Source organism: Bacillus yapensis (genome assembly GCF_005280205.1).
GTDB lineage: Bacteria > Bacillota > Bacilli > Bacillales > Cytobacillaceae > Robertmurraya > Robertmurraya yapensis.
Genome location: NZ_SUND01000009.1, coordinates 115344 through 173014, shown reverse-complemented (window position 1 = coordinate 173014; position 57671 = coordinate 115344). Strand labels below are relative to the sequence as shown.

Sequence of the window (57671 nt, the reverse complement as noted above, 5' to 3'; positions counted from 1 at the left end):
AGTCGAATCCATCAAGGATATCGGCTTTTTTAGATTGAAATTTGCTTAGCGTACAAAATTTCCGAAATGTTGGCTGTACCCCTATAATCTATTACAACACATTTGTCCCAAGCATTTTCGAATGGTTGGTCGTTTTGGTTTGTACAGCAGAAGGTCATATAAAAAGGCAAATCAAGTGTTGAGTCTTTATGCTTTTATGAGAACCAAACAACTGTCGTTGTTATTAGAAAGAAAAAAGAAGAAAAAAACTTATAGACAAAGAATGATTGAAGCTTTTGATAAAGATCCTTTTATCTGTCCTCATTGCCATCGTGAGATGGACCTAGTGGAGATCTGGCATGCAGATTATGGATTCTTGTATCATTATATGGAGGATTTAGAATCTGTTAAAACGGTAAGGAGGATTAATCTTGGTCAAAAACAAAGAGCAGGATGATATGAGTAAGGATTTTCTTAAATGGCTAGAAGAAGATCCATTTGGATTAAATGAGGATATGAAAATAATTATTTTTAAATGCATGGATTGTGGAAAAGAAGATGAGGTTCCAGAATATGTGGTTGAAGAGTTCCATTTTGATTTAAAGGAAAATGAAGAAGTAGAAGTAGTCTGTCCTTTTTGTAACGGAACAATGAGACGAGCGAGAAATATCCCAAGTGAATAATCTTCACTTGGGACGTGATTTAAGTCGCGTTAGCGATTTTGTTCTTCCGACCGACTTTAGTTGTTGAATCGATAGAGGTTAATGTTTTATAGAAAAAAACTTATTAAGAAACATGCACTAGAAAAAATATAAATCATATATAGGTGATATCCCGTTTGATGCTTAAGGAGGATATGATGATACCTATGTTACCTAGTGAAAAATATTTCGGTAATTTTGAACTGGTTTATCCATTTTATGGGGCTATGCCTACAGGTGTTACTGTTTCAGAAACCGGTCGTATTTTCATTTGCTTCCCGAAATGGGGAGACGATGTTAAATTTACGGTGGCGGAAATTGTTGAGGATAAATTGCAGCCTTATCCTAATTTACAAACCAATTTGGTTAACCCCGAGAATTTTACAAGGACTTTTATCAGTGTCCAAAGTGTAGTTGCTGATGGAAGGGGAACACTTTGGGTATTAGATACAGCTGCACCCAATTTTTCTGAACCTATTAAAGGGGGGGCAAAATTAGTCGCTGTTGATCTAGAAACGAATACAATAAGAAAAGTATATACCTTTACAGAAGATGTTGTCCTGCCTACAACTTATTTGAATGATGTCCGTTTTGATTTTCGTGTTGGAAAAGCAGGGTATGCTTATATAACGGATTCTTCTTCAACAGGACCAGGAGCTATAATCGTCGTAGATTTAGCAGATGGAAACGCCTTCAGACGGTTAAATGGGGCAAATTCAACTTCACCCGATCCCTATTTTATACCGAAAGTAGAAGGAAAAGTATTAATGAATCGAAATAAAGATGGCAGTACTTCTCCATTTAGACTGGCTTCTGACGGTATTGCGATTTCGCCTGATGGAAGGGTATTATTTTTTTGTCCACTAACCAGTCGTCATCTGTTCTCGATCACAACAGAAGCCCTGAGAGACAGAAGCATACCGGACATGGAATTACCTTATCATGTGGAGTATTGGGGAGAAAAAGGTGCATCTGATGGAATGATCACTGATGCAAAGGGAACTGTTTATGCTGGAGATTATGAACACAACTGTATCCGCAAGATATTGCCAAATGGCACAATGGAAACGATCATACATGACCCGAGAATGTTGTGGCCGGATACTTTTTCAATTGGTCCGGATCAATATTTGTATGTCATTGTGAACCAATTACATCGACAGCCTAGATTTCATTATGGAAAAGACTTACGACAGAAACCTTATAGTTTACTTCGTATCAAAATTGATGAATTTCCTGCTCCGACCTTTTGATAATAAATAAACTTAAAATTAGGAACAGTTTATTTGGTAAATGTTAAACTGTTCCTGGAAATTTTTATAATGTTGGTAAGTTCAATTCTGTATTTATATTTCGGACTTACGATATATCTGGTTGAACATTTTTTTTGTACATGAAAAAAGGACCGCAGCAGCCATCATCCCCAGCTACACAAATTAATGAATTCCTCCCATTTATGAATTTTACCGATTATAAAAAACCTTAAAGAATGTTTCCTCCTATTTTTGGAACAATACAATTGATTGTATTAACGAATAAGGAGGTTAAGTAGAAATGGATAATCAAAAATTAGCCGATCATGAATCATTGGATTTGCATGAAGTTATTAATTTCAAAACCCTTTGCTTAGCGAAATCAAAACTAATGCAAGGATTGGTATTTGATCAAGATTTGAGAGCGTTAATGCAAAAAGATGTTGAACAATCCATCGAAGCGCTTGGGGAATTACAGGCAATTTATCAACGTGCACCTTTTGAAGCTCCTGTTCCTCAAAACCGTCCAACGCCAATAGTCAATTGAAAAGGAGGCAAATTCATTGAACCATGACTATTTAGACCCTATAAACTCACTGCACGTACCAGAGCTGGCAGATACCACATTTGCGATGGATTTACTTCTTCGTGCCAAAGAAGGCGTGCGCAATATTGCTGTCGCATTAACGGAGTCCGCATCACCTGATGTTAGAACGGTCTTACGAAACCAGTTAATGCAAGGGATTGCCATGTACCAAGAAATTACAGAACTAATGATTAATAAAAAATGGTTCCATCCATACGAACTAAGTGAACAGTATAAACTAGATCAACTTTCAGCCAACAATACCTTGATGATTGGCAAAATGAATCTATTTCCTGTTGAGACCAATAGAAAAGGTATGTTTGACCGGACACCTGATGAACACTAACACTGGAGGCTGTGACCAATGAAGGCAGTAACATATCAAGGTATTAAAAATGTTGTAGTGAAAGAAGTTCCAGATCCAAAGATTGAAAAACCAGATGACATGATTATCAAAGTAACGAGTACAGCTATATGCGGGTCTGATTTACATTTAATTCACGGCATGATTCCTAACCTGCAAGAAAACTATGTTATTGGTCATGAACCAATGGGAATCGTCGAATAAGTTGGTCCAGGCGTGACCAAACTAAAAAAGGGAGATCGTGTCATTATTCCTTTTAATATAGCATGCGGTGAATGCCATTACTGTAAAAATCATTTGGAAAGCCAATGTGATAATTCAAATGATAATGGTGATATGGGTGCCTATTTTGGATATTCTGGTACGACGGGGGGCTATCCAGGTGGGCAAGCTGAATATTTAAGAGTGCCATTTGCCAACTTTACTCATTTCAAAATTCCAGAGACTTGTGAAGAACCAGATGAAAAGTTAGCAGTTATTGCCGATGCGATGACTACTGGTTTTTGGAGTGTTGACAATGCAGGCGTAAAGGATGGAGATACCGTTATTGTTCCTTTAGCAAAAGGTTTTATAGCTAATTAGGGGTACAGTCAGGAAAATGCGGTTACAACTTTAAGATTTTTGATACAAGTCTTGTGAGACGCTGTGAAAGTTATTTTTATTGGAATGAATCTGTGTATCAATAGCCTTTACTCTATTGAGATTGTGAAGGTTTCTACTTAAACTAAACCAGCTAATAGTTTGTCAATATTTTTCAATAAAAATTTAAAATATCCCATGCTATACTAAAAATGCGCATACCAAATAACCTTCCGTTAGACTAATTTTGGAAGGTTTTGTGTTATTTAGTTAGATATAGGTTTTAAGCTATATCTTGGAAAGTCGTTTTATTCTTTAAAAGGGCAAATATCCAATGTAAGAGCTTATTTACACAAGCAATGACAGCTACTTTAAAGGGTTTTCCTTCTTCACGTTTCTTATCATAGAACTCTCGTAATTTCTTATTACGAGGAATGATCTCATCGCTTGTTTTGCTCTTGCGACAGTCACGAATCGCACAACGAACAGCCATATATAAGGCGTGACGAAGCCTACTGGATCCTCTTTTGGTGATTCGGTTTTTGGTGGCTGTAAACTTACCAGATTCGAATACACTAGGATCAACTCCAGCGAAAGCTACGAGCTTTTTAGGATCAGTAAATCGATCTATCTCCCCAATTTCTGAAATGATCGTTGCAGCGATCTTTTCACCGATACCTGGGATAGATTTGATGATGTTATATTCTTCAACTTCTTTTGCGAGGGCATCTATCTCTGACTCTAACTTGGATAGGTGCTCTTTGTATTGAAGAATGATGTTTATATACATACCTAGACTCAAAATATGACTCTGATACAAAGTCTTTTCAAACGGATTTCGGTCTGCGGCAGCTTTGAGTTGAATAGCTTTTTCATTAGCCCATCTGTATGAACGGCTTTTACATAATTGAGCGATTTTGTCAGCTATGGTTTCAATACTTGCCTCTAATATATCTTCAGATGAGGAAAACTCTGAAAGAGTTAACAGTGATACTACTGAATATAAGTCGCCAAAAACCCCTCTATATTCAGGAAAGACCTGATCCAGAATAGCTTGAAATTGTAGCTTTGTTTGAATTAATACCCCAGTTATATTCTCGTGCTGTCTGGTAAGATTTCGAAGGTTTAAAAGTTGAACTCCACGCTTTTTATATGGCTCAAGATCCTCTTTATAAAATAGCTCGCAGAGATGGTAAGCATCGACCGCATCTGTCTTTACTTTCCGAAGACTTGAACTTTTAACTTTATAAGAAATCAGTGGATTAATGATGATCAATAAATATCCACGTTCCTCCAAGTATTGAACAACAGAGGAATGATAATGTCCTGTTGCTTCTAGAACGATAGGTGGTTTCTTACCTGTTTCTCTCTTTACGACCTCCAGAAACTCTACAAGTAAATTAAGACCTTCAATAGTATGAGAAACTTTAAAACTCTTACGATATGGTTTGCCTTTATCTAAAAATGCCTGAACTTGACTTTCCCCTTTTGAAACATCCAGACCTATGACTGGATTCATTTCTAATTCCTCCTCCTAAACTAGTCATTTGCCAGTATCCCTAATTCCTCCATGCAGTGTCACAGCTTCGCTTGTTATACGAGATCTAAGTCCCAACCAGCCTCAATCATGTTTCTACAAGTAGGGGGCGAACCGTTTAGCTGACGGGGTCGAAGCCCCACGGGCAGTTACGTTCTACCCTGGCTACTGATATAATAAGACCATAAAAAAATAGGTCAACCAGAAATATCTGGTGACCTTATAATACGAACGAAGCAGTTTAGTTACTATTGCTGTATAATCAATATTTAGATACGCTATTTAAATTGGAAAAGGAGGAAACTTATGAAAAAGTATATTTGTAATGAGTGTGGAGGAGAATTCTCCAAAAATCAACTCGATTCAGAATTACTGATAGATGGTGAGTCTTTTTGTAAAGACTGTGCTAGCAGCTTAATGGAAGCTGGAAGAGACTCTGTAGATCCAGATCATAATTTTGATTCGTACGAAGACTGGGATGAAAATGGACGTTAACTAACATAACAGAAGTATTAAGAGTAGACCCCAATATAGTTGGTTAAAACTTTTTATTATTTCTTTGCTTACTATATGGGTGCTTTAGTTCAACAGTCGATTCCTTGAAATCGGCTTTTTTTATGGGTAAAAGTTTCCTTATCGTTGTAAATCCGCATTTTCCTGACGCTACCCCTTTATGCAAAAAATAAAATTTTCTGAACGGCTTGAAGGGCATTCAGATGCGACCAAAGCATTTCGACGAATGAAACAGCAGATATTTTCTGGTATGCTTCAAAAGCTCGGTTTTGAGATTACAGAGACAAACGACTTGTTCCTTGGTGTATATGATACAAAAACGAAGACTTTTTTAAACACGACACCAGAAAAGTTTATATCAGATTTTTTGATGATCTCACTTTTGATGATCTCACTATTGAAGGGACATTTCATGGGGAATAAGGGTTATCAACTGGAGATACTTCCATCATATTCTCTTGAGCCAAATTTGTTATCCACAACAATTGGGCCATCCGGGGATTCACTTCCAGAAAAAATTAAAAACAGGAGGGGAAACCGTTCTATCCCACTAAGTCTTCGATTCAAGGTGCTTGAGAGAGACCGTTGTTGTAAACTTTGTGGACGTACACCAAATGATGGAGTAAAGATTCATGTTGACCATGTAATCCCTTTTTCATTGGGGGGTGCTACTATCCTTGAAAACCTGCAAGCACTTTGCGAAGAATGTAATATCGGTAAAAGTAATAAATCCTCCAAAAAATATTAAAATTTCTAATGCGGCAAAAAATCTAACAAACCCGTGTACAATTTGCATCATTTCAAATTTATTGGGAGCTTGGATCCAAGCTCCCATAATCCTATTTTTGATATTTGACAAACAGTAGTTTTTCTGAAGTAGGATCTAGTTTTTAAGCATATGATAATAAACGTTCTAACGGACCGAAATTTCAGCTTTTCCGCTGTTGATATAAAAATGTATTAGATATTAGGAAAGGAAGCTATTATGCGCATTTCTGAAAGTCTATGATATCTAATAGAATAGTACAGTTCTTTTCACTATCAAAATACTAAATAGATTTATTAAATTCATCAATCCTCTAATTACCTAAGTTGTTATGTCATATCTTATTAGGTCTAACCTTTTCTATATTTAATATTAAAGTCTTTATAATTCTTTATAAAAATCATTAAGGTCTTTTTGTAGTTGATTTTTTAGTTTCTTGTTTTCATCTTCAAGTTTTTCTATTTTTTTTCGCAATGTCGCAATAATTACATCTTTTGATTCGTTACTCATATTGCGTTTTACTTGTCTTGGTGAAGGGAGACCTTCTTGCTGAGATCTAAGTGTTTCTATTCTTGCTCTAAGATCTTTATCCTTATAAAGAAAGCTTTTTGAAACATGAGCTTCTTCTGAAACGGAATTAAAGTTAATTTTCATCTGTTTTTTTATCATTTTTTTTAAAGCTTCTTCTGCTTTTTGTTTAGTTATTTTTGACTTTTGCTTGGAATTGTCAATTAATTTGTCTATTTTAGGGTTATTATTTGCCATATTTGATAACACCATCTTTTATAAATAATGGAATCTTCTGTATTAATAGCTATCTGTTAACCAAAGTTCTTTCTTCAGAGGTAAGCTCTCTTTTTTCTTTAGGAATTCCATAGAATCCTCCATTTTGTTCAATGCCATCAAGGATTTTCTGATAGTTTTCTTTTTTCTTTTGTGCGAACTCTAAGGAACGCTCTTTCCCTTGTTTAATATACAATTTAATATCCTTTTCTAAAAGTTCGATTTGGGATTTATAGTAATCTCTAAAAGTTCCATCAACATGAAAACTACGGCATTTGTTCGCAATACATGGGGGTTCTAATGTGCGTTCTAAGAAATCGCATTTTGTTTTAGGGCTTTTTATACATACACCATGATCCATACGTATCGAATCATAATTATGACGAATCCATTCAAGTTCAAGTCCATTTTCGTGTGCCTGAGTCTCTAGGTCAGCTGGTACAACTTCGCCTGTTGGATTTAATCTAATTGCGGCATTTTTTTTTGCTTTAAAATATTCATCTCTCAAGGTGGAGTCGTGTATTTTTGCATAAACCAATGTCATTTCAGGTGAGGCATGTGCCATTAATCTTTGGACATGGAGAATATTCATTCCATTGTTTATTAATGTTACTCCATATCGATGTCTAAAGGCATGATTTCTAAAATGGTAAATATCCCTATCGATGTCCTTTATTTCTGCTTTTTTTGCTAAATCATTTAAATTTTTATTAAAAACTGCAGTGGTAATCGGCAAACCTTTCCTTTGGCCTTTAAGACGAGGAAATAAATAGTTCTTTGGATTATTATCTTCTGTGCTATTTTCTTTAATCAGCTCTCTTTGAGCAATGATAACTTCGGCAATTTCTTGTGAGATTGGAACCTTATGATCCTTATATTTTACCTTACTTTGGTCTCCAACAAGCCACCACTTATCATCGTTATCTCTTTCTAAGCAGTTAATATTTAATGATAAAATATCACTTCCTCTAAAGCCGGATGCTTCCATAACAAGTAGAATTGGAATATATTCTGCTTTCAATTTATCAATATTTGCTACTACTTGATCCCATATATGATCAGGAATATATTTTATTTCCCGATCAGACAATCTACTTCTAGTGGGTATATCTTCTGAAAATATTAACCTATCAACTAGTTTTTCAGGTGCCTCAGTCCATTCAAAATTTTGTATATCTTTTAGGAATTTTCTCAATATATTTAAATTAGTCCCAATATTTGTTTCACTTGGAGGTTGCTGGACCCTACTGCTTTTATTCATTACTGTGGATTTGTTGCGTAAATAGTCAATATATTCAATGATAATTGATCTTGATAATTGCTTTAAATCCTTAAAGTCAGGATATTTTTTATCCAAGAAGGTAAGAAATTTTAGTAACTCTTTTTTATATCGAATACCAATATGAAAATTCAAATCTTGCCTAGTTACAACTCTAAATTTTAAATATTTTTTTATTAAATCTTTAAATTGAGTTGGTATATTAGTAAAGTCAACTTTATTTGTTGTATTAGCAGCCTCATTATATTCAATATTTAGTTCCCTAACATCCCAAATGTCTTTGTCTGTTTCTTCCCTTGTATCGTAAAATTCATTATAAAAGTCTGTGAGTAGGTTTAATGCCATATAATTTCTATTACTTCTTATTCTGTCCTTAGTTTTCTGGTTTATTTTCAGACCTTTTTCGGTTAAATAAGTACTATATTCTGACATAACCTTTTCTTTTATCAATTTCGAAAAAGAGGATATGTCTGGATAAAATTCGTTTATGAAATTACTGATATGATTTATAGAAGTATAATATCCTTCAAAAAGTGTTAACGGAGACATTTTTTCATCAAGTAATCTATGTGCAAAATAATATTTTGTCTCATCGCCCATAAGGCTATTATTAAAATTGAAAGTTATTTTGTGATGAGTCGCATAATCAGGAGGATCATACTGAACAGGAATTTCCACGTCTAACCAAATATCTTTTTTGAAATAAGGATTTTGCTCAAAAAAATGTTCAATAGATTGGTCTTGATTTGAAATAATAAGTTTGAGTTGCTTTTCTGTCCTTTTATCCAAATTTATCATCTTCTTTTCTTTTTTTATTCTCTTGTGCTTTTTCATATTCTCTTCGAATAGTTTCATCTGATGGATGAATATAAAGAGATATTGTAGTTTGAACTTGTTCATGACCAAGAAGTTTTTGAATTATTGCAATGTCTACTCCTTCATCGTGTAACTCAGTAGCAAATGTATGCCTAAGAGTATGCGGGGTAAATTTAATTCCCGTTTCCTCTACTAGTCGATCAACCATAGCCTTAGCAGATCCATATGTTAAGGGTTCGCCTCTGTTTTTACCTTGTAAAGTTACAAATACAAAATTGGTATCAAAACCGTTACCATCATGGATTTCAAAAAGATAATCTTGAAACAAATTCATGGTTTCTGATGAGGCATATACTGTCCTACCTTCTCCAGCTCTTGTCTTCGATTTTCTAACTTTAATACTTTTATCTGAAATATTAAAATCCTCAATCCATAAAGATAATGCTTCATCAATTCTTAATCCAGTATCGTATAATAAATTTATTAGGAATAAATCTCTTAAATTTTTGCAAGAATCAATTATTTTGTTTAGATCATTGTTCTTTAAAATTTTTATTCTTTTTTTATGTTCTTTAAGTTTAAGTAAATTTTTCTTTTCATTGTCTCCTTGTGTCAAGTGGTATAAAAAAGGTTTAAATCCCTTATTTTTCACTGGGATCTCTTTCTCTACCTTATCCGAAATTCTATTTTCAGTTTTCTCTAATCTATATAAATAATCATAGAAGCCCAAAACTGGTGTCATAATCAAATTAATTGTTTTAGCTGTTCTTTTTTTCTTTTTTGATTTTTGGTGAAATAAAATGTTAGTTGACCTTGGATTTTGTAACCAACCAATAAAATCTGCTAGTAAATTGATATCTACTTCAAGATAGTCAACTTTTTTTTGCTCTAAAAATTCAAAGTAAAGTTTTAAATGATAACAATAAGTTTTAAGGGTGTTAACAGCTTTATTATTTTTTAAAAATTTTAGGTATTTAACAACTGGAATTACCGGCTTTCCATTACTATCTATTAGGATATAGTTTACTATTTCCTCGTTTTCTCTTATTTCGTAAATATCCATGTTAATCAGCCCCTAATGAAATTTACTACAACAACATAGCAGGGATTAAAAAATTGAAATTGTTGTCGTTGTTGTAGAGGTCTACAAAAAAGTTTTTAAAGGTGGTCTTTATTAATTATAACAAACATACATTCGTAGACAACTATAAATTCGTAAAATTTTAAATAGATATAAAATTAATTCAACGTTCAATATCACCCCGATTTAATATGGTAAAATACGTTAAGAACTATTATTATTATAGTGTATTTAAACGGATCACTATGCGATTATTCCAACTGAGCAGGTTCCTTCGATCGCCCGCTTGAGCCCGGATGAGCAAAAGATGTACGATTTAATTGCACGAAGCCTGATTGCTGCTCACTATGGTAAATCCATAACCGAATATACAACTGTGAAAACGTTGGTGGATGATAGAGCTACTTTCCAATCAAAGGGAAAGGTACAGGTCGAAGAAGGCTGGAGGAAGGTTATTCCACAAATCGAAAAGGATAAGGATCCAAGTCTTCCGGTCTTGCAAACTGGAGAAACTGGTAAAGTAGCAAAGGTAGAAGTGAAGGAAAGTAAGACACAGCCTCCTAAACGTTTTACAGAAGGCCAATTAATTACGATCATGAAAACAGCTGGTAAGCATATTGAAGATAAAGAGCTTGAAAAGGTTCTGATGAAAACAGAAGGACTAGGAACCGAGGCGACGCGCGCTGGAATTATTACGATGCTTAAGGATAGAAAATATATCGATATACGTAAAAATCTTGTCTATGCCACAGCAAAAGCGAAAATACTAATTCAGGCGATTGGTGATGAGATATTAGCCTCTCCAGAGATGACTGCCAAATGGGAGCAGCGTCTGAAGGAAATTTCTGAAGGACAAGCAGCCCCAAAGCAATTCATGGAAAACACGAACAAAATGATTACACATCTTATTTCGACAACAACAGAAGCTTCTGCAAAATGGGAGTTTACTGAAGACATGAAAGACAGCTTTGTTCCAGGAAAACAAGCAGGACAAAAGAGGCAACAGACGAGCTTGGGCTCTTGTAAAAAATGCTCAGGTACAGTTGTCGATAAAGGAAGCTTTTATGGTTGTTCGAGTTATCAAACGACCAAGTGTGATTTTACAATTTCGAAAAAGATTCTAGGAAAATCGATCACACAAAAGCAGGTCAAGATTTTATTATCAGAAGGTACTACGGAGGTTATTCAAGGATTTAAAGGGAAAGAGAAAGAGTTTGATGCGAAACTCACTTGGAACGAAACGGAGAAAAAAGTAAAGTTTATTTTTTAGCAAATCCTTTCCCTCAGGAAAATAAACAATAATATTACTTTTTGATAAAGGATGAACGGGTTATCCGTTTTTCCTTTATTCTTGTATCCCTTTTCATTGTATTGTAAACTTTGATTATGAGTAAAAAAACTTTTGTGTTAGTGCAAAATTATTGGAGGGTGCTGGATGCCAACACCAAGTATGGAAGATTACATCGAAAAAATCTATACGTTAATTGAGGAGAAGGGCTATGCCCGAGTTTCAGATATAGCCGAAGCGTTATCAGTTCACCCCTCATCGGTTACAAAGATGGTTCAAAAGCTTGATAAAGACGACTATTTAGTATACGAAAAATATAGAGGATTTAGTTTAACAGCCGAGGGTAAAAAGATTGGGCAGCGTCTCGTTTATCGACATGCTCTGTTAGAAGTCTTATTAACAACGATCGGAGTCAAAAAAGAAAATATTTATAATGATGTTGAAGGAATTGAACATCATTTGAGTTGGAATGCGATTGACCGAATTAGTGACCTCATCCAATTTTTTGATGAAGATTCAAGTCGAATTGAAGCATTAAGAGACATCCAACGGAAAAATGAAGAACATTTTGAGGATGGAGAAAACCGACTCGAATTATTGAAGAAGATTCGTAGAAAAACAGAAGAGCTACTTTAACTAAAAAAAAAAGCACCCATGTGCTTTTTTTTTAAAGTCTAATTTAGTAAAAAGAAGGAAGTTCATCAAATTCTTCATGATTAAATAATGGTTGGCCTTCATCGGACTCAATCAGATTTACGCCACTTATTTGCTCGTTTTGTGCCTCTAGTAGAGCTTTACGATAGGAAATAAACCTTCCCTGAGAAGTCCGGAAACTAATGATGTCCCCACTGTGATTGCGATGTACTGAAATAATTTCATCTTTATCCATTTATCAATCTCCTTAATACAAGATAATGTTTAGTATTTCATGATATTCTCAAACTTAAACAAAGGATAAAACCTTTGGATAAAGAAATATAATAGTGGGGCTTTTATAAGAAGACGATTTTTGTAAATGTTGGTTATGAATATTAATGGTTCCACTAAAAGAACATAAAATTGTAAGGTGAGTGATGTTTTTGACAAGCTTTGAGTGGTCTAAAGAAGCAGAGAAACTGTGGAATAAAAGGGCAAACTTTTGGAATTCAAAAAGTCAAGAAATGTGGGAATCTGGTAGTAGAAAGGATATTCTCCCGTTCTTCCAACAGTATGTGGAAAAACCGGCAGTTGTTTGTGATTTAGGCTGTGGGGATGGTTATGGCTCCTATAAATTAAGGCAGGCTGACTACAATGTTACAGGTGTTGATGTTTCAGAAGAAATGATTCAAAAAGCCAATTCATTATTTAGTAGCCCGACTTCAAAGTTTTTGAAAGGAGATATCAGAGAATTAGCTTTTGAAGAAAATCAATTTGATGCAGTTTTAGCGATCAATTCTCTTGAATGGACCGAAAGTCCTCTGAAAGTCATTCTAGAAATGAAAAGAATTGTAAAAGCGAACGGAAAAGCGTGTGTCGCTATCTTGGGTCCTACGGCTGGTCCACGGGAAAATAGCTTCCGACGTTTATATGGAGAAGACGTTATTTGTAATACGATGATGCCATGGGAATTCGTCCATCTGGCAGAAGAAAATGGTTGGAAAAAGTTAGATGAGTTTTGGGTATACAAGAAGGATTCTGAGACGCTTCCTAAGGGCTCGATATCCGTACAAATGAAAGAAGCATTATCTTTTATAAGTGTCTTTATGTTAGAAAATATTAAATAGGGAGGATGATTGCTGTGAGTCGTTATTCGTTGGAGGAGTTTGTGAAGCAAACAGTGCAACAAGAAAAGGGGGAAGGCCTTTTTGAATTAGAAACCCCAAGATTGCTTGAAATCAATTTGAATGGACAGATATGGGCGAAATCAGGAGCGATGGTATCGTATCGCGGAAATATAAAGTATGAAAGAGAAGGGATTTTAGAGCATGGACTCGGAAAAATGTTTAAGAAGGCACTAACAGGAGAGGGAACTTCTCTTATGAAAGCAACGGGGAACGGCAAGCTCTATGTCGCTGATCAAGGGAAGAAAATTAGTATCTTGAATCTCCAAGGAGAATCGATTTTTGTGAATGGCAATGATTTACTTGCATTTGAACCATCCATTAATTGGGATATTAAATTGATGCGAAAGATCGCGGGAATGATGTCTGGCGGACTGTTTAATGTTCGTCTTGAAGGTCATGGGATGATTGCCATTACTTCTCACTATGAACCTTTAACATTGCTGGTAACTCCGGATAATCCCGTTTTCACAGATCCAAATGCAACAGTTGCATGGTCTGGCACATTATCTCCTGAATTTGTCACAGACATCTCTTTTAAAACCTTTTTAGGTAGAGGAAGTGGAGAGTCCATCCAAATGAAGTTTTCTGGAAACGGCTTTGTCGTTGTTCAACCATATGAAGAGGTATATTACTCGCAGCAACAGTCGTAATTTTTTACATAGAAAAGCAGATTTCTTCCAATAAGAAGAGATCTGCTTTTTTTCACTCCCACTCGTAAGGAGTTTCTTGGTATACATAATAATTGAGCCAGTTAGAGAATAATAGATGGGCGTGGGAACGCCAACGGTTAAGCGGTTGTCTGTTTGGATCGTTCTTAGGGAAATAATGCTCTGGAAGGTGAATATCCAATCCACGATGACGGTCCCGACTGTATTCCTCACTTAAAGTAGAAGCATCGTATTCTAAGTGCCCCGTAATCATAATTTGCTTCCCATTGTTGGCACTCATGATAAATGCTCCTGCTTCCTCTGAGTAGGAGAGAAGCTTGATTTCTTTATGTTCATTTATTTTTCTTTGATCGACATCTGTATATCGAGAATGAGGAGCGTAGAATTCATCATCGAATCCTCTTAGTAACTTTTCCGAACGGTCTTGAACAATATGAGAAAATACGCCAGAACATTTTCGCGGCAGTTCAAATTTTCCAATGCCGAAATGATGATAAAGTGCTGCCTGGGCTCCCCAGCAGATATGTAAAGTAGAAGTAACATTATCAGTTGACCAGTTCATAATTTCCGTTAGCTCTTCCCAGTAGTCGACTTCTTCAAAAGCAAGCATTTCAACAGGTGCACCAGTTACGATCATACCATCAAATTTTCGGTGTTTGATGTTGGAAAATGTCGTATAGAATTGATCTAGATGGAGTTGACTGGTTGTTTTTGATTGATGAGTAGCCATTTGTAAAAATGAAATATTCACCTGCAACGGTGTATTTCCTAATAATCGCAGCACTTGAGCTTCAGTTCGTTCTTTTTCCGGCATCAAATTTAAGATGATGATATTTAATGGGCGAATATCCTGCGTATTCGCTCGTGTTTCATCCATAATAAATATATTCTCTTCTTCTAATATTTCTCGAGCAGGAAGGAGTTTTGGAATTTTAATAGGCAAATGGTTCATCCTCTCGTTTGAATTTTCAATATTTTTAATTATATAGTAACGTGAAAAGAGGTATCAATCTTTTTATAAATTTAATTATTAATTTTCGATTCCCAAATGATACAATAGATTTGCTAAAGTCGGCTCTTTATACAGAGCAAAGTTGGATAAGTATGGGGGTTATGAGAATGAACGCGAACGTAAAGCATAAATCTGATATTGAAATTGCCCAAAATGCGAAAATGTTGCCGATTATTAAAATCGCGGAGCAAGTAGGTTTAACCGAAGATGACATCGAGCTTTATGGCAAGTATAAGGCGAAGCTATCGTCTGAAACGATTAACAAGCTTCAAACAAAGCAGAGTGGAAAAATCATTCTCGTAACAGCGATTAATCCAACCCCTGCTGGAGAAGGAAAATCAACTGTAACGGTCGGTCTTGGAGATGCGTTACATAAACTACATAAAAAAGTGATGATTGCCCTTCGGGAGCCTTCATTAGGACCTACGATGGGAATTAAAGGTGGAGCAACTGGTGGTGGATATGCCCAGGTTCTTCCGATGGAAGACATCAATCTTCATTTCACTGGAGATTTTCATGCCATCACAACCGCGAACAATGCCTTGGCCGCATTAATTGATAACCATTTACAGCAAGGTAATGAATTAAGAATTGATCAACGTAGAATTGTTTGGAAAAGAGCTGTTGATTTAAATGATCGCGCTCTTAGAAAGGTCATCGTTGGATTAGGTGGCCCCTTACAAGGTGTCCCTCGTGAGGATGGCTTTGATATTACTGTTGCATCAGAAATAATGGCAGTACTATGTTTAGCAACAGATCTCCGTGATTTAAAGCGTAGACTTGGCAATATGGTTATTGCCTATAATATCGAGAAAGAGCCGGTAACAGTAGGAGATTTAGGTGTAGAAGGAGCACTTGCTCTTTTATTAAAGGAAGCCATTAAGCCAAATCTTGTTCAAACGATTGAGCATACTCCTGCACTTGTTCACGGCGGACCGTTTGCCAATATTGCTCACGGCTGTAACAGTGTGATTGCCACAACCACAGCATCTAAATTAGCTGACTATGTAGTTACAGAAGCTGGATTTGGCGCTGATTTAGGAGCAGAAAAGTTTCTGAACATAAAAGCAAGAGCCGCAGGATTTAAGCCGGAAGCCGTTGTTATTGTGGCAACCATTCGAGCATTAAAAATGCATGGTGGAATTTCAAAGAATGAGTTAGGGAAAGAGAATGTTAATGCCTTAGTGAATGGCTTTGAGAATTTACGTAAGCACGCCGAAACAATCAATAGCTTTGGGCTTCCTTTTGTCGTGGCGATTAATAAATTTGTTTCTGATACAGAACAGGAAATCAAAACACTACTCGAACTATGTGAAAAACATCAATTCCCAGTTGAATTAACAGAAGTATGGGAAAAGGGTGGAGAAGGTGGTCTAGCACTTGCGAAAAGTGTGCTCCAAGTGCTCGAGAAGAATGAAGCAAATTTTTCTCCATTGTATCCTTTGTCCGATTCAATTGAGGAAAAAATTACAACGATTGTCCAAACAGTGTACGGTGGTAAGAACGTTGAATTTTCTACAAAGGCTAAAAAGCAAATAGCTGATTTTGAAGCTTTTGGATGGGGGAATTTACCTATTTGTATTGCAAAAACGCAATATTCTTTAACAGATGATCCAGGGAAGCTAGGAAGACCTACTGATTTTACTGTAACGGTTAGGGAGCTAAAGCCTTCCATAGGCGCAGGATTTATCGTCGCTTTAACAGGAGACGTGATGACTATGCCTGGTTTACCGAAAGCACCTGCTGCCTTAAAAATGGATGTTGATGAGAATGGCAAAGCAATCGGTTTATTCTAGTTTTTAGTGGTGCGGTGAGGGGAACCTTGCCGCCAATTTTTTTGCGAGGTGTAATGATTTATGTTTGACCCAACTGCTTTTGAAAATATGAAAGTTGTTATTGAAGGTGCTCTTTATGACCGGGATTTAGATGGAGAAATAGCCATTATCGACCGAAACGATCTCATGAATTTAGCGAAACTCTCAAGAATCTATGAGGTTACCTTTACAGAAACGGCAAATTCATCTGTACAGTGCACCCTTATCTTACAGGCAAACCTGGAGAACCTTGCTGCTGAACTACTGCCATCCAATCAAGAAAGTCAGCAAGCGGGGGCACATCTTACAATTCTTTTTAAAATGAGACATGAAAATCGTCAGGAACTCCATGAGAAAATTGAAGATGAGCTAGCTCGGATATGGGGAAACGATCGTTCGATCAATCAAAACGTGAGCTTTAACCCGATGGGAAAAATGGGCGAGATTATGAAAGAAATTAAGCTCGAATTCAATCGGCTGATTGTAGAAGACCAAATAGATGATCTCTTCATGATGGTTGATTACATACTTGCTTCGATAAAAAAATTAAAGCAAATTTGATGGAATTAAGCTGGTGCTCTCTTTAAAGAAAAGGTAAAATAAATTTAGTATCTATTTTTAATAGTAGGTACTAAATTTAGATAAGGGGCGAAAGTATGAAGAAAATTGCCTGGGTAACGGATAGTACAGCTAGCTTGGATGAGGAATTAGTGAATCATCCAGATTTATATACTGTTCCAATGTCCATTATATTGGATGAAGAGGAATACAAGGACAAAATTGATTTGACCCCTGAAGAATTATTTCAACGATTAAAGTCATTAAAGAACCCACCTAAAACCTCACAGCCTTCAGTCGGAGAGTTTAAAAATTTGTATGAGAAGCTACAAGGGGAATATGAAGAGGTTATCTCGATCTTAGTATCATCAGATCTTAGTGGTACTGTTTCGTCAAGCGAACAGGCATCACAGCTAGTAGATATACCGGTTACAACGATTGACTCGAGAATTTTATCCTACCCGTTGACCGTACAGATAAAAAAGGGGATGGAGTGGTTAGCAGAAGGAAAAAGTGTAAGCGTTATCGAGGAGAAGATCGAAAAAATAAGAGAAACCTATGAAACCTATGTGCTTGTAAGAAGCCTTGAACAGCTTCATCGTAGTGGAAGAATGTCTGGAATGAAGTTTTTTCTAGGAAGTATGCTTAATGTTAAACCGATTATTTCGGTGGCAAATGGTGTTCTATCGATTAAAGATAAAGCAAGAAGCGAAAAAAAAGCGAAAGAAAAGATCTATAGTTATTTACAGTCTTCTTACGAAAAATTCAAATTTGAAGAGGTTTATATACTATATGGGTTGCATATTACGGAGGCGTTAAAGTGGAAAGATGAGCTCGAAAGCGAGTTTCCAAGCATTCGTTTTAGCTGCCATCCGCTAGGTGCCACGATTGGAGTTCATGCTGGAGAGGATACAATCGGAATTAGCTGGTATAATGATTTAGACTAAAGCGCTCATAAGCGCTTTTTGTTTTATGTTAAAATAATAAGCGACAAACTTACTATGAATGGATTGGTTTCTAATGAAAATATTATCAATCGAAAATCTTTCGAAGACATATGGTGAAAAACAACTATTTCAAGATATATCATTTACAATTTCCGAAAAGGAACGTGTGGGCTTAATTGGGGTCAATGGTACAGGTAAATCATCTTTATTAAAAATTGTCGCTGGTGTCGATCTACCTGACTCCGGAGAGATCGTTATGCCAAAGGATTATAAAATTGCCTACTCCTCGCAAACGCCATCTCTAAATGATGAATTAACCGTATTGGATCAGGTGTTTGAAGGGGATGCACCTGTCCTCCGTGTTGTCAAAGAGTATGAGAAAGCATTAATGGAATTTGAGATGAACCCTACCCAACAAAGTAGTCAAGAGCGCTTATTTGAATTACAAAGTAGAATGGATGCTGTTGAGGGCTGGGATGTTGGAACGAATGCAAAAACGATTTTGACTAAGCTAGGCATTACAGATTTTAATAAAAAGATAGCTGAGCTTTCTGGTGGGCAAAAGAAACGTGTATCCCTTGCTCAAGTTTTGATTCGAGAAGCGGATTTACTCATTTTAGATGAGCCGACCAACCATCTTGATTATGAATCTGTAAAATGGTTAGAAGAATATTTGGGCCGCTATAAAGGCGCACTCTTACTTGTAACACATGATCGCTACTTTTTAGACCGTGTTACGAATCGAATGTTCGAACTTGAAGGCGGCAATCTTTACAGCTATAAGGGAAACTATGCTGCCTTTTTAGAAGCAAAAGCGATTCGTGAAGAAAATGAAGCAGCAACTCTTGATAAGCAAAGAAATTTATTCCGACGAGAGCTTGAGTGGATAAGAAGAGGAGCAAAAGCACGGACCACAAAACAAAAGGCTAGAATTGATCGTTTTGATAGCTTGGAGCAACAAGTGTCATCAGCAAAACAATCGGAAAAGCTAGACATTTCTTTATCAGGTAGCCGCTTAGGGAAACAAGTGTTTGAATTGAAAGATGCCTACAAATCCTATGATACAAAGCCTATTCTTAAGGATTTTAACCTACTTGTAAAACCAGGCGATCGCATTGGTATTGTCGGTAGCAATGGAACAGGAAAATCAACCTTGCTTAATACGTTAGCAGGAAGATTGCCGCTGGATTCTGGTGAATTTATCATGGGACAAACGGTCAAAGTCGCTTATTACACCCAAGAAAATGATGATATGGATGAAAATAAGCGAATGATTGAGTACTTAAAAGAAACGGCTCAGGTGGTTTCTACCTCTGATGGCAAAACGATATCAGCTTCGCAAATGCTAGAGAGATTCTTATTCCCAACATATACTCACGGTACGCCAATTCGTAAGCTGTCTGGTGGGGAAAAGCGTAGATTATATTTATTAAAGATTCTTATGACTGAACCAAATGTGTTACTTTTAGATGAACCGACAAATGATCTCGATACGCAAACATTAACAGTACTTGAGGATTATTTAGAAGAGTTCCCAGGAGTTGTCATAACAGTTTCCCATGACCGCTACTTCTTAGATAAAGTTGCTGACCAGCTTCTTATTTTAAAAGGTGACGGCGAGATTGATTCTTTTTATGGAAACTATACTGAGATGTTAGAAAGTCGTTCTGAGAAATCTGAGGAAAAGCAATCTACTCAACCCGTTAAAGTGGTAGAACAGGAAAAGCCTAAAAAGAAAAGAATGAGTTATAAAGAGAAAATGGAATGGGAATCCATTGATGAGGACATTGCCAAGGTAGAGGACCGACTCAAAGCAATCTCTGAAGAAATGGCGAAGACAGGGAGCGATTTCGAAAAAGCGCAGAATTTAATGAATGAGGAAAATACATTGAATGAAAAGCTTGAGTATTTAATCGATCGGTGGAGCTATTTGTCAGAGTTAGCGGAAAATGAATGAATTTAAGGTAATAGTTAAATTGAACTGAAGTTTGAGCACAATTCATGAGTGTGATTTGAAATTATGTTACTATTGAAGCAATATTTTATATGACAGCTTAAAGTAAAAAGGGTGAAAATATGAAGATTAAATCAATTGAACCGACACCAAGTCCAAATTCTATGAAGATTAATTTAGATGAAGAACTTCCGATGGGTAAAAGTAGTAATTATAAGAAAGAGACAATGGAGGATGCTCCCAAGGTTGTCCAAGATATTTTGAATATTGATGGTATCAAAGGCGTCTATCACGTTGCTGATTTTTTAGCGGTTGAAAGAAATGCCAAATACGATTGGAAAGACCTGCTACCTCAAGTTCGCAAGGCTTTTGGTGAAGACGGGGAAGCGGGAGCTCTACAAAATTCTGTTGATGAGCATTATGGAGAAATCAAAGTTCAGGTTCAAATGTTTAAAGGGATTCCTCTTCAAGTAAAATTAACAGATGGTACGGAAGAAAGACGTTACGGTATGTCAGAAATGTACACGAGTCTAGTTTCTGAGTTGCAGGATGAACAGAACTACATCCTGCAAAGAAAATGGAAAGACTTTGGAGTACGTTATGGGGAATTTGACGAGATTGGCAAGGAAGTGGTTGAGGAATTAACCGCTGCGTATCCACAAGAACGCCTTAAAGAGCTAATTGCTCAAGCGAAGAGTACGGATCCAGTTGTCCAAGCACAACCTCGCAAAAAGATAAAAGTTTCTCTAGAAGATTTCGATGAGCCGGATTGGCAAAAACGTTATCAGCTTTTAGAACAGATGGAAGATCCAACCTTGAGTGATCTACCATTATTAGATAAGGCATTAACGGATGAAAAGGCATCAATTCGAAGACTCGCAACCGTTTATTTAGGGATGATTGAGGACAAAGGTGTTCTTCCGTATCTGTATAAGGCATTACAGGACAAATCAGTTACAGTGCGAAGAACAGCTGGTGACTGCTTATCCGATTTAGGTTTTGAAGAAGCAACAGAAGAAATGATGAAAGCTCTTCAAGATAAAAGTAAGCTAGTACGTTGGAGAGCTGCGATGTTCTTATATGAAGTAGCGGATGAGAAGGCACTTCCTGCCTTGAAAGCAGCAGAAGATGACCCAGAATTTGAGGTTAGCTTGCAAATCAAGCTTGCGATTGAAAGAATTGAACTTGGAGAAGAAGCTAAGGGTTCTGTTTGGAAGCAGATGACGGAAATGAGAAATAAAGAAAGCTGACATATTTATGTCAGCTTTACTTTTTTGTTGCAAACTGTAAAGGTTCATCATCTACAGTAATTTGTTTAAAAAGATATCCTTGAGCTTGTAAGCTTTCAATAATGATTGGTAATGCCTTTGTGGTAACTTCCTTATCGTGAAACAGAAGGACTGGTGATTTCTGTCGACCTTTAAATTTCTCAACTTGTTTTAGCACAGATTGAACAATTTTGTCGCTATTGTTTATGCTCCAGTCGTTACTATCCACATTCCAATCCCACAAAACATATTGAGCTTTATCCAGCTCTGTTTTTTGTGCTGCTGTTAAATGTGGAAAACTTCCGAATGGAACACGAACGACTTGAACATGCTCTCCAGTTACATCTTCAACTGTTTTCCCGCATGTAGTCATCTCATCTCGAGGAGAGGTGAGTGTTTTATAAAATTCTGAAACCTTGTGCGTTACGCCATGGCATCCGATCGTGTGTCCAGCCGTTGCAACTGCTTTTGAAATTTCAGGGTGCTTTTGTACATAGTTATTTAACATAAAAAATGTTGATTTGATTTGATATTGGTCCAATATTTGAAGGATGGCAGGCGTGTATTCTGTTGGCCCATCATCAAAAGTAATATAGATTAGTTTTGATGGGTCCGTTATTAGAAATTGTTCATCTATTTCTTTCACTACGATATCAGTAGATTTTGCGATATGATTTTTAATATTGCTATTGCTTGTCCCAATTGTTTTGGCTTCCGCTGTAGATTCAAAGGCAAAATAGTCTGCTAGAATAGTAGAGGAAGAAAAAATAATCAAGGATAAACTTACTAGTGTGATGAATAAGATCAGTCTGCTTCTTGTTTGCATGTGAGACAAACGTCCTCTCCTACTATATATATGTATCTATTATAATAGGACAATAGTTGACAATTTTATAGGGTAATTCGACATATTTTGAATAAAAAAATATTCTTAATTTTCTTACAACTTAAGTTAAAAAGGGAAAAATGTGCAGGCAAATTGCATCTTATTTCATAAATATAGTATGCTAATATTGCAGGTAAAGTAAGGGAGGCAAACGATAATGTCAATGGCATATGAAGAATATATGAAGCAAATGGTTAAGCCGATGCGTCAAGAACTCGTTCAAGCAGGTTTTAAAGAGCTAGTAACTCCTGAAGAAGTGGAATCATTCATGGAGAGTGCAACAGGGACTACTTTAGTAGTAGTAAATTCAGTTTGTGGCTGTGCAGCTGGTCTAGCACGTCCTGCTGTGTCTCAAGCACTACTTAGAACAGAAAAAAGTCCTGACCAATTGGTAACCGTTTTTGCAGGTCAAGAAAAAGAAGCAACTGCTAAGATGCGTGAATACTTCGAAGGATTTGAGCCTTCTTCTCCATCTATGGCCCTGTTAAAAGGGAAAGAGGTTGTTCATTTTATCCCACGTGATGATATTGAGAGCTATCCAATGGAAGCGATCATGGAAAACTTACTTGCGGCTTTTGAAAATCATTGCGAATAATGCACTACGAGGATGTCGATTAGGCATCCTTTTCCTATTCAAATGAAGAATAAAATTTAGGGTGGTTCGATGTTTGTAACAACTGCAGGACGTACAAATGAAGAAATGGTAAAGATTGCAAAAGAAGTAGCGCTAGAATTAAAGACTCAATATATTACGAGAAATAAAAAGTCTGTAAAGGCTTTGCAGGAAATTTATAAAGAAGATTGTATTGTCGTGGGGAAGGAACGACTAGAGTTGTTTCCCTTTGGTGAAAACGATCCATTCTTCTTTCATCCTAATTCGAGCATGTTTCGTATTAAACGTTTGATGGAAAACGGCCATGATCCTTTTATTGAGGCTTGTGATTTGGATCGAGGGAAGCATTTATTAGACTGCACACTAGGGCTTGCCTCCGATAGCATAGTAGCAAGCTATATCGTCAGAAATGAAGGACGCGTGGTTGGGATTGAAGGAAATCCTTATTTGGCCTACTTGGTTGAAAAAGGGTTAAAAAGTTGGGATTCAGGAATCGACGAAATGAATAGAGCGTTAAGGCATATTGAAGTGGTGCAGATGCTATCCTTGGATTATTTAAGGACATTACCAGATAAAAGCTTTGATTGTGTTTATTTTGATCCGATGTTTGAAGAGCGGATTTTGGAATCGGACGGAATAAAAGGTCTAAGTCAAATTGCAGTTTATCAAGATATTTCAAATGAAATGATGACTCACGCGAAAAGGGTTGCGAGGGAAAGAGTCGTATTAAAAGATCATTTTCGCAGTCAAAGATTTGAAAAATACAATTTTGAGGTGCTGAGAAGAAAAACGGCTAAGTTTCACTTTGGAGTACTGCAGATACAGTGAATCCGTCTCTAGATGGTCCACTGTATCTGAATATTAGTCTGCAATTGACAAATACACAAAATAGATAAGCATAAGTAAGCTACCAATTACAATAACCATTGACCAGTCCACGTTATCGCACTCCTTCCATTTTTTATATCATTTCCGATTTGGATTAATCTTAATCTGTAAGGCTCTCTCTTAAATTTTCAACCTCCTTCCATGAAAAATTTCACACAGCTGTTTAGGCTCATCGTTTAGCAGCAATTTTACGTGGCTTGAGCATTTTTTTAGGAAAGCTAGTCTAAAAGATTTTGAAACCTTTTGCTCTTTTTGTCGTAATAAACGTGTATAATATTCTTATAGTTTTATTGGGAGATTTTCCATTTTCACCTTTTGCTTTTGATACTTCATCTGATGCGGAAAATACTTGAATTATGTATAGTTTTTCAAAGGATTTTCATAGGACAAGAAAGAATTATTAGAAAAGATTTGAAATTAATAGTGAAGGAGGAGAGAGTTATGCCCAAATGGTTACGTAAATCGTTGGTTGTCTTGGTCACTGTATTAACCTTTGGAATTGTTACTCCTTCCCAACTCCATGATTTTGTAAATGACAAGGATCCAAAAAGGGATGCAGTTGAATCGAAAACACAAGATTCAGCGACCGAAGTACAACAAATTGAATTTTTCGATGGCTACACCAATGAAAAGGACCCAATAAGTAATCTTCTAAAGGATGCAGAGCACCTCTCGTATACGAAATTTGGAACTCGAATTGGTCCAGTTATTGAGGATGAATTTAGAGAGATTATCCTCCCAAACATTGAGAAAGTAATTGAAACCGTTGCGAGTCAATATGAGGAAGATAGCTTGCGACAGCTATATATTTCAGAAGCTCCTTCAGGAGGAGATTCTGAAAGAATTTTTCATATTGCTAATAGAGAAAATAACGAGGATGTTATAAGGTTTCATGTTCGAAGGGACCATCCTCCTCAGGATGGATATTGGTTTAACTTTCATTACCATATAGATGCTGACGATTTTCAAGAGCATCATGAGATCGGTTCTATTTATTGGGCAAAAAATACGCCCCCAAAATGGATGAGCTAGCGTCTTAATTGAAATTCACAGCATTTTGTGGAAAAATATACTGTATGCTAAGTGAGTCTTACTCCAATACATACAGTAATATTTTTTGAAATTTTTTTTATAGCTTGTGAAACTTTTGAACAGGTTAATCGTAAAAGTAGACACTGGTGTTAATGTCACAAGGTAAAATGGCAAATTTAAAAGGCGAACGAAGGTTACAATAAGTAAATGAAACTGAATACCCGCAAAGAAGTTCATCTAAGTAGGTAGAAGAATGTTCGTTTTTTACAGGTAAGCCATTATGAAATTTAAAAATTAAATGGAGGTTGTAATCATGGCAATTAGTTTATCAAAAGGACAAAAAGTAGATTTAACAAAAACGAATCCTGGACTTACAAAGGTTGTAGTTGGTTTAGGATGGGATACGAATAAATATGATGGTGGAAATGATTTTGACTTAGACACTTCTGTATTTTTACTTGGAGAGAATGGCAAAGTTACATCAGAAAGTGATTTTGTATTCTACAACAACACTACAGGTGGAAATGGTTCAGTAGTACATACAGGTGATAATCGTACTGGTGCTGGAGACGGGGATGATGAACAAATTAACGTTTCTTTAACTACAGTACCAGCTCAAGTTCAGCGTGTAACATTTACAATTACAATTCATGATGCTGAAGCAAGAAGTCAAAACTTCGGTCAAGTATCAAATGCATATGTAAGGGTATTGAACGGGGATACTAACGAAGAATTAATTCGTTATGACTTAGGTGAGGATTTCTCTATTGAAACGGCTCTTGTTGTTGGGGAATTATACCGTCACAATGGTGAGTGGAAGTTTAGTGCGATTGGCAGTGGCTATCAAGGTGGTTTAGGAGCATTAGCAACGGATTTTGGATTGCAGGTTGGATAATCAAACAATAGACTCGGTTAAGACCGAGTCTTTCTAACGACAGAATTTATATATATAACTCAGGAGGAACAGCTTGATATGTCAGTATTACAAGGAATTTTAGATACGTATGCCCAATTTTTTGATTGGCAAATGTGGGTCGACCATGTTTTTACAAACCCTGTTGCGTGGGGATTAATCGGAACGCTAGTCATTATGGAAGGTTTGCTATCTGCTGATAATGCCCTCGTTTTAGCCGTAATGGTTAAGCATCTACCAGAGGAACAGCGTAAGAAAGCTTTATTTTACGGACTACTAGGAGCCTATGTATTTCGCTTTATTGCTATTGGTGTAGGTGTCTACTTAATCGAATTTTGGTGGGTAAAGATTTTAGGTGCAGGTTACTTAGCTTGGTTAGCCATTAAATATTTTATCGATAAGAGAAAAGAAAGTAACCAGTCGCAAGAGGAAGAGGAAGTCGAAGGAATCAATAAAAGTGGTTTACTTATTCGACTATTCGGTAATTTTTGGGGTACAGTAGCTGCTGTTGAATTAATGGATATCGCATTCTCGATTGATAGTGTACTTGCAGCGTTCGGGATTAGTAATGAAATCTGGGTTTTATTATTAGGTGGAATGCTTGGAGTACTTATGATGCGTGGAGTTGCAGGAGTATTCTTAAAGCTTATCGACCGCGTGCCTGAAATTGAAACGACAGCATATGTTTTGATTTTGATCATTGCTGTGAAGATGCTTTTAGGTGTTTTCCATATTCACATCGATCATATGTATTTCTTCATCGTGTTATTGATTGCATTTGCTATCACATTTATTGTTCACTTCCGAAACAAGAAAAAAGCTTCCGAAGTGCAGAATTAATCGTACAACCAAGATTGACTCATATTGAAGGGAAAGGGAACAGACAATTGTCCGCTCCCTTTCTTTATACAAAAAAATGGTAAAATTTGAAAGAGGAGCAGGTGCAATGCGATTATTTTCTAGCTTATATGATCGTGAAATCGAACAATATTTTTACAAAAGTCCTACATCATTTAATAAGTACTCTCCTCGTGAAATCCTTGCTTATGGTCTGGGTGGGACACTTTATATGCCTGCAACGAGAAAAAATATCCATGAGGATATTCTTACAAAAAAACATGCTGGCTTAACGTCTCTAGTTATCTGTCTGGAGGATGCCATCGGAGATAATGAAGTAGAGAAAGCTGAGCAAATGTTAGTAGATGAGTTAACTTCATTATATGAAGGATTAGAAAAGGGATATATCGATATAGACGAACTCCCACTAATTTTTATTCGAATAAGAAATTTGGAGCAACTATGTCGTTTAATCGATTTCCTCGGTGAACGCCTAAAACTCATTACAGGAATTGTCATTCCTAAATTTCGTCGTTCAAATGGAGAACCCATTTTACAAAAGCTTGCTAGTTTGCAATTTTCTAATACACCACTTTATGCAATGCCGATCTTAGAGTCGAAAGAAATCATATATCAAGAGACACGAGATAAAGAACTGTTTGGCATTAAGAGTTTGCTAGATCAATACAAAGATATTGTATTGAATGTGCGCATCGGAGCAACTGATTTCTCAGGTATATTTGGTATACGACGTAATTCGGATACAACCGTATACGACATTGCTGTCATTCGGGATTGTATTGCGGATATCATTAATATGTTTGTTCGTTTTGATAGTCCCTACGTGGTTTCTGGCCCAGTATGGGAGTATTTTTCCTCAGCGGAAAGAGTGCTAAAACCTCAAATTCGAGAATCTCCATTTATTGAGAAATATGGTACTGAAGGGGCTAAGATCAGACAAGAAATTATCGGTACCCATATGGATGGTTTTATCCGAGAAATATTAATGGATATCGCCAATGGTATTGTTGGAAAAACGATTATCCACCCTACTCATATTCAGGCGGTTCAAGCCTTAAATGCTGTTTCGTATGAAGAATATATGGATGCATTTCATATCCTTTCAGAAGGAAACGGGGAAATAGGGGTACTGAAAAGCTCTTTCGCTAATAAAATGAATGAACTGAAGCCTCATTTGTATTGGGCGAATAAAATTATGTTGAAATCAGAAACTTACGGGGTGCTTCACAATGATTACACGTACATCGACTTACTCAAAAAACAATATAGCTACGTATAAAATACTAGATGATCTTAAAGTTGAAGTAAGCGTTCAACAAAATGTTTATGGTATTCCTCTAGAAGATTTATTTTTAATGGCTGCAAGGATTAATAAAAAACGCGCCTTCTTATTTGTAAGTAAGGTTCTTGGAAAACATATTCCGATTCAACCAGCAAAAGGAATCCTTGTCGGTGCGCTACTTGCTGCTAGGTATTTGGAGGAACGTAGTGGTGAGCAACAGGAAATTACGTCTGACCTTCTTTCGCAATTTATGATGGACAAGCCGGGGTCAGCTGAGATTTCCTCATTTATTGATGATAGTAACCCAATAGTTATTGGGTTTGCAGAAACAGCGACAGCACTTGGACATGCTTTTTTCGAAGCGTTTAAGGAAGCAGATTATTTTCATACGACGAGAGAATGGTTGGATGAGGTAGAGCCAGCGATTACCTTTGAAGAGGAGCACTCTCATGCAACATCACATCGTGCTTATATTAAAAAGGAATTATTAAACAATAGCAGAGAAATCATTTTAGTAGATGACGAGTTGACGACTGGGAAGACTGCGCTAAATATTATCCGTTCCATTCATGCAAGTTTTCCTAGGACAACCTATACGGTTGTGTCCATATTAGATTGGCGCTCGGATGAGCATATTGCTCTATTCAAATCCTTGGAAGCTGAATTGGGAATTGAAATTCATTCTGTTAGTTTGGTTAAGGGTACAGTTTCTGTAGAAGGACAAGCAAATTTGCTTGAGAATGAACAAGACAGTCCTTATACAATAGGTGATATCGTGCAAAATGTGAGTTATCACGAAATCCCAAATCCTTCTGCAACAATTTATAAGGATGAAAGGAACCATTCCTATACTTCGTATACAGGAAGGTTTGGATTAACAGCTGATGAAAACAGAGAAGCTACTGTATGGTTAGAGGAAACAGGAAATCAACTGGCTGGATTACGGACAGGAAGAACGCTTGTCCTTGGTACAGGAGAATATATGTATCTGCCAATGAAAATCGCTTCTTATATGGGAGATGGGGTTTTCTATCAATCTACGACAAGAAGTCCGATTTACCCACTGTTCAAGGAAAAATATGGAGCTACAAATCGTTATTCCTTTCCTGATCCGATGAATCATTCGATCCAAAACTATGTATACAATATTTCTCCTGGCGAATATGATGATCTTTTTTTATTTTTTGAGAGAAAAATAGAGTCGGAGCAACTTGATGCATTACTCGAAGAATTGAAAAGGGCACAGGTACCAAATATTAACGTCATTTATTTAGATGAGGGATGTGAGTGATAAAATGGAGCCAGTTGTCGCAACTTATTCAAAAATAGGCTCTTATCCTGAGGAAGATGTGAAATTCTTATTAAAGGATCTCAGTTCTCTGTCACTTGAAGGGGAGACGGAGTCAAGAGAGAAGCGAATCCAATCCGGCGAGCATTATAGTGAATCCTTACCGATCGAGTATTATCCACCAGAGGAGTACTTAGAGCTATTTCATCGTGCCTTGCAAGATTATAAGACGAAGGTTGCCCTCCATGTAGGAGTTGTGGCTGAACAGATTTTCAAGGAAAAAGGCGAGAATACTGTTCTAGTGTCATTAGCGAGAGCAGGGACACCAATCGGGATCTTAATAAAAAATTATCTTAAGTGGAAATATGGTATAACACTTCCTCATTATAGTATTTCGATTATTAGAGGAAAAGGCTTAGATACAAATGCTGTGCAATATATATTGCACTCACATCCGAACGGCCGTATTCAGTTTGTGGATGGATGGACCGGTAAAGGAGCAATCTCGCTGACCCTTTCAGAATCCTGTGAGCAGTTGAAAAATATGCACGGAATCGAACTCGATGACACGTTAGCGGTTGTTGCCGATCCTGGTCATTGCACAACTTTGTTTGGGACGCGCGATGATTTCTTAATTCCAAGTGCTTGCTTAAATTCGACTGTTTCTGGTTTAGTTAGCAGAACGGTTTTAAATCAAGCATTTATTGGACCAAATGATTTTCATGGTGCGAAATATTATAAAGAATTAGAAGAAGTCGACTTATCTCATCACTATATTGAGGCTATTTCAAAAGAGTTTTCTAAGATTGAGAATGAGGTGTCTGAACAGCTTCAAGAACGGGTTCAAGAGGATATACACGTAACTTTTTCTGGTTATCAAACGATGAAGAGAATTATGGCGGAGTTCAATCTCTCGGATGTGAACTTGGTCAAACCAGGCGTGGGAGAAACAACAAGAGTACTACTACGTAGGGTTCCGTGGAAGATTCTCGTAAAAGATATGGAGAGTCCGTATGTCCAACATATATTAATGCTTTGTAGAGAAAGAAATGTAGAAATAGAATTGTATCCTCACATGGATTACGCATGCTGTGGATTGATCAAAAATGTGAGGTAAGCTTCATGATATTTGTATCAGATCTCGATCGAACGCTAATTTATTCAAAGCGCGCATTAGCTGAATATCCGCTCGAAGAGGAGCTTGAGCTCATTTCAGTCGAAAAGAATTTAGATAAAGACTTATCATTTATGACGAATAAATCTTTAGAATATCTCCGCGAACTCTCTTCTAAGCTATTATTTGTTCCAGTGACGACAAGATCTATTCATCAGTTTCAACGAGTATCCTTCAATGGTATTTCCCATAAATATGCAGTAACATCGAACGGTGCCAATATTTTTTATAATGGTCAGCTGCTTTTGGAATGGAATAGAAACGTCACAGAAGAGGTGAAGGAATCCTCCATCCCCTTAATCGAGGTAATTGCCTTATTGAATGAGCGGTTTAATATTAAAGATAACTTGCGGATAATGGACGATCTCTTTGTCTACTATTTTTGTGAAGAAAAGGTCACTCGACCATTTTTACAGGAGCTTACGGACTTCCTTGCAGAAATAGGTTGGAGAGTTTCTTATCAAGGGAGAAAACTATATGTTGTACCAGCGGCAGTTTCGAAGGGTAAAGCGGTAAAATTCATTCAAGAGAGAGAAGATGGAGAACCATTAATTGGTGCTGGCGATTCTCTCCTTGATGATGAATTTCTGAAGCTTTGTCATTCTTCTTTTATACTTGGACATGGGGAGCTCGCTGCCATACATCCACGGACGAAACAATATCATGTGATTCAGCAATTAGGGGTAAAGGGTGGGGAGGAGCTCCTAAAATCCATCTTAGATATGGTTGATGGGAAATAGCTCTTCGCTCAATCCTTTTTCCATTTTGTGAGGGCGTTGTAGATACCGATACAAAAAGCGCTGAATCCAGTGAAAATAATAAATGAAAAGATCAGAGAATGGTGTAAGGGAAACAACATATACGAAAAAATAAGTGATAAGAGCATTAAATCCAAATATATAAATATCGTTGAATACATAATATCTTCAACCATAGAAAGCTCTTTCTCAAGATCCTGTGATCCTCGTAAGCGATATAGACTACGCATTTCATTCACCTTCCTGCTCAAAAGACGCAAATATTTCGAAGCTTTTACACCATATGCGTGGACGAGAAAAAAGGTGAAATAGGGATAAGACTAGAAGGCTTTCTTCATTTTCGGTCGAAAATTGAAACCTTTTCTGCTATTCTCACGTAAAAGAAATTATCATTCTTAGAAAAACATTCTATACCTATGATATGATGGTAATAAGTTTACATATTTGGAAAGCTTATCGCTTGGCTTAAGCCTTACTATAGTAAAAAAGAGAAAAGCCTCGTAAAAGGGAAGGGATTTTCATGAACCCATCTTATCATCAGTTGAAGACTCATATTTTACCCGTATCATCAGAAACGTGGTTCAGCATGCTAAACAAGCCTGTAAAGGAAAGACCACAATTTCAAGTTGAAGACGGGACCATACATATTGGGCAGGTAATCGCTCGCTTTCTTGGAATGCCGATAGATGAGGATGAATACTATAATCAATTATTCGACTTTATTTATGGAGAAAAGAAAGTACTAAGTCTACTGAGTGAAGATACACTTGATAAAAGGATCGATAATCATCAATTTCAAGCGATTCAAAGGGTTTTGAATCTAAATCAAGAACAAAATCTATCCATTAATCGTTTTGTCGCCTTTTTAGACGGTGAACAGCTCCTCATAAAGTCCGAGATTCCGGCCGTTCATCGTAAGCTCCGTGAAGCGATGATTGATACACTCAAGCTGTTTTCTGAAAAGGAACCATCAGGATTGAAAAATCATGATTTAAGACGAGTGCTCGTCGACATCGTGAAGTGGTCATATAATCATCTTCAACCAGAGCTTGAGAAGGATGAGCTTGATACAGCCATGCCGAAATACCTTTGGTACGGAAATTTCAAGAAGAGCCACTATTATTTCATTTATTACTTAATGAAATTAGGCTGTGACCTGATTGTATTTAGTCCGAATGGGGAAGATCTTTTCACAGAGTTTGATCCAAATGAAGAATTATCCTTTGTACATAAATATCCTGAAAAAAAACCAGCAGAGCCTTTCCCAGTGGAAAAGAGGAGTCGCAAAGCAACGGTTGCCTATAGAGCTTCAAGAGAAATCGAAACGATTTTGAATCATGAGGGATCGGGACTTTATAAGCCATGGCAATTGCGAGACTATACTCCGTCATCGATAACGTTAAAAACAACCTATGATGAATTATTTCTAATCACTAAAGAAATCGCTATGATTCGACCTGATTTCGAGGTGAAAAATGGGAACGTCAAGATACCGACCGTGTTCGCTAAGGTGCAAGGTGTAAGTAAAAATCGAAAAGAATATTGGGACCGCCTTCACTCCATTTCGGAAAGTGAAGATAGCCTTCTTATTAAACAGTTTCCTTTTTCAAGCTCTGTACATAACGATTTTCGCTTTCACTTTCGAGATGCTTTAGGAAATGATGGTCTCCTTGTACCAGAAAAAATGCTGCACAGTAATTATTGGCACTATAATCATCTTCCCAATGGCTTGCAAATGGGAATTGCTACTGCCATTAGGAATATTTGTGCAAGACCTGCTTTAAAGCCTATTTATAATGAATCGCTAGATGATCTTAAAATCTATTTGTTTACAATGGGGATGCATATTCCACAAACGATCATAAAGCTCTTACAGAGATTTGATTACTCACAAGTTGTTCCAAAGCTGATTTTATACAACAATGAGCTAAATGGTACGATGACACGAACAGATGCAGCTTTGTTACTTTTATTAAACCAATTTGGGATTGATATTATTCTTTATAATCCTCCAGGTCATAATGATATCGAGAACTTTGTTGAAGACCATTTATATGACACGCATTGGTTGGAAGATCTCATGTTTGATTTGGATTATCGTGAACCATCGATTGTGAAAAAGTTTTTCAAAAATTTAAGAGGTGATTGAGACTATGAATCAAAATACGCAGGTGGACTTGCTCACAAAGACAGCTGATGACAAATTATCGGAAACGAAAGTTTCAGAGATTAAGCTTGCTCTTCGAAATGAGCCTGAAGTTCAACAGCTTGCACGTTCGATTGACGAAAAGGACCAAATTCAAGTATTAGAATTCGGGAAAGAACCTGCAGTACAAATTTCAAGATTTTCCGATCAAATTTTAGGCAATATGCGTGCTACCAAAGTTGAGGATTCAGGCGAGTTATTAAAACAACTCGGACGAATCATGGATAAGTTTGATAAAAAAGACTTTGAGAAAACCTCTGGCGGCGTTTTTGGAAAGCTATTCAAAAAAGGTGAAAAAGTCATTGAGAAGCTTTTTGGAAAATATCAAACAATGGGTGGCGAGATTGATAAGGTATACGTAGAAATCTCGAAGTATCAAAGTGAAATGGTTGATTCTACTCATATGCTTGAGCAAATGTATGAGCAAAACTATCAATATTATCTTACTTTAGAGAAATATGTTGTGGCAGGTGGGATGAAGGTTGAGGAGTTGAAAAACCAGCTTCCACTTCTAGAATCACGTGCGGCAACAGGCGACCAGATGGCTAGTATGCAGCTTGATACATTGAGAAATGCAGTCGAGTTACTTGAACAAAGAGTCTATGATTTGGAAATGGCAAAAATGGTAGCTTTACAAACAGCACCACAAATTAGACTACTTCAAAGAGGGAACACAAAGTTAATTGGAAAAATCAATTCTGCTTTTGTGACAACCATCCCAATTTTCAAGAATGGCCTAATTCAAGCGGTAGCTGCCAAAAGACAAAAGCTTGTGGCTGATTCAATGAGCGAACTTGATCGCCGCACGAATGAAATGCTTCTGCGCAATGCGCAAAACATTTCTCAGCAAAGTGTGGATATTGCAAGACTAGCTGGTGGTCCAAGCATCAAGATTGAAACAATCGAAGAATCTTGGAATGTCATTATGAAGGGCATGCAGGAAACAAAATCGATTGAAGAAGAAAATAAGCGTATAAGAGCTGAAGGTACAAGAAAGCTCGAACAGCTACAAGAAAACTTTAAGCAAATGAAGTTGCAAGGGTAAAAAATAGGATTAACAATAATTTGATGAGGTGAGAGACATGGCAATTAGTTTACAAAAAGGTCAACGCGTAGATTTAACAAAAGGGAATCCAGGACTTTCAAAAATTATGGTAGGACTAGGATGGGATCCAGTAGAGAACCGCGGAGGTGGAGGCCTTCTTGGTTCCCTATTTGGTGGAGGCGGAGGTTCGAATGTGGACTGTGACGCTTCTGTTATTATGCTTGGTGCTGGAGATAAGCTTAAGAATAATCGAGACGTTATTTATTTTGGAAACTTAAAAAGCAGTGACGGTAGTGTACAACACTCTGGTGATAACCTTACTGGACAAGGGGAAGGCGATGACGAACAAGTTCATATTGAATTGAGCCGAATTCCTTCTGATATTCAAAAGCTTGTCTTTGTTGTAAATATTTATGATGCCGTTAAGAGAAGACAGCATTTTGGGATGATTCGTAATGCCTTCATTCGTGTCGTGAACCCTACGAATGGCCAGGAATTAATTCATTATAATTTGACTGATGATTATAATGGCAGAACAAGCTTAATTGTCGGTGAAATTTATCGTCATGGGGCTGACTGGAAGTTTGGAGCAGTTGGTACTGGTACAAATGCAGCGGGCTTAAGTGAGGTTGTTAGAACTTACTCTTAAGAGACAATTCTAATCAAATCTATTAAGAGGTGAAGATATGAGTAGTATTAACTTATCAAAAGGTCAGCGTATTGACTTAACGAAAACGAACCCAGGTCTTACTCGAGTTATCGTTGGTTTAGGGTGGGATACGAACCGCTATGATGGCGGGCAAGATTTTGATTTAGATGCTTGTGCCTTCTTAACAGATGGAAATGGAAAAGCTACCCAGGATTTAGATTTTATCTTTTATAATAATTTGGCCCATCCTTCTGGTGCTGTTGAACATACTGGTGATAACCGCACCGGTGAAGGTGATGGGGACGATGAACAAATTAGAATTGATTTCAGTAAAGTTCCCGCCAATATAGAGCGTATAGCGATTACCGTTACGATTCATGATGCGGATAGACGTAATCAAAATTTCGGTCAGGTTTCAAACGCCTTTGCACGCATTGTGAACGAAGATACGAATCAAGAAATTTTACGCTTTGATCTTGGTGAGGACTTCTCTGTTGAAACAGCCGTCGTAATTTGCGAGCTTTATAAACATAATGGAGATTGGAAATTTAATGCCGTCGGTAGTGGTTTTTCAGGCGGACTTGCAGCATTGTGCCGTAACTTTGGTCTACAGGTTTAAAAAAATCGAAAGATAAGAAGGCTGCCGGTCTCGGCAGTCTTCTTTAATTCCCCGCATAAATCAAATGTGAAGTACATCGACAGTCAGATGCTCCAAATCTAGTTACTGGATAGATTCCTCCCTCTTTTTTCCTTATTTTCTCAGCGAGCTGACACTCTCCAATACTATTTTCATATGTTATAATCTTAGTAATATTAATAGTACGGACGCAAATAATCGAGAGTGTCTTTGTCTAGATTGATGACTCCAAGTCTCCCAATTTCTATATTGTATTCACAAGGCACTTTTACATAGATGGCATAAAGTGTGTGTGATGAATCAATGAACTCATCCATGACTATACCTCCTAAAGAACTGAAAGGGGAGAATGAGATGCGCAAAAAGGCTCTTATTCTAACAATTTGTCTACTCTCTCTTACTCTATTAGGAAGCTCAAATGCCTCTGAAGATGGAATTCTTTTACGAGACTATCCAAAGGCTTCCTTATTAAAAGAGAGCTTATATTTAAATGAAAAAGACACGATTAATGAGATTGTGATTTTACCAGAGGAAAAATTTGATGAGGAAAAGGCTGCTCAAATGGTCTCAAATATCCAAAAGCTGCCTCGTTCTCTTTTAACTAAAATACAGCAGAATGATATTTATTTGAAGCTATTTGTTGGCAAGTTGATTGATAATCCAACAGCAGCCCATTTAAAAGGCATTATTCCAAGAGGCTACAAGAGTGATAAGAAATGGGATGAAGTGCCTGGGATTGGCGGAGGTAACTTTGTTCTAGTTAAGGTCGGTCATAGTGAAAAGGGGATGGGACATGGTTCTGTTAATCTTGAACTCCATGAACTAGCACACTCCATTGATCGAATCGTTTTTGATAAGCTAAGATTTGATCCTCTCTTTCTTAAAATATGGTCAACAGAAAAATATGCATTATTTCAGAACAAGACTTATCTCGTCACATTGCCCGAAGAATACTTTGCTGAAGCCTTTGCTATGTATTACATTGACGACGAAAATCGACAGCTTTTGAAAAAACGAGCACCAAAAACATATGAATATATAAAAAATCTTAAGTAAATGGTAAAATGGTATACGTGTATAAATTGATAGATGTAAGGGTGTGGATTGGATGAAACAATATTTAGATCTTTGTAAGCATGTATTGGAAAATGGTGTAAAAAAAGAGGATCGTACAGGTACAGGTACAATTAGTACATTCGGATACCAAATGAGATTCGATTTAGCTGAAGGCTTCCCTGTTGTGACAACGAAAAAACTTCACCTTCGTTCAATCATACATGAACTGCTTTGGTTTTTAACTGGGGACACGAATATTAAATACCTTCAAGACAACGGTGTTCGTATTTGGAACGAATGGGCTGATGAAGAAGGAAACTTAGGTCCTGTCTATGGACATCAATGGAGATCTTGGACAAGCGCAGATGGAAGTACGATTGATCAAATTAGTAATCTCATTGAACAGATCAAAACGAATCCTGATTCTCGAAGACTACTTGTTAATGCATGGAATGTTGGAGATGTAGAAAAAATGGCTCTTCCTCCATGTCATTGTCTATTTCAATTTCATGTAGCTGATGGCAAACTATCCTGCCAGCTGTATCAGCGTTCTGCAGATATTTTCTTAGGAGTTCCATTCAATATTGCATCCTATGCCTTATTAACTTTAATGGTTGCCCAAGTGTGTGATTTGGAGCCTGGTGAGTTTGTTCACACATTAGGTGATGCACATATTTATAACAATCATATTGAACAGGTAGAATTGCAATTAACTAGAGAACCATATCCACTACCAAGAATGAAAATTAATCCGGATGTAAAAGATATTTTTAATTTCACATATGAAGATTTCGAGCTAGTAGATTATGTAGCACATCCTCATATTAAAGGAGTTGTCAGTGTATGATCTCCTTCATTTTAGCAATGGATGAGAATCGTGTCATTGGCAAGGACAATCAGCTTCCTTGGCATCTGCCAGAGGATTTAAAGTATTTCAGACGTGTGACGATGGGAAATCCAATTGTCATGGGTAGAAAAACCTTTGATTCGATTGGTAAACCACTGCCAGGAAGAGAAAATATTATTATTACGAGAAATCAAGACTACACTTGTGATGGTTGTACCGTCTTTTATCATATTGATGATTTCCTTTCTACTTGTGAGGAACATCCTGAAAAAGAATACTTCGTTATAGGCGGAGCGGAAATTTTCAATGTCCTTCTTCCGAATGTGGACCATTTATACATTACACAAATTCATCATCAATTTGACGGAGATACATTCTTCACTACACTTGATATGAACGCATGGGAGTTAGTTTCTCGTGAACAGGGAATAAAAGATGAAAAGAATCCGTATGATTATGAATTTCTAAAATATGATCGAAAATAATGTTTTGATCCTCTCTTGTCGACCAAGAGGGGATTTTTTGTATATTTCCGCTCTTTTATTATTAATTAATAGAAAAATAAAAATTTTATAATATCTCCCTTAAATATTTCAAAAGAACGTGATATAATTATCAAATTAAAATTATTGGAATTTTTCTAAATTTAGACGGTCGAAAAGTGAGGGAATGATATGGAACAGGAAGTACTAAAAAGAAAATGGGTGCAAGTGGAGGATATCATTATTGCATACCAACAGCTTAAGGATATCGTTGCCCATACACCGTTACAAAAGAATGAGCGGTTATCGGAAAAATATGAATGCAATGTCTATCTAAAGCGGGAGGATTTACAGCATGTGCGCTCTTTTAAGCTTAGAGGGGCATTTTATAAAGTTAAATCATTAAGTGAAGAACAGTTGAAAAATGGGGTTGTCTGCGCGAGTGCCGGGAATCATGCTCAAGGAGTGGCTTATGCGTGCAGGTATCTTGGTGTTCATGGAAAAATTTTCATGCCAACAACTACTCCGAAGCAAAAGGTTAGTCAAGTAGAGTTATTCGGGAGAGAGTACGTGGATATCGTATTAGTGGGTGATACTTTTGACGATGCTTACCATGAATCGGTTATTTGTGCAGAGAAGGAGGAGCGCGCCTTTATTCATCCATTTGATGATGAAATGGTGATTGCTGGCCAAGGGACTGTCGCCGTAGAAATTTTGAATGATTGCGAAGAAACGATTGATTACGTTTTCGGTAGCGTCGGTGGCGGTGGCTTAATGTCTGGCCTGAGTACGTATATTAAGAGTATTTCTCCTACGACAAGAATGATTGGTGTAGAACCATTAGGAGCTCCATCAATGAAAGCGTCTATTCATGAACAGAAGGTAGTTACCCTTGATAAAATTGATAAATTTGTTGATGGTGCAGCGGTAATGAGCGTTGGAAATAAGACCTTTGATATTTGCCAAGAGCTTCTCGACGATTGTCTGCTTGTACCAGAAGGTAAGGTATGTACAAGTATTCTAGAACTATATAATGAACACGCGATTGTAGCGGAACCTGCAGGGGCGATGCCTATTGCGGCTCTTGATCTATACCGTGAGGAAATCAAAGGGAAGAAAGTTGTCTGTATCGTCAGCGGAGGAAATAATGATATTGGAAGAATGCAAGAAATAAAGGAACGTTCTCTTCTATACGAAGGTCTTCTTTATTATTTTATCGTGAACTTTCCGCAAAGAGCAGGAGCTTTAAGAGAATTTCTTGATGAAGTGCTTGGACCGACGGATGATATTACTACATTTGAATACACGAAGAAGAATAATAAGGAAAATGGTCCAGCGCTAGTCGGTATCGAGCTGCAAAGAAAAGAGCATTATGACGACCTCATTAACCGTTTAAATAAAAAGGGATTTGCGTATAAAGAAGTGAATAAAGATCGGGACCTCTTTAATCTACTTATCTAAGTATGGATGTAAATGAATTTTGTCACAGGCGAGGTATTTTTGATGAAAATGTGAAATTCTTATGAACATTCGTGTATAATTCACATTAGGTGAACTAAAAATACTATAATCATATTAGAAAGTATATGTTAGAAAAAGGGGATGTTCTCAAATGTTATCAAACATCGGAGTACCTGGTTTAATATTAATTTTAGTTTTAGCATTAATTATATTTGGACCAAAAAAATTACCTGAAATCGGTAGAGCGTTTGGTCAAACATTACGTGAATTTAAGAAATCAACTCGTGAATTAACAAGTGATGTTGTGGAAGAGTTTGAAGAAGAAAAGAAAGAAATTCAAAAACTAACGAATATCACAAAATAAGTGTGAGATTTTTATATCTTGCACTTTTTTTCTGCGAGTTTTGAGGTAAATATGTTATACTTTCCTCTAGCGACCAGTGTTTTCGTAAGGGTTTGTTTCCTAAAAGGAAAACGAGGCATTGCGAAAGCAGGCATTAATTAAAATTTACGAAATTAAGTTGGCAGGGGATTTGAATGGAAGATAAAGAGTTAAACTTAGTTGACCACTTAGATGAATTAAGAAAGCGACTTATTCTTTCGGTTGCAGCTTTTTTAATCTTTTTTATCGTAGGATTTATCTATGTAACCGATATCTATAATTGGTTTGTAAGGGATTTAGATGTGAAGCTTGTGGTGCTTGGCCCTAGTGATATCATCTGGATTTATTTTATGATCGCAACGATCATCGCCATCGCTGGAACGATTCCCATTTTAGCGTTACAAATTTGGTTATTTGTGAAGCCGGCGTTAAGACCAGTCGAGAGAAGAATTTCCCTCTCTTACATCCCAGCGCTATTTATTCTTTTTATTGTAGGTTTAGCGTTTGGCTATTTTGTTATTTTTCCTACAATCATGAATTTCTTAGTGGAATTAAGTGCAGATATGGTCGTAACGAACTTTACAGCTGATAAATATTTCAGATTTATTATGAATACGACATTACCATTTGGATTCTTATTCGAGCTACCTGTAGTATCTATGTTTCTAACTTCACTTGGGGTCATTAACCCTTACGTCTTACAGAAGATGCGAAAGTATGCTTATTTTGTGTTGGTGGTCATTGCAGTTGTTATTTCACCACCAGATATCATGTCAGATACTCTAGTAACAATTCCATTACTTTTCCTATATGAAATCAGCATCAACTTGTCAAAATTTGTGTACAAACGAAAGTTGAAAAAGGAGCAAGAGTGGGAAGCAGAAGCTGTAGAATAATATGAAATGCTGAAAAACCGGGTGAATCCACCCGGTTATTTTTGTATTTTGTGAAAAAGTCCTCTATTAATTTGTTTTCTTGCTGTTTTCCTCTTTACACCGACTTTAAAAAGAATGATAATGTTCTTAATAAAGGTATGTTTCATGCGTTATTCTTTAGCTTGATAAGGGAGCAATGATAATGGTAGGTGAGCGGATTAAACTGTTAAGAACCAAAAAAGGGTACTCGATATCGGAATTAGCTAAAATTGCTGGTGTTTCTAAATCATATTTGAGCTATATAGAACGAAATGTTCAAAGAAATCCCTCGTTACAATTTTTATCAAAAATTGCGGAAACGTTGGAAACAAGTATGGAGTATTTATTGGAAGAAGAAGAACAATTAGACGAAGAGTGGGTTTCACTGATAAAGAAGGCGAAAGATGAAGGAGTGAGTAAGGAGGATTTTCAAAAATATCTAGACTTCGTGAAATTTAAAAAATGGGAAGAGGATCAACGTGATCCAAGTAGCCGCCTATGAGAATTGGTCCTTCTTTGTTCGTTTACTTAGCTGTTCTAAATTTTTTTGATGGCTGTGTGACATTTATTGGAATTCAATTTGGAGTGATAGAAGAGCTTAACCCATTAATGGCTGCTCTAATCTCGAAAAATCCATGGTCATTTTTCCTTTTAAAGAGCTATTTATCTGTTTTTCTGCTCCTAGTATTCTATTTCATCAGGGGGCAGGCAATCTCGAACTTCCTAAAAAGTCTCATTTTATGCTCTGTGATTTTGTATACTTCTGTTTCAATACTGCATGTATCTTGGATATTTTTAAAATAAGGATCCGATATCTAGTGCTAGATACCGGACCAATGAAAATTGACAGCTAGTTTTGAAGTAGTAGCTCTGATATATACTTTGTTGTAATCATTCCTTGCCCTACTGAGAGGGATATACTGCAATAAGCTGCGGGAGTACATACATCACCAATTGCAAATATGGATGGGTTACTTGTTTGACCAAGTTTATTAACAACTATGTTTTCTTGCTTGTCTAGTTTAACGATATTTTTGACAAGTGAACTATTCGGTACGTTTCCTATTCGGATAAGAATTCCCTCTACTTCGATACTGCGTGTCATCCCATTATGATTAACTTCGATACTTTCAACCCTTGAATCCCCTTGAATCGATCTCACGGTTGTATTTGTGAGTATTTCGATGTTTTTATGATCTAATACCCCGTCTTTGTATGTATTTCTAGCTCGAAAATGAGCGGAGTGATGAATTAAAACAACCTTGGCACCGGCATTCGCTAAAAGCATAGCTCCTTCAAATGCTCGATCTCCGCCCCCGACAATGGCGACCTGCTTATTTGTGAATTTGTCTTTATGACGGGTTGCAGAATAAACTTCTCCTCTTTCCATCATTTCCAGTTCACCGGGTACATTTAATGTTCGATGCTTTGCTCCAGATGCAATGATCAAATATTGATAGCTTGCTTCAATCCTATGCCCGTCTTTTAAATACTGTATTGTCTTGGCAGTAGAATCGATTTCACTTACTACGCTATTACAACTAATATTACATTTTAGGGTATCTATTTGTTCGATTAAGTTTTTTTGTAACTCTTTTCCGTTTTCGATGATTTTCCCCGGATAATCAATGATTTGATTAAATATTTGTTCTAGTTGTCCTCCAGGAGTGTGATTGGACTCCAACAGAAGATGATCTAATTTAAGTCGATTACACCAGATGGCCGCAGAAATTCCAGCTACTCCACCGCCAATTATGATAACATCATATTTTTCCATCTTTAATAGTGCCTCATTTCCTCTTCGATTTGTATCATAATACACGAGTAAAATTGATATAAAATGAAGAGCCTCCGCTATTAGCCTTAACAATACTTATAATGGCTCAATTCAAGTGTTTATTTATTTTTATTAGCCTCGCAATGTACTCAACAAAGCTGATTATATATGATTATATCTTCATTATTCCACTTAAAAAGTCGCAACTCAAGCAATAATGTTACTAGAAATAGATTAGATTTCCTTGATGATATAAGTGAACGATTGGATTCATGCGAAGTTTATTATAGTCGAAATGTGGAAAAGCGTATTTTATCTGCGAATGTCAGACGGATAGAAAATAATTAAAACATAGAACAATGTGTTCAAGAAAAAGTCATTATTCACAGATAATAATTAACATTACGAACAAATTATCGTGTATAATAGTGCGATAGGCAACCTAGGATAGGGAAGTGATAGATTGAATAAAATCAAAATTGTAACAGACTCAACAGTGGATCTAGATAATGAATTAATTAATAATTACGGGATTGAGGTTGTTCCTTTGTCCTTGTATATAGATGGACAAGTTTATACCGATGGACTAGATATTACACCGGAAGAATTCGTCCAAAAAATGAAAGAATCAGAGGAACTACCAAAGAGCTCTCAGCCACCTACAGGGGTCTTTTTAGAACTGTATAATCGTTTGAGTGATGAGGGGTATGATGTCATTTCCATTCATATGACAGGTGGAATGAGTGGCACGGTCCAATCAGCAGAAACTGCGGCAAGTATGGCAAAAGGGAAAGTGACAGTAGTAGATTCACGCTTTATTTCTAGAGGCTTATCCTTCCAAGTGATCGAGGCAGCAAAATTAGCACAAAGTGGTCATTCTCATGATGAGATTATCGATGTTATTCAAAAAGTTCGTGATAATACAAGATTATATGTCTATGTTGATACGCTAGAAAATCTTATTAAGGGTGGAAGAATTGGAAAAGGGAAAGGCTTTATTGGCTCTCTCCTAAATATTAAACCGATTGCATCCCTCGAGGATGGTGTTTATACACCTGTTACCAAGGTAAGAAGTCATTTAAAGGCTGCTAAATACTTAGCTACGGAATTTGCTAAGGATGTTGAAGGAAAGACGATTAAGGCTGTTGCTATCGCTCATGCTGAAGGGTTGGAGCTTGCAGAAAAGGTTAAAAAGACCGTTTTTGAACTAACTGGATATAACGAAATCGATATTGTGTATACGACTCCGATCGTAAGTACACATACTGGGCCTGGGGCAATTGGGTTCATGTATTATTTCGAGTAAGGATAGAGAAAAACCTGAACAATAGCTGTTCAGGTTTTTTTATTGGCAATACAAACTTTGTGATTGGTTACATAAATGACTAAAATGTTGAAATTTGAAGTTGTAAAGAAGGATTCTCCCTAATTGTGTCGAAAAGAAAAATAACAATAACTATTGAGGGGATGAGTATGCTTAAATTCTTCAGAAGTATTTCACTAAATACGAAAGTTATGATCTTAACCTTATGTATCTCCTCTTGCATCGTTTTATTTACCGGTGGAATTGCTTTATCACTTCAAATGAAGGAAATGAAAGAGCAGTTGATTGATCATCTAGTGGGTCTAACTTCCTTATGGAGTTCGATCATTCAAAATGAAAACGTGGAAAAAGTGATCGCAACAAAGGATACTCAAGACACACATTATCAAAATTTATCAGAACAGTTGTCTTTAATAAATGAAAAAAACTCGAACGTACAACACGGCTATATTTTAACGTTAGACATAAATGAAGGTGGAGTGACGCCTCTTGTCACATCTGAATCCTGTGAAGAGCTTGGGATGCGTGTTTTTACAAGCTTTAATGCTCCAGAAGTTTTCAAGGAAGTTGCCGAAAAAGCTGTTGAGACCAAGGAGATTACGAACACTAGTGTATATAAGGCTGAAGGGACAAGTTGGATCTCGGCATTTTCACCACTCCTTAATCAAGATGGTGAGGTCATCGCTCTCTTAGTTATCAGTACGCAAGCAACTAGCATCGATTCCTTTCAAAAAGAGATCGTCTATTCACTATGTCTCATATTTTTGATCATAACCATAGTCGTTTACTTCATTTTCAAAAAAATATTAAACAAGCTATTGGAACCAGTGAACGAAATTATCAGTGGGATTAATGAAGTCAGTAACGGAAATTTTCAAGTTAAGCTTCAGGTCGTTGATGAAACAGATCTGGGAAAATTGATGAATCGATTTAACTACATGACCGAACAGCTTTCTCTTCTATTTGAGCGATTAACGATAACCTCTAGGCATTTGGGAGAAGGTGGTCACAATTTACGTCAAAGCACGAAATTCGAGGATGCTATTGATGAAATGGAAAATATCATTCAAAAAACGAAAATACTTAAGGAACTGCAGAGAGCTGAAAAAATGAACGCTATCGGTCAATTAGCTGCATCGGTTGCTCATGAGATCCGTAATCCGATGACAGTAGTGAAGGGATTTTTGCAAATTTTTAAAACAAAAAAAGAGCTATCAGATGAAGAACAGGCATTTGTTAAGCTGATGATTGATGAAATGAATCGAGCCGAAACGATTATTAATGATTATCTCTCTTTGGCTAAGCCAGATATGGAGAGCATGGAAAGAGTTGATGCAGTATCCCTTGCGAATAAGGCGATGGATCTAATGAATTCTTTCGCAATGATGTCAAAAAATATCCAATTGGAAACAAAAATTGAGGAGCAGATTTGTGTTAACGGGAATAGAAGTGAGCTCAATCAGGTTCTTATTAATATTTTGAAGAATGGCATTGAAGCGATGAAGGACGGAGGAGTTTTAAGTTTAAGAGTCTACCGAGAGGGTTCGTTCGGCGTCTTTGAAATAAAAGATAGTGGTATCGGGATGTCTAAAGGGGAACTTGAAAGACTAGGTACTGCTTTCTATTCGCTGAAGGAAAAGGGTACTGGAATGGGTCTAATGGTTTGCTATCAAATAATTGAGCGAATGAAGGGGAAAATTGACGTTGTCAGTGAGAAAGGCAATGGTACGACATTTACAATTAGTATCCCATTAGATGAGTCTCAGGAGTAAGAGGTATCTGGAATTTTCATATTGTACTGACTTTTTCCTTTCTTCTTTACACCTTGTCTGCTAAAATGAACCTTGAATCAAGCGGGAATTGCAGGTGGAAAAATGAAAATTCGTTACAGTTTATTAACTATTTTAGTACTCGTTTTAATGACAGCTTGTGGCAGCAAAGGAATTGAAGACCCTCTAAACTATGAACTTGAGGATTTTACTTTTACTGATCAAAATGGTCAGGAGTTTGGGAAAGAGGATTTAAAAGGGAAGGTATGGATTGCCGATTTTATCTTTACGAATTGTGATACGGTTTGTCCGCCAATGACTTTTAATATGACAAAGCTTCAGAAGATGGCTAAAGAGGAAGGCATAGAAAACGTTGAATTTGTCTCGTTTTCTGTCGACCCGGAAATTGATACACCGGAAATTTTGAAGGACTATGCCGGGAAATTTGAATTAGATCAAAGTAATTTTCACTTTTTAACTGGCTATAAACAGTCATTTATTGAAACATTTGCGTTAGACAATTTCAAAACGTTAGTAAAAAAACCTGATAATCAGGATCAGGTTATCCATCAGTCTTATTTTTTCTTGGTTGATAAGGAAGGTACAATCATGCAGTCTTATTCTGGGGCAAGTGATACTCCTTACGCAGATATTATTAATGATATAAAAACTTTGCAATGAATGGACCCTAATATTGGGTCCATTTTTTGTTTTTAAGTCTCGATGACTTTGTGTATATATCCATCCTTGTTATAATTAAAGAAAGCTTAAAAAAGGAAGGTGAAAAATATGAAGAGAATATTCACCTCTTTTTTTCTTTGTTTATTCCTTTTAGTTGCTTGCAGTCAGACTAGTTCCTCAGAAACTTATTTATCGAATCGGGAAACAGGCGTGGACAAAAAAGAACCATTTCCAGCGGATTTTTTTCCGAAGTCTTATACAATCGTATCTGTAGGTGATTCTCTTACACAAGGCGTTGGAGATAGTACGAAAAGAGGGGGCTACCTTCCGTATTTAGAAGAGCGACTAGAACAAGAAAAGGGTATTATGGACACCACCATTTATAACTATGGTGTGAGCGGAAATCGTACATCTCAAGTTCTGAATCGCATAAAGAGCCAAGAAGTTAAGGGTTCGATTCAAAAGGCTGATATTGTATTGATTACAACGGGTGGTAATGATGTGATGAAAGTAGTGAAAGAGAATTTCCCAGAACTCAATCTAAGGGATTTTGATCGGGAACTCATTAGCTATGAAAAGAATTTAACTTCCGTTTTCGATACAATAAGAAAAGAGAATCCTGATGTAACTATTGGATTGATTGGCTTGTACAATCCATTTTATACTCTTTTTGCAGATGTGAAAGAAATGGAACTCGTTACGGATAAGTGGAATCAAGTGAGTCAAAAGGTCTTGGCGAGGTACGATAATACTTTATTTGTGGGGATTGCAGAAATCTTTAAGGAAAGCGAAGAAAATTTACTTTATACGGATTACTTTCATCCGAATGATAAAGGCTACCAATTGATGGCTGATAAGGCATTTACTGTCCTTCAAAATGAAGCTCTTGAAAATTTATATGTGGCTGCGCAAAAGGAGAACGAACTAGATGACTAAAAAATGGAAAACTTTATTTTTTCTCCTTTTAGGTATTAATCTTCTAATCCTGTTGTTATTTTTTATACTAGTTAATATTCCGATTAAAAAAGAAGACACCCAGACTGGAGACAAAGTAAATCAAGAAGAAGTTCAATTTCAAATCAATGCAACCAAGTCTGATTTAAACCGAATTATCAATCATTATATTGAACAAGAAGGACTAAAAAGCCCAATTGCCTATGAAGTCTTTTTAAATGATGAGGTTGAGCTTTATGGGACGATGAAAATATTTACAGAGAATATTGAAATGAAGTTGACCTTTGAACCTGAGGCTCTTTCAAATGGGGACCTAATATTAAGGCAAAAATCGATTCAAATTGGGAAAATTCAGCTTCCTGTTGCTTATGTAATGAAATTTATAAGTGAGCAATATGATTTTCCAGAATGGGTCAACATTCAGCCGAATGATGAGCTCATTTACGTCGCCCTTCAAAAAATGAAGCTAAAAAGCGATATTAAAGTAAAGGTTAATAAATTTGACTTAAAAAATGATGATATCCGTTTTTCTCTGCTAGTACCAACGAAATGAAAAAAATTGGGTGGTGTAAGTAATGGAGAATAAAGAATACGAACGAGCTACGTTTGCCGGTGGTTGCTTTTGGTGTATGGTGAAACCATTTGATGAACAGCCAGGCATTATAAAAGTTATGTCCGGCTATACTGGGGGACATAAAGAAAATCCAACCTATGAAGAGGTTTGCAGTGAAACGACTGGTCATTATGAAGCGGTGCAAATTACGTTTGATCCAAATGTTTTTCCATATGAAAAACTGCTTGAGCTCTACTGGCAACAAATAGATCCGACTGATCCAGGAGGTCAATTCTATGACCGAGGTGAATCCTACCAAACAGCGATCTTTTATCATACAGAAGAGCAAAAGGCTCTAGCAGAGGAATCGAAGCAACAGTTGCAAGAGAGCGGACCTTTTAATAAACCGATTGCAACGAAAATTCTCCCTGCTAAACCTTTTTACGAAGCGGAAGAATATCATCAACACTTTTATAAGAAAAATCCAACTCGTTACAATGCATATAGCCAAGGTTCTGGTAGGGCAGCATTTATAAAAAATCACTGGGGTGAGAAAAATGAATAAAGAGGATCTGAAGAAAAAACTGACACCAATTCAATATGAAGTAACGCAAAATAATGGAACAGAACGTCCATTTCAAAATGAATACTGGAACGAATTCTCAGATGGGATTTATGTAGATATTGTTTCAGGTAAACCGCTATTTAGCTCAAAAGATAAATTTGATGCAGGATGTGGTTGGCCGAGCTTTACGAAGCCGATCGAAGAAGAAGAGGTTATCGAGAAAGAGGACAGAAGCCATTTTATGGTTCGGACAGAGGTTCGAAGCAAGTCGGCTGATTCTCATCTTGGTCATGTTTTTGATGATGGCCCTGGTCCAACTGGTTTACGTTATTGTATCAATTCTGCAGCAACCCGTTTTATTCCGAAGGAGAAGCTAGAGGAAGAAGGGTACGGGGAGTATTTGAAATTGTTTGAGGAAAAATAATCTGAAAAACGCTGCCTAAAGGGAGTTACTACACCTTTCTAGGCAGCGTTTTTATATTTATGGGCATATACACATACAGGTCAAGTACCTATCGCATATATTGGCAGTGTTAGTAACCTAATATATGTTTGAGGGAGGAAGCTATTATGGAACAAATTAAGGGCGGATACGGTGGCCAACATTATGGCTGTGATACTTGCTATGAACAACCAATGTATGGATATGCTTACCCAAGTTATGTAGGGGGAGCTAATTATGGTGGCGGTTTTGCTTTAATCGTTGTGTTGTTCATCCTATTAATCATTATCGGCGCTAGCTATTGTAAATAAGGTAGTAAAAAGAAATTATCCTTTTAAAAAGGGTAATTTCTTTTTATATTGGACTATTCTCTTGTGACCGAGCACTACTCTAATTAATTGTCGATTGGAATTTCTTTTCAAACCGCGGGAACTTCCTTTAGAATTAAAGAGAATGACTATAATGATACATAAACGGGGAGGAGTTAAAAATGAAATCATTCATTGATGAAAAAAATTATTTTATAGAAATGTACAAGGACCCGTTTAATAAAAGAATTCGCATAGATGATCTACGAGGGAATTTACATGAGGCAATCAATAAGGTAGAGGAGCTTGCTGTTGCCTCACAAGTGGAAAAGCTCATTATCAAGGGAAGAAGAGAGCAATATGCAACTTTGCTTGAAAAAGGATACCAATGTGAAGCGATGATCGACCACTATTTCTTAGGCTCAGACGGGTATTTCTTTTGTAAGTATTTCCAAACTGAACGGAGAAATAGCAAATATATTTTAAAAGAAAACGAGATTGTCAAAACTGTTCAAGCCCTTCCACAAAACAACGAGACGATTTCTCCACCTAAAGAGTACAAGTTAATGCTAGTCTCAGAGGAAGAAGCGATGTTGCTTGCTCATTTATATAAACAGGTATTCGAAATATATCCAACCCCTTTGCATGATCCGGAGTATATAAAAAAGACTATGGAAGATGGCACGATATATTATGCTTTTGCATGCGGAGATGAGATCGTGAGTGCAGCATCCGCTGAGATAAATTTTGCCTATAAAAATGCTGAGCTAACAGACTGCGCCACGCTTCCAGAGCATAGGAAATTTGGATTGATGAAAATTCTATTAGAGAAGCTCGAGAAACAATTAAAAATAAAGGGAATCTTTTGTTCCTACTCGATTGCTCGTAGTCTTTCATTTGGAATGAACGCAGCATTGCATCAGCTAGGCTATCGCTATCGAGGTAGATTAATCAACAATTGCTATATCTTTGATAAGATTGAAGATATGAATGTTTGGGTGAAGAATTTAGCTGAATAATACAAAGTGCCGAATTCTCGCAGATGAGTGCCGATTTTTCGGCACAATGGTTGGAGGTGATAGGCTTGACGAAAGAAATTGCTATCTCGAACGAAGTCTTGAAAGCAATTTTATCAAGAATAGATGAAGGTATACATGTCGTTGATACGGAAGGAATAACGATCTTTTACAATGAGGTTGCTGCGAGACATGATGGTATGAATATTCGGGATGTGATTGGAAAACCATTACTCCATGCATTTCCTTCTTTAAACAAAAGCACGAGTACACTCCTATTAGTAATGGAAACTGAAAAAGCCATATATAATCAGGCTCAGAGCTACACAAACGCTTATGGCAAAAAGATTGAGACGATGAATACGACTCTCCCGATCTTTGTAGAGGACAAGTTAGTTGGGGCCATGGAAATTGCCAAAGACTACAGTTCGATGAAAAGATTATCAGAGCAACTAGTTGACCTACAAAAAAAGCTTCTATCCAAAAAGAAATCCTCAAACACCAAAAGTACAGTTACCTACACCTTAAATGACCTACTCACGAAGAATCCATATTTTATTCAAATAAAAAAAGAAGCTGAAAAATTAGCACTCTCTCGCTCTCCTATTCTTGTTTTTGGGGAAAGTGGAACAGGGAAGGAACTCTTTGTACAAGGGATTCACCACGCATCCACTCGACGAGCTGAGCCATTTATTGCTCAAAATTGTGCTGCTATTCCAGAAAATCTCCTTGAAAGCATTCTATTTGGTACATCGAAGGGAAGCTATACGGGGGCAGTTGATAGACCGGGACTATTTGAACTCGCAGATGGTGGAACACTTTTCTTGGATGAGCTTCATGCGATGCCGATTGATCTTCAGGCGAAGCTTTTAAGAGTATTAGAGGACGGAATCGTTCGGAGAGTGGGAGCTACAAAGGATATTCAGGTGGATGTTAGAGTGATTACGGCTATGAACGTTCATCCTAAGAAAGCATTAGAGAACAAACAAATTCGGGCAGACTTATTTTATCGTTTAAATGTACTCACGTTTGAATTGGTTCCATTACGTGAACGAAAGGAAGATATTACTTTCTTAACTGAGCATTTTATTATGCGGTTTAATGAACCAGATAAAAACGAGGTAGAAATAACTGAAGAGGTACAGGAACTCTTTTTCCACTATTCATGGCCAGGAAATGTAAGAGAATTGAAGCATACGATCGAGTACATGATGAATGTTTATGATGGGACGAAACTTACGATAGAGGATTTGCCGATGATGTTAAAGGAATATGTCAATAAACAGAAAAGTCCGAGTAAGGAAGCTCGTAAGTCTATATCTTTTCGCGACAAGGTAGAACAGCTTGAAATGAAATTGATTGAAGAAGCTCTCACTTCTACGGGTGGAAATATTCAACAAGCAGCTCAGGTGCTACAAATTCCCCGGCAAACGTTACAATACAAATTGCAAAAATATAAAATCTTGGATGCCGAATAATCGGCATTTTTTTTATAAATTCCTCAGCTAAAGGTGGCTGTTGAATTTATAACATTGAAAAATAGGCGGAAAATTTCCGGCTAAAACAAGAAGTTCAACTATTTCTCTATGAATAAGAGGAATTTTTCCGGTTAAGCTATACATTTTTCATAATTTTAATACTCATTAGGTCATTAAGTGGAAAATCTCCGCCTATTCCACCTAATAAGCATTATTTTTTCGAAATAGACGGAATTTCTCCGGTTAAGTGGCTACACCTGTCGAAAATCAAAAAATCAACAACCATCAATAACAGACCCTATAGAATAAAAGGCAAGAACCCGTTCTTTCCTTCTCCCATCTACATTGGCACGATTATTGCATAAATTACTACAAATGAGAGTGTAGGGGGATTTGTAGATGAAACAAACCTTATATAAACCGAAGCGCCATTGGAAGGACATTGAGTTATGGAAGGATGTAACGGAGGAGCAATGGAATGATTGGCTCTGGCAGTTAACAAATACAATTCGTACATTAGAGGATTTGAAAAAAGTGATCAATTTAACACCTGATGAAGAAGAAGGAGTGCGCATATCTACTAAAACGATTCCCTTAAACATTACGCCATATTATGCTTCTTTGATGAATCCAGATGATCCGCGTTGCCCTGTTCGGATGCAGTCTGTACCAATTTCGAAGGAGATTCACAAAACAAAGTATGATTTAGAAGACCCGCTACATGAGGACGAAGACTCTCCAGTACCAGGACTTACACATCGCTATCCAGATAGGGTCCTTTTTCTCGTCACAAATCAATGCTCCATGTACTGCCGTTATTGTACAAGGAGAAGATTTTCCGGGCAGATTGGGATGGGTGTTCCAAAAAAACAGCTTGATGAAGCGATAGGATATATTCGAAACACACCTGAAGTCAGAGATGTTCTTATTTCAGGCGGGGATGGCCTATTAATTAACGACACTATTTTAGAATATATATTGAAAAATTTACGAGAAATTGACCATGTGGAGATTATCCGCATTGGAACGCGTGCACCGGTTGTTTTTCCACAACGAATAACGGAGAATCTCTGCAATATTTTGAAAAAATATCATCCGATTTGGCTCAATACACATTTTAATACTTCGATTGAGATTACAGAGGATTCGAAAAGAGCTTGCGAGATGCTTGCAAACAGTGGTGTACCCGTTGGGAATCAGTCTGTTATCCTTGCAGGCATTAATGACAGTGTACCAATCATGAAAAAGCTTATGCATGATTTAGTGAAGATTCGTGTTCGCCCATATTATATTTACCAATGTGACCTTTCAGAGGGAATTGGACATTTCCGCGCTCCAGTTTCGAAGGGCCTTGAAATTATTGAAGGTCTTAGAGGACACACTTCAGGCTACGCGGTGCCAACTTTCGTTTGTGATGCACCTGGTGGTGGCGGGAAGATTGCGTTACAGCCGAACTATTTAATTTCTCAAAGTGCTGATAAAGTCGTGTTAAGAAACTTTGAAGGGGTCATTACCACTTATCCGGAGCCAGAAAATTATATTCCTGGAACGGCAGAGGGCTACTTCCAAGAGGTTTATCCAGATATGGAGGAGAAGCGGTCTAACATTGGTATTTCCGCTTTAATGAACGATACGAAGTTTAATTTAGTTCCAGAAGGGATCGAACGCTTGAATCGCCGTGATCAGTATAATAGTGATCCGAATCATCATTCTCTAAAGGACAAACGAGATAAACGGGATTTACTAAAGGAGAAAAAGTTCAAAGCCCAACAGGAAAAATATGAAAAGTCTTCTTCAGAAACGAAGGAGGCGTAAGGATGAGTAAAAACTGCGCATGGTGTAATAGTGGTGAAATTCGTATAGAAGAGCAATCAGTCTATTGGGAGTTGCCAGATGGTACAAAGGCGATAGAAATATCCGGGGCTCCAACTGTAGTTTGCTTAGAATGTGGGATGGTTTATCAAGAAGACTCCATCGTGAAAGAAATTGAGGACCAACTCTTTCTAATTAATACAAAAGAATTAGAAAAAGTCATTTCTTATCGTGAATTGATGGAAAAACCGAGACTTCTAAAAAGGAATTACTTTGATTTTTCTTAGCATGGTTAAGTTATGTATGTATGTATGTATGTATGTATGTATGGCAATCAAAACAAGTACTAGAGAAGGTTTATTCAAGATTTTAGTTTAAGGAAATTGAGGATCAGTTGTTTATAGTGGATACCAAAAAGAGTGGTATCTGGATAAGTTTTGAGGAGTTATAGGAATTACCTAGATTTTTGAAGAAGAATGTTTATAATTTTTTTCATACGTTGCACTTACAAACGGCACTCAGTGATGGGTGCTATTTTTAATTTTTTTGGGAGGAATTTCATAGAATTTTGTCGAATATTTGCAGTAACAAAAATTTACATAACAACGTTTAATTGAACAGATTACAGCATATTATTTATGACAAATTTTGAAAATAAGCAATGTAATGGTAAAAATGGGGGGCGAAAAAATGGTTTCAAATAGAGAAATTATAGATGAAAAAGACGAAAAAATTGCACAGCTAGAAAGACTATTAATAGAATTAAAGGAAGGACAACAGCAAAGTGCTGCAACTATTGCAGTGGATCATAACTCAAGAACTTTTTCTCCACCGAAAGGAATTTTTAAGTTATTCTTAAAAACTAGTAGATTGAAGATTATTTTACCAGTCTTTGCTATTTTAATCATTGCTTCAGTAGTGATTTGGCTATTTGTGGGGAATACCTTCAAACAAAAGTCTGTCACGTTTGTTGAACACGTTCAAGAGCTAGCCACATTGGCAACAGCTGAAGCTCATATTAAGGCGGTTATAAAAGAAGAGGATAATAAGATCTTCGGGAAAGACATCTCTAAAAATTTACCAGGAACAAAGCGGGAACTACTATTAATTGTGCCTGGGACGGTTATTGCTGGTGTAGATTTGAAAGGAATTACTTCTGAGGACATGGTTATAAATGAAGACACAAAAGAAATAGATATTACCCTTCCCCATGCAAAGTTCATCCAGGAACCATCCTTACAGATGGAAAAAATAATAACCTATGAAAACGGTGGGATTTTCCGTACTGATACTAAAATGAATGAGGGGTTTGAGAAGACCGCTGAGGCACAAGACCAAATTCGTCAAGATGCCATTTCTGTTGGTTTATTAGAAACTGCAGAGAACAATGCAGAAAAAGTCTTAAAGGAATTTTTCAAGAATATTGATTATACAATAAATGTCACGTTTAACTAATGAGAAAAAAATATAAGTTGATGGAAAAACCGAGACTTCTAAAAAGGAATTACTTTGATTTTTGATCGTGTTAATTGGTGGGTCTTGCTAGTAGACGTGTAGATGGTAGATAAGTTATAGTAGTAGTCAAAATATGAGCAAAGGGAGAAATGTTTGAATGCTCAAATCCTTCTACCATTTTCTAATGAAATATAGACATCCAAAACCACAAAATTCCATCAACCATTTCGCTAATGCTGCCTATGAAGATCATAGCTTCCCAAAGAATAGTGAAGATTATGATGAACTGAGTAATTACTTAGAATTAAATGGACAATATTTACCGAGCATGGTTGTGTTTGATGAAGCATGGGAAATTTATATCGTGACAGAACGAAAATGACGCCTTTTGGCGTTTTTTTGTTTTCGTTCCTTGACAAATATATTAATTAAGGATAAATTATAAATCGTAATCATTTCGATTTATAATTTTGAGGAGGTGATGTTAATGCGTGTAAAGGTGACTCTACAATGCACTGAAACAGGTGATCGGAATTATATCACTACAAAGAATAAACGCAATAATCCGGAAAGGCTTGAGCTAAGGAAATACTCTCCTCGGCTAAAACGGTATACGATACATCGCGAGACAAAATAATATTAGCTTCTATTTTTTTATCGAATAAATCGTAATGATTTTGATTTATGAACGAAAAGGAGATTTAAATATGACGGACAAACGAATTCCAGTAACAGTATTAAGTGGTTATTTAGGGGCAGGTAAAACAACATTGCTGAATCATATCCTTCAAAATCGCGAAGGGTTAAGAGTGGCAGTTATTGTTAATGACATGAGCGAAATTAATGTGGATGCTGAGTTAGTGAAACAAGGAGGAGGCTTAAATCGAACTGAGGAAAAGCTTGTAGAACTCTCAAATGGGTGTATTTGTTGCACATTGAGAGAAGACCTATTGAAAGAAGTAGAACGACTTGTGGAGTTAGGGAATATCGATTACATAGTCATCGAATCTACAGGGATTAGTGAACCAGTGCCTGTTGCTCAAACTTTTTCCTATATTGATGAAGAGCTAGGAATTGATCTTACGAAGCATTGTAGATTGGACACAATGGTGACAGTTGTAGATGCAAATAGATTTTGGCATGACTTAGCCTCAGGAGATCTTCTTCTGGAAAGGAACCAGGCTGCAGGAGAAGGAGATGAGCGAACAGTTGCTGATTTATTAATCGACCAGATTGAGTTTTGTGATGTGTTAATTCTCAATAAATGTGATTTGTTGAAGGAAGAGGAATTAAAACAGCTTGAGGTTTTGTTAAGAAAACTTCAACCAGCGGCTAAATTTTACCGTTCAACAAAGGGGAAAATTGAACCTTCAGCAGTTCTTAATACTGGCTTGTTTGATTTCGAAACAGCAAGTGAATCGGCTGGCTGGCTCCAAGAATTAGAAGCTCCTGAGCATACACCAGAAACGGAAGAGTATGGGATCAGTTCCTTTGTATATAGAAGTCAAATCCCTTTTCACTCTGAAAGATTTAATCGTTGGGTAGATGAAATGCCTGAAGATGTTGTTCGAGCAAAAGGAATTGTATGGTGTGCAACAAGGAATGATCTAGCTTTATTATTTTCCCAGGCGGGTCCATCAGTACAATTAGAGCCAGTTTCCTATTGGGTAGCCGCTTTGCCAGCAGCTCAACAAGCTCAGTATTTAGAAGAAGAACCTACTTTAAAAGAGGATTGGGATGAAACATTCGGTGATCGTAAGAGCGAAATCGTCCTAATCGGAATTGAGATGGATAAGGAACTTGTAAAATCATCTTTGGACCGCTGTTTGCTAACTGAGGAAGAGATGCTGCAAAATTGGAAGGACATGCGTGATCCTTTCAATTGGAACATTACTTCCGCAGTATAATAGAATTTTTAGAGCCTACATGACTTATGTAGGCTCTGTTTTTTTGTATTTCATGTGATTTAAAAGAAAGTTACATACTGGAGATTCAAATATGCAAGATTCTTAACAGTAGCAAGATGTGTTGCCAAAGAATGGGAGCTACATATAACGTACGGATTTTCTTAATCGAGCATATAATATCGTATAAATTTCACGACTCATCATTAGGAGCTGGAGGCTATGAAAGAAAGGAAAAAACCCAAATTTAAAATAGGTGATACAGTCGTGATCACAATTTATGGTACGGTTGGAAAGGTAACAGATTTTAACTTTCTATTATTATTGGTCATGTGTTATGATTTTATTATGACACATTAGGGGGATAAGAAATGGCATTGGCTGCGATTTATTTACGATTATCAAGGAATGAGGAACAATTAGATATTGAGGAAATTTTAACACATCATCGAAATGCTCTTGTCAAACTTGCAAAGCAACATAACTTGACTTATGACGTTTATCAAGAAATTTCTAGTGGTATCAATACTCAAAGAGCTCAATTAACTCAATTGCTAAATAAATTAGATGAATACGATTATCTTTTGGTTATGGATATTGATCGGATTTCCCGTGACAATGCCTATGCAGAACAAATTAAAACCATGCTAATAGCAAATGACATAAAAATTTTGACACCCCAAGGGGCAATTG

General features: G+C 36.7%; 61 protein-coding genes and 5 pseudogenes (1 of these 66 only partly in view). 56 read left to right on the top strand and 10 right to left on the bottom strand.

Annotation, left to right across the window (positions count from 1 at the left end; translation table 11 throughout):
- Positions 1 to 88 precede the first annotated feature (88 nt).
- The 6 genes and pseudogenes from FAR12_RS12695 to FAR12_RS12670 form a co-directional block, all read left to right on the top strand.
- Positions 89 to 436: pseudogene (locus FAR12_RS12695) on the top strand (IS91 family transposase); the annotation flags it as partial.
- Entirely contained in the window at positions 411 to 662 is a 252-nt protein-coding gene (locus FAR12_RS12690; RefSeq protein ID WP_084347554.1) for a hypothetical protein, read from the top strand. The pseudogene FAR12_RS12695 and the gene FAR12_RS12690, both read left to right, overlap by 26 nt.
- 176 nt (positions 663 to 838) lie before the next feature.
- A complete protein-coding gene (locus FAR12_RS12685) occupies positions 839 to 1933 on the top strand; it encodes an L-dopachrome tautomerase-related protein (RefSeq protein ID WP_061794307.1) in 1095 nt (364 codons plus the stop codon).
- A gap of 301 nt (positions 1934 to 2234) precedes the next feature.
- Positions 2235 to 2480 (top strand): spore gernimation protein GerQ, encoded by a 246-nt coding sequence (locus FAR12_RS12680; protein WP_108897239.1) that lies wholly within the window; start codon positions 2235 to 2237, stop codon positions 2478 to 2480.
- A 16-nt stretch (positions 2481 to 2496) separates the two neighbouring features.
- Positions 2497 to 2865, top strand: coding sequence for a spore coat protein (locus FAR12_RS12675; RefSeq protein ID WP_126409024.1), 369 nt, complete (start codon positions 2497 to 2499; stop codon positions 2863 to 2865).
- An 18-nt stretch (positions 2866 to 2883) separates the two neighbouring features.
- A pseudogene (locus FAR12_RS12670) lies at positions 2884 to 3435 on the top strand (alcohol dehydrogenase catalytic domain-containing protein); the annotation flags it as partial.
- 310 nt (positions 3436 to 3745) lie between these two features.
- On the opposite strand, the gene FAR12_RS12665 reads toward FAR12_RS12670, so the two are convergent.
- Positions 3746 to 4981, bottom strand: coding sequence for an IS110 family RNA-guided transposase (locus FAR12_RS12665; RefSeq protein ID WP_026582706.1), 1236 nt, complete (start codon positions 4979 to 4981; stop codon positions 3746 to 3748).
- Positions 4982 to 5305: 324 nt separating this feature from the next.
- On the opposite strand from FAR12_RS12665, the gene FAR12_RS12660 reads away from it, so the two are divergent.
- Both FAR12_RS12660 and FAR12_RS12655 read left to right on the top strand, forming a co-directional pair.
- On the top strand, positions 5306 to 5494 hold the full coding sequence (locus tag FAR12_RS12660) for a hypothetical protein (protein WP_126409023.1): 189 nt from the start codon (positions 5306 to 5308) through the stop codon (positions 5492 to 5494).
- A 178-nt stretch (positions 5495 to 5672) separates the two neighbouring features.
- Entirely contained in the window at positions 5673 to 6260 is a 588-nt protein-coding gene (locus FAR12_RS12655) for an HNH endonuclease (protein ID WP_126409022.1), read from the top strand.
- 399 nt (positions 6261 to 6659) lie between these two features.
- Here the strand turns inward: FAR12_RS12655 and FAR12_RS12650 are convergent, their stop codons facing one another.
- From FAR12_RS12650 to FAR12_RS12640, 3 genes are read right to left on the bottom strand one after another with little or no spacing between them, the layout of a single operon-like run.
- Entirely contained in the window at positions 6660 to 7043 is a 384-nt protein-coding gene (locus FAR12_RS12650; protein WP_126409021.1) for a DUF6262 family protein, read from the bottom strand.
- A 49-nt stretch (positions 7044 to 7092) separates the two neighbouring features.
- Positions 7093 to 9195, bottom strand: a complete 2103-nt coding sequence (locus FAR12_RS12645) for a tyrosine-type recombinase/integrase (protein ID WP_170972194.1) — start codon at positions 9193 to 9195, stop codon at positions 7093 to 7095.
- Complete coding sequence (locus FAR12_RS12640; RefSeq protein WP_126409019.1) at positions 9122 to 10219, bottom strand: tyrosine-type recombinase/integrase; 1098 nt, start codon at positions 10217 to 10219, stop codon at positions 9122 to 9124. The genes FAR12_RS12645 and FAR12_RS12640 overlap by 74 nt, the downstream gene beginning before the upstream one ends.
- A 253-nt stretch (positions 10220 to 10472) precedes the next feature.
- On the opposite strand from FAR12_RS12640, the pseudogene FAR12_RS12635 reads away from it, so the two are divergent.
- Both FAR12_RS12635 and mntR read left to right on the top strand, forming a co-directional pair.
- Positions 10473 to 11507: pseudogene (locus tag FAR12_RS12635) on the top strand (type IA DNA topoisomerase); the annotation flags it as partial.
- Positions 11508 to 11672: 165 nt separating this feature from the next.
- Positions 11673 to 12092 (top strand): annotated as a pseudogene (gene mntR / locus FAR12_RS12630) (transcriptional regulator MntR); the annotation flags it as partial.
- Between the two features lie 112 nt (positions 12093 to 12204).
- Here the strand turns inward: mntR and FAR12_RS12625 are convergent.
- Entirely contained in the window at positions 12205 to 12414 is a 210-nt protein-coding gene (locus FAR12_RS12625) for a DUF3892 domain-containing protein (RefSeq protein ID WP_126409017.1), read from the bottom strand.
- A 190-nt stretch (positions 12415 to 12604) separates the two neighbouring features.
- On the opposite strand from FAR12_RS12625, the gene FAR12_RS12620 reads away from it, so the two are divergent.
- Entirely contained in the window at positions 12605 to 13288 is a 684-nt protein-coding gene (locus FAR12_RS12620) for a class I SAM-dependent methyltransferase (protein ID WP_126409016.1), read from the top strand.
- Positions 13289 to 13302: 14 nt separating this feature from the next.
- Positions 13303 to 13998: an AIM24 family protein gene (locus FAR12_RS12615; RefSeq protein ID WP_126409015.1), complete on the top strand. Its 696-nt coding sequence runs from the start codon at positions 13303 to 13305 to the stop codon at positions 13996 to 13998.
- A 52-nt stretch (positions 13999 to 14050) separates the two neighbouring features.
- On the opposite strand, the gene metA is transcribed toward FAR12_RS12615, so the two are convergent.
- Positions 14051 to 14959, bottom strand: coding sequence for a homoserine O-acetyltransferase MetA (gene metA, locus FAR12_RS12610; RefSeq protein WP_126409014.1), 909 nt, complete (start codon positions 14957 to 14959; stop codon positions 14051 to 14053).
- 176 nt (positions 14960 to 15135) lie between these two features.
- On the opposite strand from metA, the gene FAR12_RS12605 reads away from it, so the two are divergent.
- From FAR12_RS12605 to FAR12_RS12585, 5 genes are all read left to right on the top strand, one after another.
- Entirely contained in the window at positions 15136 to 16824 is a 1689-nt protein-coding gene (locus FAR12_RS12605; protein ID WP_126409013.1) for a formate--tetrahydrofolate ligase, read from the top strand.
- 60 nt (positions 16825 to 16884) lie between these two features.
- On the top strand, positions 16885 to 17403 hold the full coding sequence (locus FAR12_RS12600) for a hypothetical protein (protein ID WP_126409012.1): 519 nt from the start codon (positions 16885 to 16887) through the stop codon (positions 17401 to 17403).
- A gap of 95 nt (positions 17404 to 17498) precedes the next feature.
- Positions 17499 to 18347: a DegV family protein gene (locus FAR12_RS12595; protein WP_126409011.1), complete on the top strand. Its 849-nt coding sequence runs from the start codon at positions 17499 to 17501 to the stop codon at positions 18345 to 18347.
- Between the two features lie 73 nt (positions 18348 to 18420).
- The gene (locus FAR12_RS12590) at positions 18421 to 20304 is read left to right on the top strand and encodes an ABC-F family ATP-binding cassette domain-containing protein (protein WP_126409010.1); all 1884 of its coding nucleotides are present in this window, start codon (positions 18421 to 18423) and stop codon (positions 20302 to 20304) included.
- A 119-nt stretch (positions 20305 to 20423) separates the two neighbouring features.
- Entirely contained in the window at positions 20424 to 21551 is a 1128-nt protein-coding gene (locus FAR12_RS12585) for a conserved virulence factor C family protein (protein ID WP_126409009.1), read from the top strand.
- Between the two features lie 16 nt (positions 21552 to 21567).
- Here FAR12_RS12585 and FAR12_RS12580 read toward each other — a convergent pair whose 3' ends face one another.
- On the bottom strand, positions 21568 to 22395 hold the full coding sequence (locus FAR12_RS12580) for a polysaccharide deacetylase family protein (protein ID WP_246010386.1): 828 nt from the start codon (positions 22393 to 22395) through the stop codon (positions 21568 to 21570).
- Positions 22396 to 22612: 217 nt separating this feature from the next.
- On the opposite strand from FAR12_RS12580, the gene FAR12_RS12575 reads away from it, so the two are divergent.
- The 13 genes from FAR12_RS12575 (at position 22613) to FAR12_RS12515 (ending at position 35780) form a co-directional block, all read left to right on the top strand.
- A complete protein-coding gene (locus tag FAR12_RS12575; protein ID WP_126409007.1) occupies positions 22613 to 23050 on the top strand; it encodes a BrxA/BrxB family bacilliredoxin in 438 nt (145 codons plus the stop codon).
- A 69-nt stretch (positions 23051 to 23119) separates the two neighbouring features.
- Positions 23120 to 23896 (top strand): class I SAM-dependent methyltransferase, encoded by a 777-nt coding sequence (locus tag FAR12_RS12570; protein WP_126409006.1) that lies wholly within the window; start codon positions 23120 to 23122, stop codon positions 23894 to 23896.
- A 501-nt stretch (positions 23897 to 24397) separates the two neighbouring features.
- On the top strand, positions 24398 to 24988 hold the full coding sequence (locus FAR12_RS12565; RefSeq protein ID WP_126409005.1) for a YpjP family protein: 591 nt from the start codon (positions 24398 to 24400) through the stop codon (positions 24986 to 24988).
- A gap of 313 nt (positions 24989 to 25301) precedes the next feature.
- Entirely contained in the window at positions 25302 to 25883 is a 582-nt protein-coding gene (locus FAR12_RS12560) for a TerD family protein (RefSeq protein ID WP_126409004.1), read from the top strand.
- Between the two features lie 78 nt (positions 25884 to 25961).
- On the top strand, positions 25962 to 26741 hold the full coding sequence (locus FAR12_RS12555; RefSeq protein WP_126409003.1) for a TerC family protein: 780 nt from the start codon (positions 25962 to 25964) through the stop codon (positions 26739 to 26741).
- Between the two features lie 106 nt (positions 26742 to 26847).
- The gene (locus tag FAR12_RS12550; RefSeq protein ID WP_126409002.1) at positions 26848 to 28038 is read left to right on the top strand and encodes an HpcH/HpaI aldolase/citrate lyase family protein; all 1191 of its coding nucleotides are present in this window, start codon (positions 26848 to 26850) and stop codon (positions 28036 to 28038) included.
- Positions 27989 to 29332, top strand: a complete 1344-nt coding sequence (locus tag FAR12_RS12545) for a phosphoribosyltransferase family protein (protein WP_126409001.1) — start codon at positions 27989 to 27991, stop codon at positions 29330 to 29332. The genes FAR12_RS12550 and FAR12_RS12545 overlap by 50 nt, the downstream gene beginning before the upstream one ends.
- Positions 29316 to 30446, top strand: coding sequence for a cysteine protease StiP family protein (locus FAR12_RS12540; protein ID WP_246010383.1), 1131 nt, complete (start codon positions 29316 to 29318; stop codon positions 30444 to 30446). The genes FAR12_RS12545 and FAR12_RS12540 overlap by 17 nt, the downstream gene beginning before the upstream one ends.
- Positions 30447 to 30451: 5 nt before the next feature.
- Positions 30452 to 31243, top strand: a complete 792-nt coding sequence (locus FAR12_RS12535; RefSeq protein WP_170972193.1) for an HAD family hydrolase — start codon at positions 30452 to 30454, stop codon at positions 31241 to 31243.
- 538 nt (positions 31244 to 31781) lie between these two features.
- Positions 31782 to 33410: a YceG family protein gene (locus FAR12_RS12530; RefSeq protein WP_126408999.1), complete on the top strand. Its 1629-nt coding sequence runs from the start codon at positions 31782 to 31784 to the stop codon at positions 33408 to 33410.
- Between the two features lie 4 nt (positions 33411 to 33414).
- The gene (locus FAR12_RS12525) at positions 33415 to 34512 is read left to right on the top strand and encodes a toxic anion resistance protein (protein WP_126408998.1); all 1098 of its coding nucleotides are present in this window, start codon (positions 33415 to 33417) and stop codon (positions 34510 to 34512) included.
- 37 nt (positions 34513 to 34549) lie between these two features.
- Positions 34550 to 35161, top strand: coding sequence for a TerD family protein (locus tag FAR12_RS12520; protein WP_126408997.1), 612 nt, complete (start codon positions 34550 to 34552; stop codon positions 35159 to 35161).
- Between the two features lie 37 nt (positions 35162 to 35198).
- On the top strand, positions 35199 to 35780 hold the full coding sequence (locus FAR12_RS12515) for a TerD family protein (RefSeq protein WP_126408996.1): 582 nt from the start codon (positions 35199 to 35201) through the stop codon (positions 35778 to 35780).
- Between the two features lie 43 nt (positions 35781 to 35823).
- Here FAR12_RS12515 and FAR12_RS23825 read toward each other — a convergent pair whose 3' ends face one another.
- Both FAR12_RS23825 and FAR12_RS23820 read right to left on the bottom strand, forming a co-directional pair.
- Positions 35824 to 35943, bottom strand: coding sequence for a DUF123 domain-containing protein (locus tag FAR12_RS23825; RefSeq protein ID WP_246010385.1), 120 nt, complete (start codon positions 35941 to 35943; stop codon positions 35824 to 35826).
- A gap of 31 nt (positions 35944 to 35974) precedes the next feature.
- On the bottom strand, positions 35975 to 36115 hold the full coding sequence (locus tag FAR12_RS23820; protein ID WP_246010382.1) for a hypothetical protein: 141 nt from the start codon (positions 36113 to 36115) through the stop codon (positions 35975 to 35977).
- A 37-nt stretch (positions 36116 to 36152) separates the two neighbouring features.
- Here FAR12_RS23820 and FAR12_RS12505 point away from each other — a divergent pair, with 37 nt between their 5' ends.
- The 8 genes from FAR12_RS12505 (at position 36153) to FAR12_RS24170 (ending at position 41744) form a co-directional block, all read left to right on the top strand.
- Positions 36153 to 36854, top strand: coding sequence for an anthrax toxin lethal factor-related metalloendopeptidase (locus tag FAR12_RS12505; RefSeq protein ID WP_126408995.1), 702 nt, complete (start codon positions 36153 to 36155; stop codon positions 36852 to 36854).
- A gap of 52 nt (positions 36855 to 36906) precedes the next feature.
- Positions 36907 to 37701, top strand: coding sequence for a thymidylate synthase (locus FAR12_RS12500; protein ID WP_126408994.1), 795 nt, complete (start codon positions 36907 to 36909; stop codon positions 37699 to 37701).
- Entirely contained in the window at positions 37698 to 38186 is a 489-nt protein-coding gene (locus tag FAR12_RS12495) for a dihydrofolate reductase (protein ID WP_126408993.1), read from the top strand. Before FAR12_RS12500 ends, FAR12_RS12495 begins: the two co-directional genes overlap by 4 nt.
- A 189-nt stretch (positions 38187 to 38375) precedes the next feature.
- A complete protein-coding gene (ilvA, locus tag FAR12_RS12490) occupies positions 38376 to 39644 on the top strand; it encodes a threonine ammonia-lyase IlvA (RefSeq protein ID WP_126408992.1) in 1269 nt (422 codons plus the stop codon).
- A 151-nt stretch (positions 39645 to 39795) separates the two neighbouring features.
- On the top strand, positions 39796 to 40008 hold the full coding sequence (locus FAR12_RS12485; protein ID WP_126408991.1) for a twin-arginine translocase TatA/TatE family subunit: 213 nt from the start codon (positions 39796 to 39798) through the stop codon (positions 40006 to 40008).
- 173 nt (positions 40009 to 40181) lie between these two features.
- Positions 40182 to 40922 carry a twin-arginine translocase subunit TatC gene (tatC, locus tag FAR12_RS12480; RefSeq protein ID WP_126408990.1) on the top strand — a complete coding sequence of 247 codons (741 nt, stop codon included), beginning with the start codon at positions 40182 to 40184 and terminating at the stop codon, positions 40920 to 40922.
- Between the two features lie 181 nt (positions 40923 to 41103).
- Positions 41104 to 41442, top strand: coding sequence for a helix-turn-helix domain-containing protein (locus FAR12_RS12475; protein WP_126408989.1), 339 nt, complete (start codon positions 41104 to 41106; stop codon positions 41440 to 41442).
- On the top strand, positions 41439 to 41744 hold the full coding sequence (locus tag FAR12_RS24170) for a DUF5658 family protein (protein ID WP_221767356.1): 306 nt from the start codon (positions 41439 to 41441) through the stop codon (positions 41742 to 41744). The genes FAR12_RS12475 and FAR12_RS24170 overlap by 4 nt, the downstream gene beginning before the upstream one ends.
- A gap of 46 nt (positions 41745 to 41790) precedes the next feature.
- Here FAR12_RS24170 and FAR12_RS12470 read toward each other — a convergent pair whose 3' ends face one another.
- A complete protein-coding gene (locus FAR12_RS12470; protein ID WP_126408988.1) occupies positions 41791 to 42717 on the bottom strand; it encodes an NAD(P)/FAD-dependent oxidoreductase in 927 nt (308 codons plus the stop codon).
- 463 nt (positions 42718 to 43180) lie between these two features.
- On the opposite strand from FAR12_RS12470, the gene FAR12_RS12465 reads away from it, so the two are divergent.
- From FAR12_RS12465 to FAR12_RS12380, 18 genes and pseudogenes are all read left to right on the top strand, one after another.
- Positions 43181 to 44023 (top strand): DegV family protein, encoded by an 843-nt coding sequence (locus FAR12_RS12465; protein ID WP_126408987.1) that lies wholly within the window; start codon positions 43181 to 43183, stop codon positions 44021 to 44023.
- A gap of 167 nt (positions 44024 to 44190) precedes the next feature.
- Entirely contained in the window at positions 44191 to 45813 is a 1623-nt protein-coding gene (locus tag FAR12_RS12460) for an ATP-binding protein (protein WP_170972192.1), read from the top strand.
- A 102-nt stretch (positions 45814 to 45915) separates the two neighbouring features.
- The gene (locus FAR12_RS12455; protein ID WP_126408986.1) at positions 45916 to 46491 is read left to right on the top strand and encodes an SCO family protein; all 576 of its coding nucleotides are present in this window, start codon (positions 45916 to 45918) and stop codon (positions 46489 to 46491) included.
- 108 nt (positions 46492 to 46599) lie between these two features.
- A complete protein-coding gene (locus FAR12_RS12450; RefSeq protein ID WP_126408985.1) occupies positions 46600 to 47427 on the top strand; it encodes an SGNH/GDSL hydrolase family protein in 828 nt (275 codons plus the stop codon).
- On the top strand, positions 47420 to 47998 hold the full coding sequence (locus tag FAR12_RS12445) for a YpmS family protein (RefSeq protein WP_126408984.1): 579 nt from the start codon (positions 47420 to 47422) through the stop codon (positions 47996 to 47998). The genes FAR12_RS12450 and FAR12_RS12445 overlap by 8 nt, the downstream gene beginning before the upstream one ends.
- Before the next feature lie 22 nt (positions 47999 to 48020).
- Positions 48021 to 48563, top strand: coding sequence for a peptide-methionine (S)-S-oxide reductase MsrA (msrA, locus tag FAR12_RS12440; protein ID WP_126408983.1), 543 nt, complete (start codon positions 48021 to 48023; stop codon positions 48561 to 48563).
- Complete coding sequence (msrB, locus tag FAR12_RS12435) at positions 48556 to 48987, top strand: peptide-methionine (R)-S-oxide reductase MsrB (protein WP_126408982.1); 432 nt, start codon at positions 48556 to 48558, stop codon at positions 48985 to 48987. Before msrA ends, msrB begins: the two co-directional genes overlap by 8 nt.
- A gap of 212 nt (positions 48988 to 49199) precedes the next feature.
- Positions 49200 to 49316 (top strand): YjcZ family sporulation protein, encoded by a 117-nt coding sequence (locus tag FAR12_RS24090; RefSeq protein ID WP_126409034.1) that lies wholly within the window; start codon positions 49200 to 49202, stop codon positions 49314 to 49316.
- 179 nt (positions 49317 to 49495) lie between these two features.
- A complete protein-coding gene (gene ablB / locus FAR12_RS12425) occupies positions 49496 to 50332 on the top strand; it encodes a putative beta-lysine N-acetyltransferase (protein WP_126408981.1) in 837 nt (278 codons plus the stop codon).
- Positions 50333 to 50397: 65 nt separating this feature from the next.
- Positions 50398 to 51807, top strand: coding sequence for a sigma-54 interaction domain-containing protein (locus FAR12_RS12420; RefSeq protein ID WP_126408980.1), 1410 nt, complete (start codon positions 50398 to 50400; stop codon positions 51805 to 51807).
- A gap of 399 nt (positions 51808 to 52206) precedes the next feature.
- A complete protein-coding gene (gene kamA / locus FAR12_RS12415) occupies positions 52207 to 53622 on the top strand; it encodes a lysine 2,3-aminomutase (RefSeq protein WP_126408979.1) in 1416 nt (471 codons plus the stop codon).
- Positions 53623 to 53624: 2 nt separating this feature from the next.
- Positions 53625 to 53906 (top strand): YokU family protein, encoded by a 282-nt coding sequence (locus FAR12_RS12410; RefSeq protein ID WP_126408978.1) that lies wholly within the window; start codon positions 53625 to 53627, stop codon positions 53904 to 53906.
- Positions 53907 to 54309: 403 nt separating this feature from the next.
- A complete protein-coding gene (locus FAR12_RS12400; protein ID WP_246010381.1) occupies positions 54310 to 55074 on the top strand; it encodes a DUF4230 domain-containing protein in 765 nt (254 codons plus the stop codon).
- Between the two features lie 157 nt (positions 55075 to 55231).
- Complete coding sequence (locus FAR12_RS12395; RefSeq protein WP_126408977.1) at positions 55232 to 55456, top strand: YozE family protein; 225 nt, start codon at positions 55232 to 55234, stop codon at positions 55454 to 55456.
- Positions 55457 to 55561: 105 nt separating this feature from the next.
- On the top strand, positions 55562 to 55711 hold the full coding sequence (rpmG, locus tag FAR12_RS12390) for a 50S ribosomal protein L33 (protein ID WP_126408976.1): 150 nt from the start codon (positions 55562 to 55564) through the stop codon (positions 55709 to 55711).
- A gap of 70 nt (positions 55712 to 55781) precedes the next feature.
- Complete coding sequence (locus tag FAR12_RS12385; protein ID WP_126408975.1) at positions 55782 to 56981, top strand: GTP-binding protein; 1200 nt, start codon at positions 55782 to 55784, stop codon at positions 56979 to 56981.
- Positions 56982 to 57200: 219 nt separating this feature from the next.
- A pseudogene (locus FAR12_RS24235) lies at positions 57201 to 57296 on the top strand (hypothetical protein); the annotation flags it as partial.
- Between the two features lie 53 nt (positions 57297 to 57349).
- Positions 57350 to 57671, top strand: the start of a protein-coding gene (locus FAR12_RS12380; RefSeq protein WP_126408974.1) for a recombinase family protein. Its footprint extends 1154 nt past the window's final position; 322 of the gene's 1476 nt are visible here — the first part of the coding sequence; its start codon is at positions 57350 to 57352; its stop codon lies off the right edge, out of view.

Coding starts and splice junctions, on each gene's coding strand:
- rpmG (WP_126408976.1), top strand. CDS start 55,562: ATGCGTGTAAAGGTGACTCTACAATGCACTGAAACAGGTGATCGGAAT.
- FAR12_RS12550 (WP_126409002.1), top strand. CDS start 26,848: ATGCGATTATTTTCTAGCTTATATGATCGTGAAATCGAACAATATTTT.
- kamA (WP_126408979.1), top strand. CDS start 52,207: ATGAAACAAACCTTATATAAACCGAAGCGCCATTGGAAGGACATTGAG.
- FAR12_RS12450 (WP_126408985.1), top strand. CDS start 46,600: ATGAAGAGAATATTCACCTCTTTTTTTCTTTGTTTATTCCTTTTAGTT.
- FAR12_RS12605 (WP_126409013.1), top strand. CDS start 15,136: ATGAACGCGAACGTAAAGCATAAATCTGATATTGAAATTGCCCAAAAT.
- FAR12_RS12520 (WP_126408997.1), top strand. CDS start 34,550: ATGGCAATTAGTTTACAAAAAGGTCAACGCGTAGATTTAACAAAAGGG.
- FAR12_RS12385 (WP_126408975.1), top strand. CDS start 55,782: ATGACGGACAAACGAATTCCAGTAACAGTATTAAGTGGTTATTTAGGG.
- FAR12_RS12470 (WP_126408988.1), bottom strand. CDS start 42,717: ATGGAAAAATATGATGTTATCATAATTGGCGGTGGAGTAGCTGGAATT.
- msrB (WP_126408982.1), top strand. CDS start 48,556: ATGAATAAAGAGGATCTGAAGAAAAAACTGACACCAATTCAATATGAA.
- FAR12_RS12485 (WP_126408991.1), top strand. CDS start 39,796: ATGTTATCAAACATCGGAGTACCTGGTTTAATATTAATTTTAGTTTTA.
- FAR12_RS12515 (WP_126408996.1), top strand. CDS start 35,199: ATGAGTAGTATTAACTTATCAAAAGGTCAGCGTATTGACTTAACGAAA.
- FAR12_RS12555 (WP_126409003.1), top strand. CDS start 25,962: ATGTCAGTATTACAAGGAATTTTAGATACGTATGCCCAATTTTTTGAT.
- ablB (WP_126408981.1), top strand. CDS start 49,496: ATGAAATCATTCATTGATGAAAAAAATTATTTTATAGAAATGTACAAG.
- FAR12_RS12575 (WP_126409007.1), top strand. CDS start 22,613: ATGTCAATGGCATATGAAGAATATATGAAGCAAATGGTTAAGCCGATG.
- FAR12_RS12665 (WP_026582706.1), bottom strand. CDS start 4,981: ATGAATCCAGTCATAGGTCTGGATGTTTCAAAAGGGGAAAGTCAAGTT.
- FAR12_RS24090 (WP_126409034.1), top strand. CDS start 49,200: ATGTATGGATATGCTTACCCAAGTTATGTAGGGGGAGCTAATTATGGT.
- FAR12_RS12545 (WP_126409001.1), top strand. CDS start 27,989: ATGATTACACGTACATCGACTTACTCAAAAAACAATATAGCTACGTAT.
- FAR12_RS12445 (WP_126408984.1), top strand. CDS start 47,420: ATGACTAAAAAATGGAAAACTTTATTTTTTCTCCTTTTAGGTATTAAT.
- FAR12_RS12660 (WP_126409023.1), top strand. CDS start 5,306: ATGAAAAAGTATATTTGTAATGAGTGTGGAGGAGAATTCTCCAAAAAT.
- ilvA (WP_126408992.1), top strand. CDS start 38,376: ATGGAACAGGAAGTACTAAAAAGAAAATGGGTGCAAGTGGAGGATATC.
- FAR12_RS12655 (WP_126409022.1), top strand. CDS start 5,673: ATGCAAAAAATAAAATTTTCTGAACGGCTTGAAGGGCATTCAGATGCG.
- FAR12_RS12530 (WP_126408999.1), top strand. CDS start 31,782: ATGAACCCATCTTATCATCAGTTGAAGACTCATATTTTACCCGTATCA.
- FAR12_RS12560 (WP_126409004.1), top strand. CDS start 25,302: ATGGCAATTAGTTTATCAAAAGGACAAAAAGTAGATTTAACAAAAACG.
- FAR12_RS12410 (WP_126408978.1), top strand. CDS start 53,625: ATGAGTAAAAACTGCGCATGGTGTAATAGTGGTGAAATTCGTATAGAA.
- FAR12_RS12565 (WP_126409005.1), top strand. CDS start 24,398: ATGCCCAAATGGTTACGTAAATCGTTGGTTGTCTTGGTCACTGTATTA.
- FAR12_RS12640 (WP_126409019.1), bottom strand. CDS start 10,219: ATGGATATTTACGAAATAAGAGAAAACGAGGAAATAGTAAACTATATC.
- FAR12_RS24170 (WP_221767356.1), top strand. CDS start 41,439: ATGAGAATTGGTCCTTCTTTGTTCGTTTACTTAGCTGTTCTAAATTTT.
- FAR12_RS12600 (WP_126409012.1), top strand. CDS start 16,885: ATGTTTGACCCAACTGCTTTTGAAAATATGAAAGTTGTTATTGAAGGT.
- FAR12_RS12525 (WP_126408998.1), top strand. CDS start 33,415: ATGAATCAAAATACGCAGGTGGACTTGCTCACAAAGACAGCTGATGAC.
- FAR12_RS12540 (WP_246010383.1), top strand. CDS start 29,316: ATGAGGGATGTGAGTGATAAAATGGAGCCAGTTGTCGCAACTTATTCA.
- FAR12_RS12400 (WP_246010381.1), top strand. CDS start 54,310: ATGGTTTCAAATAGAGAAATTATAGATGAAAAAGACGAAAAAATTGCA.
- msrA (WP_126408983.1), top strand. CDS start 48,021: ATGGAGAATAAAGAATACGAACGAGCTACGTTTGCCGGTGGTTGCTTT.
- FAR12_RS12475 (WP_126408989.1), top strand. CDS start 41,104: ATGGTAGGTGAGCGGATTAAACTGTTAAGAACCAAAAAAGGGTACTCG.
- FAR12_RS12580 (WP_246010386.1), bottom strand. CDS start 22,395: ATGCAAACAAGAAGCAGACTGATCTTATTCATCACACTAGTAAGTTTA.
- FAR12_RS12645 (WP_170972194.1), bottom strand. CDS start 9,195: ATGAAACTATTCGAAGAGAATATGAAAAAGCACAAGAGAATAAAAAAA.
- FAR12_RS12500 (WP_126408994.1), top strand. CDS start 36,907: ATGAAACAATATTTAGATCTTTGTAAGCATGTATTGGAAAATGGTGTA.
- FAR12_RS12495 (WP_126408993.1), top strand. CDS start 37,698: ATGATCTCCTTCATTTTAGCAATGGATGAGAATCGTGTCATTGGCAAG.
- FAR12_RS12595 (WP_126409011.1), top strand. CDS start 17,499: ATGAAGAAAATTGCCTGGGTAACGGATAGTACAGCTAGCTTGGATGAG.
- FAR12_RS12535 (WP_170972193.1), top strand. CDS start 30,452: ATGATATTTGTATCAGATCTCGATCGAACGCTAATTTATTCAAAGCGC.
- FAR12_RS12650 (WP_126409021.1), bottom strand. CDS start 7,043: ATGGCAAATAATAACCCTAAAATAGACAAATTAATTGACAATTCCAAG.
- FAR12_RS12455 (WP_126408986.1), top strand. CDS start 45,916: ATGAAAATTCGTTACAGTTTATTAACTATTTTAGTACTCGTTTTAATG.
- FAR12_RS12460 (WP_170972192.1), top strand. CDS start 44,191: ATGCTTAAATTCTTCAGAAGTATTTCACTAAATACGAAAGTTATGATC.
- FAR12_RS12505 (WP_126408995.1), top strand. CDS start 36,153: ATGCGCAAAAAGGCTCTTATTCTAACAATTTGTCTACTCTCTCTTACT.
- FAR12_RS12570 (WP_126409006.1), top strand. CDS start 23,120: ATGTTTGTAACAACTGCAGGACGTACAAATGAAGAAATGGTAAAGATT.
- FAR12_RS12685 (WP_061794307.1), top strand. CDS start 839: ATGATACCTATGTTACCTAGTGAAAAATATTTCGGTAATTTTGAACTG.
- tatC (WP_126408990.1), top strand. CDS start 40,182: ATGGAAGATAAAGAGTTAAACTTAGTTGACCACTTAGATGAATTAAGA.
- FAR12_RS12625 (WP_126409017.1), bottom strand. CDS start 12,414: ATGGATAAAGATGAAATTATTTCAGTACATCGCAATCACAGTGGGGAC.
- FAR12_RS12590 (WP_126409010.1), top strand. CDS start 18,421: ATGAAAATATTATCAATCGAAAATCTTTCGAAGACATATGGTGAAAAA.
- FAR12_RS12680 (WP_108897239.1), top strand. CDS start 2,235: ATGGATAATCAAAAATTAGCCGATCATGAATCATTGGATTTGCATGAA.
- FAR12_RS12585 (WP_126409009.1), top strand. CDS start 20,424: ATGAAGATTAAATCAATTGAACCGACACCAAGTCCAAATTCTATGAAG.
- FAR12_RS12395 (WP_126408977.1), top strand. CDS start 55,232: ATGCTCAAATCCTTCTACCATTTTCTAATGAAATATAGACATCCAAAA.
- FAR12_RS23820 (WP_246010382.1), bottom strand. CDS start 36,115: ATGGATGAGTTCATTGATTCATCACACACACTTTATGCCATCTATGTA.